Below are 54,742 nucleotides of genomic sequence, written 5' to 3'. Positions count from 1 at the left end.
AGCCGCTCAACGACGCTGACCTCGCTGAGCTTGAGTTCGCATGGCGCTCCGTGCGCTCTGTGAAATCCAACGCCATCCTGCTGTCCAAGAACAACGCCTCCGTGGGCGTGGGTATGGGGCAGGTCAACCGCGTTGACTCCGCCAAGCTGGCCGTCGAGCGCGCCAACACCCTCGGCGAGGGTGAGGAGCGTGCCCGCGGCGCATTCGCGGCATCGGATGCTTTCTTCCCGTTCCCGGACGGCCTGGAGGTCCTCACCAACGCTGGCGTCAAGGCTGTCGTGCAGCCGGGCGGTTCGATTCGTGACGAGCAGGTCATCGAGGCTGCCAAGGCAGCCGGCGTGACCATGTACCTCACCGGTACCCGCCACTTCTTCCACTAATCCGCATTCCGGACTAGAGGAAGGCGAGGAGAGCTACGAACCCCGGTCCCACGCGTCGTTGCTGCGGCGCGTGCGGTCGGGGCTTTGTGCATGGCTATGATCGAACACTAAGACCACAGCCACGCCCGGTGAAAGGAGACCCCGCGATGACCACGGAGCGTGAGAAGGCGAAGCAACGCAAGCGCCAGGAGCTGCTCGCGGCGGCCTCTGAAATCATGGCGGACGTCGGCTTTGCGCGCACCCGCCTCAGTGACGTGGGCGCAGCCGTGGGAATTTCGGGGCCTGGGCTCTATCGCTACTTTGACAGCAAGGAGACTCTGCTTTCGGAGGTCCTCGTCGATATCTCCACGCGCCTGCTCGACGGCGCGTTGGCTATCCTTGCCGAGCACTGCACGGGGGAGGACGCGGTGCTCGATGATCCGAGCGCAGTGCTCCAGGACCTCATCGATTTCCACGTGGAGATTTGTATGACGGAGCCCGACCGCGTACGCGTGCAAGAGCGCGAGCGGTGGAATATCGTGGCCGTCGACTCGGCGAAGATTCGTTCGCTGCAGCGCAGTTACATGAACGTGTGGACCGATGTCCTTGTCCAGGTGCGCCCGGACTTGGAGCGTTCGACCGCGCGTATGCGTGTGCAGCTTACGGCGGGACTCATCGCATCGTCCCGCTACGTCAACCACTGGGCCGTGCCCGACGTGCTGCGCGCCCAGCTGCGCCAGATGGCCGTCGCTGCCATCTTGGTCTAACCGAGAGGACGCGTGCCAGCCGCGGTCCAGCCGGCAGGGGCGAGGGGGAGCGCGCGTACACCCCCGCGCAGGGGTGTAAATCTATGCCACGGATTTGTTAACTTTTGTAAATTCTCACGCAAACACGCTGATGGGGGACGTTTGGGGGATGGTGTGTCCACATTGGCAGGTGACGCATTGTACATTCTGGAAGAAAAGTGTTGAGCGACACACATAGGCGCGGTACTCTCTGGTTCTAGTTAATTGGGATTAACTGAACTTCACCAAGTTCACTCATCGAGACTTCTAGGGAGCTCATTCATGACTGCACCTACCGCCCCCGCAGCGTCGCCAGCGGCCACGAACCGCGAACGGCATGAGGCCCTCGTCGCGGATTTGCGCGAGTTGCTTGCCACCACGGCGCGCGGGGGATCGGACAAGGCTCGCGAGCGTCACCTCTCGCGCGGCAAACTGCTGCCCCGTGACCGCATTAACCAGCTGCTCGACCCGGGCAGCCCGTTCCTGGAGGTGGCCCCGCTCGCCGCGCACGCCATGTATGGCGGCAAGGTGCCTGCCGCAGGCGTTATCGCCGGCATCGGGCTCGTGGAGGGGCGCCGCTGCATGGTGGTCGCGAACGACTCGACGGTCTCCGGCGGCACGTACTACCCGCTCACCGTCACCAAGCACCTGCGCGCCCAGGAGATCGCGGGGGAGAACAACCTGCCGTGCATCTACCTCGTGGATTCCGGCGGCGCCATGCTGCTCAACCAGGAGGACGTGTTCCCCGGCCGCGACCACTTCGGTCGCATCTTCTTCAATCAGGCGAATATGTCCAAGCACGGCATCCCACAGATTTCCGCCGTCATGGGCTCGTGCACGGCGGGCGGCGCGTATGTCCCCGCGATGAGCGATGAGACCGTCATCGTCGAAGAACAGGGCACCATCTTCCTCGCCGGCTCGCCGCTCGTGAAAGCTGCGACGGGTGAGGAAGTCACCCCAGAGGAACTCGGCGGCGGCGCCCTTCACGCGCGAACTTCGGGCGTGGCGGACCACCTCGCCACGGATGACGCAGATGCGCTGCGCCGCGTGCGTGCCATCATTGCGACGACCCGCCCGGACCCGCAGGCCCCCTGGGACGTGCAGCCGGTGCGTGAGCCGCAGCGCCCGCAAACGGATCTTTACGACATCGTGCCGGTCGACGCGAAGGTGCCCTACGACGTCCACGAGGTGATCGAGGTCCTCTCTGACGGTGGCGAATACCAGGAGTTCAAGGCCGAGTACGGCACGACGCTCGTCACCGCCTTCGCCCGCATCTACGGCCATCCGGTGGGCATCATCGCGAACAACGGCGTGCTCTTCGGCGAGTCCGCGATCAAAGGCGCGCACTTCATTGAGCTGTGCGACCAGCGCGGCATCCCGCTGCTCTTCCTGCAGAACACCACCGGCTTTATGGTCGGCCGCGAGTACGAGGCCGGGGGCATCGCTAAGCACGGCGCCAAGATGGTCAACGCCGTGGCCACCACGCGCGTGCCCAAGTTCACCGTCGTCATCGGTGGCGCATTCGGTGCTGGCAATTACTCCATGGGTGGGCGCGCCTACAGCCCGCGCTTTCTGTGGATGTGGCCCAACGCGCGCATCGCCGTCATGGGCGGACCGCAAGCCGCGATGGTCATGTCCACCGTCAAGCGCACCCAGATTGAGAAGTCCGGCGGGACGTGGTCCGCGGAAGAACAAGAGGACTTTGAGCGCCCCATCCGCGAGAAGTTCGAGGAAGAGTCCCATCCGTACTATTCCTCAGCGCGGCTCTGGGATGACGGCGTCATCGACCCGGCTGATACCCGCCGCGTCGTGGGCTTGGCCCTCGGCGCCGCGTCCAGCGCCCCACTCGGCGACCCCGGCTACGGCATCTTCCGCATGTAAGAGGAGCACATCATGACTAACCACATCGATACCGTCCTCGTCGCCAACCGTGGCGAAATCGCCTGCCGCGTCATGCGCACCCTGCGCGCGGAAGGAGTGCGTTCCGTCGCCGTGCACTCTGCTGCCGATGCCGCCGCGCGCCACACCCGCGAAGCCGACCTCGCCGTCGCCATCGGTCCGGCGCCCGCGCGTGAGTCCTACCTTGTCGCCGAGAAACTTCTCGATGCCGCCCGCCGTACCGGCGCCCAGGCCATCCACCCCGGCTATGGTTTCCTCTCCGAGAACGCCGAGTTTGCCAAGGCCTGCGAGGACGCCGGCATCATTTTCATCGGCCCGCCGGCCAGCGCGATCGAGACGATGGGCGACAAGATTACGGCCCGCGCCGCCGTCGAGGCCCGCGGCGTGCCCACCGTGCCGGGTATCTCCCGCCCGGGACTTACGGACGAGGAGATCATCGCCGCCGCGCCGGGCATCGGCTTCCCCGTGCTCATCAAGCCGTCCGCGGGCGGCGGCGGCAAGGGCATGCACCGCGTCGAGAACCCGGAGGATCTGCCGGCCGCTCTCGTTACCGCCCGCCGCGAGGCCGCGAGCTCGTTCGGCGACGATTCGCTCTTCCTCGAGCACTTCGTCGACACCCCGCGCCACATCGAGGTTCAGATCATCGCCGATGCCCACGGCAACGTGGTCCATCTCGGCGAGCGTGAGTGCTCCCTCCAGCGCCGTCACCAGAAGGTCATTGAGGAAGCCCCCTCGCCGCTGCTCGACGAGGCGACCCGCGCCGAGATTGGCCAGGCCGCATGCGACGCCGCACGCTCGGTCGGCTACGTCGGCGCCGGCACCGTGGAGTTCATCGTCCCCGCCGCGCGCCCGGACCACTTCTACTTCATGGAGATGAATACCCGCCTCCAGGTCGAGCACCCCGTCACCGAGGAAGTCAGCGGCATCGACCTCGTCGCCACGCAGCTCGCTGTCGCCCGCGGCGAGGAGTTGCCCTTTACCCAGGACGATATAGTGCTGAGTGGCCACTCTATCGAGGCACGCATCTACGCCGAGGACCCCGCGCACGACTTCCTGCCCACCGGCGGTACGGTCACCCGCGTCGTCGCGCCCACCGGCCCCGGTGTCCGCGTCGACTCCGGCATCGCGGACGGCTCCGAGGTTACTTCGCTCTATGACCCGATGCTTATGAAGGTCATCGCGCACGGCGCGGACCGGCAGGAGGCCCTGGACCGCCTCGACGCCGCACTCGCCGGCACCGTCGTCGCCGGCGTGGGCGTCAACACCGACTTCTGCCGCTTCCTGCTTAACGTGCCCGAGGTTCGCGCGGGCGACCTCGACACGAGCCTGCTCGAGCGCGTCGCGCCCGACTACGCACCCACGCCGGTGCCGGCAGAGGCCCTCGCCGCCGCGGCCCTTATCCTCGCCCAGCCAGGCACCGGTTCCGCTGAGGCCGCGGACGCTTGGGTCGCCGATGGCTGGCGCCTGCGTCACCCCGCCGAGCGCCACGTCCGCTTGGCCGAGGGCACCTCCGGCGTCCCCGGTACCGATGGTGTGGGCACAGTCGTCACCGTCGACCCCGCCGAGTCCACCGTCACGGTTGGTGATACCCCAGCCTTTCAGCGTGCGCTTGACATCAAGGCCGACCGCGAGCCGGAGCAGACCGAGGAAACCACCTTCACAGCGTCTATCGCGAACCTCGGAGCAGGGCAGTGGTCCGTGAACCTCGACGGCACCACGAGCCGCTGGGCGCTTGAGCGCCACGCTGACCAGATTCTGCTCACCGGACCGCGCGGTACGTGGGCGCTCACTGAACAACCCGCGGCGCGCTCGGTCTCGGCAGCGGCCGAGGACGACCACGGCACGCTCGCATCGCCGATGCCCGGCACAGTTGTGGCGCTCGCCGTCGAGGAGGGCGACCACGTCGAGCCTGGCGATGCCGTCGTGGTCGTCGAGGCTATGAAGATGGAGCACGTCCTCCGCGCCGCCGAGCCCGGCACGGTGATCTTCCACTGCGCGGCGGGCGACACCGTGCCCGCGGGCCAGCCGCTGGCCACGGTGGAGCCAGATACATAAGCCACCACCACGGACCAATCACATCCACACAGCACCTACAGATAACACCCACAGATAAGGAGCACGACCATGACCACTACGACCGCCTCGGGCCCCGACGTCAACATCGCTGACCTTCCTGAGGAGTACCAGGAGCTGCAAAACGTCGTCCGCGAATTCGCCAACGAAGTCGTCGATCCGGTCTCGTACAAGCATGACAAGGAGCATTCCTTCCCGTACGAGGTCCAGGCACAGATGGGCGACATGGGCCTCTACGGCCTGCCCTTCCCGGAGGAATACGGCGGCATGGGCGGCGATTACCTTTCGCTTGGCATCGCGCTCGAAGAACTCGCCCGCGTCGACCAGTCCGTCGCCATGACGCTCGAGGCCGGCGTCGGCCTGGGCATGATGCCCATCTTCAACTTTGGCACTGAGGAGCAGAAGCAGAAGTACCTCCCAGGCCTGGCCTCCGGTAAGGAGCTCGCCGGCTTCGGTCTGACCGAGGCGGGCGCGGGTTCTGACGCAGGTGCGACGAAGACCACGGCGGTCGAGGACGGCGGCGACTTCGTTATCAACGGAACGAAGCAGTTCATCACGAACTCTGGCACGGATATCACGTCGCTCGTCACTGTCACGGCCGTGACCGGCCAGCGCGAGAACGGCAAGAAGGAAATCTCCGCCATCATCGTGCCCAACGGCACGCCAGGCTTCGACGTCTTACCGGCCTACGACAAGGTGGGCTGGAACGCCTCGGACACCCACCCGTTGTCCTTCCGCGACGTGCGCGTCCCGCAGGAGAACCTCCTGGGCGAGCGCGGCCGCGGCTACGCCAACTTCCTCTCCATCCTCGCCGAGGGCCGCGTCGCCATCGCCGCCGTGGCCACCGGCGCGGCGCAGGGCTGCGTCGACGAGTCCGTGAAGTACGCCAAGGAGCGCGTGTCCATGGGCAAGGCCATCGCCGAGTACCAGGCCATCTCCTTCAAGATCGCGCGCATGGAGGCCCGCGCCCACACCGCGCGCCTGGCCTGGCGCGCGGCCGCGGCCAAGATGATTAAGGGCCAGGACTTCCGCAAGGAGGCCTACATCGCAAAACTCGTCGCCTCCGAGGCCGCCATGGATAACGCGCGTGACGCCACCCAGATCCACGGCGGCTATGGCTTCATGAACGAGTACCGCGTCGCCCGCCACTACCGCGACTCGAAGATTCTGGAAATCGGCGAAGGCACCACCGAGGTCCAGCTCATGCTCATCGCCCGCGAGCTGGGAATCTAGGAGTACGCGCATGACTGATACGACCGCCAAGACCGTGGAACAGCGCGGCCTGTGGTTCGAGGAATTCGAAGAGGGCGTGCGCTACCTCCACCGCCCGGGCCGCACCGTGACGGAGGCTGACGATGTCGTCTTCACGACGCTCACCATGAACACCCAGCCGCTCCACCTCGATGCTCACTGGTCGAGCCAGCAGTCGGCATTCGATGGCCAGCGCCTGGTCAATTCCATGTGGACCGTCTCCACCGTGGTCGGACTGTCCGTCGGTCAGCTGACGCTGGGGACCATCGTCGCCAACCTCGGCTTCACCGAGGTCTCGTTCCCACATCCCATGGTCCACGGCGACACGCTCTACGCGGAGACGGTGTGCGTCTCCAAGCGCCTGAGCTCCTCGCGCCCCGGCCAGGGAATCGTCAACCTCGAGCACATCGGCCGCAACCAGCACGGCGACATCGTCTGCCGCGCCACGCGCGCCACACTCGTGCAGTGCTGTCCAGAAGGTCGACCAGAAGGAGAAGACTCATGACCTGGATGCCCGCGGGCCCCGCGATCCTCTTCGTGCCCGCTGACCGACCCGACCGTTTCGCCAAGGCGGCTACCGCCGCGGACATGGTCATCCTCGACCTCGAGGACGGCTGCCGCCCCGAAAACCGCGCGGCCGCCCGCATCGCTATCGCCGAGTGCGACCTCGACCCGGCGACGACCATCGTGCGCGTCAACCCGCCCGGAACCCCGGAGTTTGCCGCGGACATGGAGATGGTACGCACCACCGCATTCCGCCAGCTCATGTGCCCCAAGGCCGAGGGCGCCGCGAGTATGGAGGTCTTCGCCGCCGAACTGCCTGACGCCCAGGTCATTGCGCTCGCCGAGACCGCCTTGGGGGTCATGTGTGCGGAGGAGACGGCGGCATCGGAAAGCTGCGTGGCACTCTTTTGGGGCGCCGAGGACCTCCTGGCCAGCATGGGCGGGGTCTCTTCCCGCTTTGCCGACGGCGTCTACCGCGACGTTCCGCGCTTCGCCCGGGCCCAGGTCCATCTTGCCGCCGCCGCGCACGGCAAGGCCATGCTCGATGCCGTCTTTATGGACATCCAAGACTCCGTCGGGCTGCAGTCCGAGGCTACCGATGCCGCCGCGCTCGGCTTCGCCGGCAGCGTGTGCATCCATCCCCTCCAGGTCCCCGTTATCCGGGCGGCCTACGCACCCGCCGCCGAACAAGTCCAGTGGGCCGAAGGCCTTCTCGCCGCGGCCGCCGAAAACCCGGGTGCCTTTCGCTATCAGGGGCGCATGGTGGACGAACCTCTCTTTCGCCAAGCCCAGTCCATCCTCAACCGTGCGCGCGTGAGCGCTTAAAACTCCAGGAGAACCATCATGACCATCGCTTCTACTTTCGCCACCCGTTCCACCCCGTACGGCGCCATCGCTGTTGACGCGGACGGCAATGACCTGTCCTACGTCTTTGGCAAGACCCTCGACGAGGGTGCCCCGCCGCTGCGCGAGGACACCCTCGGTGACACCCTGCGCGCCACCGTCCAGAAGTTCCCGTCGCGCGATGCCATCGTGGATGTCTACTCGGATAAGACACTGAGCTACGAGCAGTTCTACAAGCTCGTGCTGGCGCTCGCCTCCGCACTTGCGCGCAAGGGGCTGCGCCCCGGCGACCGCGTGGGTATCTGGTCCACGAACCGCTGGGAGTGGCTCGTGGTGATGTGGGCCTGCCATCACTTGGGCCTCATCCTCGTCAATATCAACCCGGCCTACCGTCAAAGCGAGCTCAACTACGTCCTCGAGAAGTCCGGCACCCGCATGGTCTTCGCCGCGCGCCGCTACAAAGACTCGGACTACCGTTCCATGCTCAACGACGCGCGCAAGCAGCGCGGCACGCAGGTCGAGGACGTCATCTACTTTGGCGGCGACGAGTGGTTCTCCTTTATCGAGGGTCCCGTCGACGACCTCTCCCAGTACACCGCGGGACTGTCCAATACCGACGTGGTCAACCTGCAGTTCACTTCGGGAACCACGGGTTTTCCCAAGGGCGCCTCGCTCACGCACCGCAATATCTTGAACAACGGTTACTTCGTTGGTGAGCTCCTCGGCTTCACCGAGGCTGACCGCGTGTGTACGCCGGTGCCTTTCTTCCATTGCTTTGGCATGGTCATGGCCACCATCGCTGCCTTTAGCCGTGGCGGCGCCATCATCATTCCCGCGCCCTCGTTCAAGCCGCGTGAGTCGCTCAAGGCGGTCCAGGCCGCGGGGGCCACGGCGCTCTATGGCGTGCCCACCATGTTCATTCAGGAGCTCACCGAGGCCGAGGACCACATCGAATACGGTTCGCCCTACGATCTCTCGACGCTGCGCACCGGTATCATGGCCGGCTCCTCGTGCCCCTCGAAGACCATGCGCGAGGTCATCAGCGAGCTCAATATGCCGGAGGTCGCCATCTGCTACGGCATGACGGAGACCTCGCCGGTGTCCTTCCAGACGCGTGCGGACGACCCGCTGGACAAGCGCGTGGGCACCGTAGGCCAGATCATGCCGCACCTCGAGGCAAAGATCGTCGACGAGGACACCGGGGACATCGTCCCCGTCGGCACCCAGGGCGAGATCCTTGTCCGCGGCTACTCCGTGATGAAGGAATACTGGGAGCACCCGGAGAAGACGGCCGAGGCCATCGACGCCGACGGCTGGATGCGCACCGGCGACCTGGGCGTCTTCGACGACGAGGGCTACCTTTCCGTCACTGGCCGTCTCAAGGACATGCTTATCCGCGGCGGCGAGAACATCTACCCGCGTGAAATCGAAGAATTCCTGCGCACCCACCCGTCTGTCGTCGACGCCGAGGTCATCGGCGTTCCCGACGACAAATACGGCGAGGAAATCATGGCGTGGCTCATCCTTCATGAAGGCGCCGAGCACCTCACCCAGTCCGATATTGCGGAGTTCGCCCACGGCCAGCTCTCGCGCCAGAAGATCCCGCGCTACGTCCACGTCGTCGACTCTTACCCGATGACGGCCTCCGGCAAGGTCCGTAAGGTCGAGCTGCGCGAGATGGCGCCCAAGGTCCTGGGCTGGGTGTAAGCCATGACCGCGCCGAACCCCATGCCTGCAGGCTGGTCCTGCGCAGACATGGCGGCGCAGGCCGCAGACCGACCCTCTGCCCTCGTGCAGGAGCATCTTGATGCCGCCGGTGCCCCCATGTTGGGCGCCGGCTCAGCGCTGCCTCCGCCCGAAACGTGCCTCATCACTCGTTTCGCGCGCTTTGAGTCCGCCGGCGAATTTCTCATCCTGCGCGCACTCGCGCCGGGCGTCACGCTCATGGATATCCAGCGCACGACGCCGGTGGACTATATCGTCGACCTCGACACCATTACGGCCCTACGCCGCACATAGCCCATCGATTCATTCCTTCCGAGGTGAAACTATGACAACTTCCGCACCCGATTACTTCTTTGAGCGCACCGGCCCTTCGACCTTCGCGCCCACCATCCATGGCGAAGGCGCCTGGTCCAATGAGGACTACCACTTCGCTTGCCTGGCTGGCCTTATCACGCACGTCATTGAGCAGCACCGCCTGGAACACGACGGCGGCAAGCTCGACCTTTCGCGTATCTCCTTCGACATCCTGGGCCGCCTGCCTTTCAAGGAAGCGACCATCGAGGTCACCATCAAGCGCCCCGGCCGCACCATCGAACTCGTGGAGGCCATCTGCTCCATCGGCGAGCGTCCCGTTATTATCGCGCGTGCCTGGTATCTCATCTCGGCCGATACAGCAGACGTCTCCGGCGTCGAGTTCGAACCGCTGCCAGCGCCCGCGTCCTGCCCGCCGCGTGACATGACGTCGGTGTGGAACGGCGGGCTTATCGCCCAAGTCGAGACCCGCCAGCCGCGCGCCTACCGCCCCGGGCGCGCCGCAGCCTGGATTACCTCCCCCAACCACCTCGTCAAGGACGAAGAGCCCATCGCTATCGCCGAGTTCGTCTCCCGCATTGACGTCGCCAACGGCATTGCCGTGCGCGAAGACCCCACGCGCTTCGCTTTCCCCAACGTTGACCTCACCGTGCACTTCTTCCGTCAGCCGGTGGGCGAGTGGACCGGACTCGACACCCGCGTGAGCTGGGGACCCCACGGCCTGGGACTTACTTCGTCGACGCTTCACGACGTTGAAGGCCCCGTCGGCCGCGCCGAGCAGTCGCTCACCGTCCGCGCCATGTAACTCCATGTCACCTGCGCCCTGGCTGTTCATCAGCCGGGGCGCTTTCGTGTGCCCACTTAAAAAATCCCTTCAGCACATATAGTCCCGCTTTTAACCGCTCGCACGGGCCTTATATGTCCTGAATGTAGATTTACTCTTCCGGCTGAGTTAGCCGTGCGCGACGCCTTCGGAAAAGAAGAACGTGGCCTGATCGTAAAAGCCCCGCCACCGCGAGTGCGGAAGCGGGGAAATGGCCGAGGAATCCTAGCGGTTCGTGACCGAGCCAAACCCTCGGGCGATAGGAGCGACGAAGATGGCGCGGGCGAAGTACCAGCCAGCCGCCGTGACGAGCATGGCGATGACGAAGAGGATAAAGCCCAACCAGTTGTGCGCCCAGACCTCCGGGTCCACGTCGCCGCGTGCGGCGAACATGTTGTTCAGGTTGCGGAGCAGACCCGTCGCGACAACGAGGAAGACGTGGATGCACAAGAACACGATGAAGTAGACCATCGTGGGGAAGTGGATCTTGCGAGCCAGCGGCGCCGGGTAGATCTTGTTGAGCGTCGAATTTTTCGCGGGCCACATGCCGGACATGCGCACGCCAGAGATGATGGCTAGCGGTGCCGCGACGAAGACCGTAAGGAAGTACGCAATCTGCTGGAGCGCGTTGTAGTGCACCCAACCGTTTTCCGTGGGCCAATCGAGGCTCAAGTACTGCAGACCAGACGACACGGCGTTGGGGAAGACCTCCCAGCTCGTGGGCACGATCTTCATCCACTGGCCGGTGGCGAACAACAGGATAAAGAAGATGATGCCGTTGATGACCCACAGCAGATCCAGCGCCTGGTGCAGCCACAGCGTCAGACTGATCTTGCGCTTGGGGTTCCACTTCGGGCTCCAGTAAGCGGCGGGGCGACGCTCAGTGCGCACCGTCCAGCCCGTACGCACGATCAGCACCATGAGGAAAACGTTGAAGAAGTGCGACCACGAGAGCCACACCGGCGTGCCGATGGGCGCCGAGTCTGGCATGGGCGCATGTCCCGGGTACTTCGCGAGGAACTCCTCGCCGCCCGCGCTGCCCAAGTAGGCACGCGCTGCCCACACGAGAACCACCGCGACCACGGCAAGCGCCACCACGGCGCCGATCCATTGGCCCACGCTGAGCGGACCAAACTTCTTTGGCTCCTTCTTCGCCGGGGCAGAAGACTTGGACGGCGTTTGCTTCGACGTGCCGCTAGGCTTTTGTGCCGCGGATGCCGACGCTGCAGCGACGGCTGCGCCAGCGCCCGTCGCAGCTGCTGCCGATGCCGCCGGCGCTGAGGGTGCAGCAGCTGGCACCCCAGGTGCCGCCGGAACCGCAGAGGCTGCCGGAGCCGCAGGGGCTGCCGGAGCCGCCGCAGCGCTGGGCGCGGCTGGAACACCAGCCGCCGGAGCTGCGGGAGCACCCGGCACGCCGGGAACAGCGGGCGCTGCTGGTGCGGCCGGAGCACTCGGCGCGGCCGGAACGCCTGCAGCTGGCGCTGCGGGAACTCCCGGTGCGCTCGGTGCGGCTGGTGCTACTGGCGCAGCTGGCGCAGCCGGAGCAGCGGGTGCTGCAGGAGCCGCGGGGACGCTCGAAGAAGTCGGCGCGGCCGGAACGCCAGGTGCCGCTGGGGCCGAAGTCGTGCTGGCAGTGGGGGCCGTGGGCGCTGCAGGTGCAGCGGGCGCAGTGGGTGCTGCGGAAGAGGCCGAAGCTCCAACAACGGCAGTTGCAGCGGGTGCTGCCGGGACCGCTGAGCCCGGCGGCCAGGACGGGCCGCCCTCGGCACGGGGAAGCCCGCTGCGCAGGGTGGGAGCCTGAGCCGTCTGAGGGACTGAAGTATCGTCGGCTGGTGCAGCCGGCGCGGCGGGTGCCGTAGGGGCCGCGGGCGTGGAAGGCGCCGCGGCTGCTTCGGCGGGAGCGGAAGGCGCAGGTGGGGTGGGAGTTTCGGCGGAGGGCGCTGCGGGGGCAGAAGCGGCAGGCGGCCAAGGCTCGCCATCGGGCGTGCGCGGCAAACCGCGGCGCAAATTATCGGAACTCATAGGCGGATCCTAACCCCCGTGCCCTTTGAGGGCGGCAATTAGTTGCGGAACAACGTCAAAGACGTCGCCCACAATACCGAGATCAGCGATATCGAAGATGGGGGCATCGGGGTCTTTGTTCACAGCGATGATGTGTTTGGAGGTCTGTATGCCGGCGAGGTGTTGGACTGCGCCCGAGATACCGAGCGCGATATAGAGGTCGGGGGTCACGGTCACGCCGGTCTGTCCGACCTGGGCGGTGTGGTCGATGTAGCCTGCGTCGACGGCGGCGCGGGAGGCGCCAACGGCGGCACCGAGGGCATCGGCAAGCTCGGTGACGAGTGAGAAATTCTCCGCGGAGCCAAGCCCCAGACCACCGGAGACGACGGTGGAGGCGCCGACGAGGCCGGGGCGGTCCGTCGACGCGGGCGCCGTCTCGCGCGGGGTGATAGACAGGCGTGCGCCTGACCCGGGGACATCGAGCACGGTGACGTTTTGCTCGGCAGCCGGCGCGCGGTGGTCGATGGAGCCAGGCTGCAGCGTGATGAGCGGTGCGCCGAAGGTGGGCGCGGAGACGGAAGTAAAAGTGCCGCCGAAGGCCGCGTGGTGGGCGAGCACACCCTGCTCGTCGTGTTCAAGGCCGGTGGCGCGGGCGCTCACGGGCAGGCGCAGCTGGACGGACAACAGCGCCACTACATCGCGGCCTTGGGGGGAGTGCGGCGCGAGGAGGGCGAGCGGCGGAGCGGCGGCGTAGGCGGCGCGGGCGGTGGCGGCGGCATCGGCAGGCGTGGCCCAGGTGGGGCCTTGGAAAATCTGGGTGGCGCCGAGACTCGCGAGGGCCGCGGGGTCAGCGTTGGCGGGGGCGACGGCGACGGGCGTGCCTACGAGCGCGGCGGCGCCGAGGAGGTCCGCGGTGGAGGCAGCGGGCACGCCGTCTGGCGTGAAGTCAGGGATGACGAGAATGATATCGGTCATGGTGGTCTCCTAAGACGGCTGGGCGGCAAGCTTGTGGGTGAATAGGTACTCGGCGATGGCCTGGCCGGCCGAGCCGTCGTCGGTGAGTTTCTGCCCGGCCTCCTTCGGCGGTCGATGTGCCACGGCGGTCATGATGGTGCGGGCGACGGAAAAGTCCTCGGCGTCGAGGCCGAGCTCGGCGAGGCTGAGCGTGGTGAGCGGCTTCTTCTTCGCGGCCATGATCCCCTTGAAGTTCGGGAAGCGGCCGTCGGGGAAGGCCTCGGTGAGCGAGACGACGGCGGGCAGCTCGGCGCGGACGTCGGCGTCCTCGCAGGCACCGGTGAGCGTCGTGCCATCAAGCGTGAGGGCGGTGAGTTCGCTGAGGTGCGGCATGTCCAGCCAGGCGGCGATCATGGCAGGCACGAGCCCGCCGATGCCGTCTGTCGACGCGTTGCCCGCAACAATCAGGTCATAGGGTTCCCCGGCGTGACGTAGGGCAGCGGCGAGGGCCTCAGCAGTGAGCGTGAGGTCGGCGCCGAGGAGCGCGGGGTCGGTGACGTGGAAGGCGGCGTCGGCGCCCATGGCGAGAGCCTTGCGAATGGTGGCGGTGGCGTTCTCCGGAGCCATGGCGAAAGCGTGGACCTCCGAGGCGGGGTGATCTGCGGCGAGGGTGAGGGCGAGCTCGACGGCGCGTTCGCAGATTTCGTCAAGGACGGGGTCACTCGCGGCGCGCTCGACGAGGCCAGTGGTGAGATTGAGGGCGCGCTCGCCGAAGGTATCGGGAACCTCTTTGAGGAGGACGGCGATGCGCAGTCCGCTGGTAGAAGCTGGTGGGGTCATGGACGGCTCCGTTCGTGGCTCGAGATTTCAGTTAATCACTAGTAACTGAAGTTAGGCGAAAACTGTGACCTGTGCAACGAAAACGTAAAACGCGCTCGCACCGTGGGGGGGTGGGAGCGCGCGGGGACTGGCTTGAATTTACTTCGTAGCCTGCTTCTTTGTGGCCTTCTTGGTCTGCTTCTTCGCCGTGGCCGTGGCGATGGAGTCGTTGCGGTTCTTGAGCAACTCGAGGGTGGCCTCGTAACGGTCTTCGGGTGGGGTGGCGCCGAGGGCGGCCAGGGCGGCATCGGCAAGCATGACCGCGGTGTCTGGAATGGACTGGGCCGGCTCATAGGGCGGCGTGCCGTTGTTGGGGCGCATCTCGATGACAGAAAGTGCGATGTGGAAGGGCAGCTCGACGCGCGGGTCATCCTCGCCGACGATGGCGCGGGCGTGGCTACGGAAGTAGTTCTGTAGCGCGGTGCGGGCCTCGTGGTACTCAGAGAACTCCTCCGAGTTGGCGACCGGCAGCTGGTACAGGCGGCCGACGTTCCAACCGCTGGTGAGTAGCAGGCGGGCCTCGGCGGCGACAAGTGCCCAGAGGATGAGCTCCGGTTCGGCTTCCGAGTGGTCGAGCTCCTCGGCCAGACCGAGAGAGGGCTCGATGGTGGAATTCAGGAGCGTGAGGAAGATTTCCGTCTTGGACGGGAAGTGGTAGTACAGCGAGGCCTGACGAATGCCCACGGCTTCCGCGATCTGGTGCGTAGACGTCGTGGCGAAGCCCTGCGTGGTGAAGAGCTCAGCGGATGCGTCGAGGATCTCCTCGCGCGCCGTGCTGCCGCGGCGCCGAGGGCTATGTTTACGCGGCCTACCTACAGCACCTGCCATGGTGGGACGCCTCCTTCCAGAAAACCGTTACTCTTAACACGACTACACTACCCGATAAACAAATAGAATTTAATTCTGGCTTGCCTGCAAGCCATCAAACACGGCGGCGACCATGCGGCAGGCCGCGCCGTAGGCCGTGCGGTCAAGCGGTGGGAGATCGCCCAATCGCAGCGGGTGGCCGTCCACGTGGTCGCGCCAGTTGCGCAGCTCGAGCGCAAGACCGGTTTCCCAGGCCTGCGTGAGCGCGTCGCGCTGGCTGGAGGTGAGAAGCTCACGCTCGTGGCCGATGGCGATGCGGTCTGGCGTGGGACGTGGCGCGGGGGCCGCCCAGCGCGCGATGGCGGCGATGGGGGAGAGTAGGTGTGCGCGCACGTCGACGAGGACGTCGCGATCCGGCAGGCCATCCACGACGCGCAGCGGCTGCGGACGTTGCGCGAGTGCCTCCTCGAGTAACTGCTCCTCACCGCCGGTGCCCACGGGCAGGCCGGCATCGACACGATTGGCGGCGCTGTCCTTGCCCGTCGTGGCCTTGAGTCCGACGGATGCAAATAGCTCTTCGAGGTCTGAGTCTTCACCGAGCCAGTAGATGGTGGTCGTGGGGATGGCGTCGCCCGTGGCCGCCGCTCCGGTGAGCCGGACGGGGGAGTCCAGACCTGGGGAACGGAGGACATCGGCAAGCACGCGCGAGAACCACGCGGCGAGTGCCACCTCATCCTCGCGGTGGTCGACGGCATTGCGCACAAGGTCCTGTGCCTCCGCGAGAATACCGCGGGCGGCCGCCGGGGACTCGCAACGGGCAGCGAGTTCGCCCAAGTCCACGAGGGAAGGGTGCAATGCCATGTGTCAACGCTCCTTGATTCACTAGGCTCAGGGGGATCTGTGCTAGCAAGAAATAGTAGCACCCCGCAATGCATGCATTGCGGGGCAGAAAGAGAGGTGGAAAAGCACGACATCCCGCCGCCCACGAGGAGGGAAGCGGGATGGGTACAAACGCTGTTGAAACCCTGCTACTGATTTAGCGGGTGGTGAACGGCAGGAGAGCCATTTCGCGAGCGTTCTTCACAGCGGTAGCGACCTGGCGCTGCTGCTGCGGGGTCAGACCCGTGACGCGACGGGAACGGATCTTGTGACGATCCGAGATGAACAGACGCAGGGTCTTGGTGTCCTTGTAGTCAACCTTCTCGATACCCTCTGCCTTGAGCGGGTTCTTCTTCGGGCGACGGGACTGTTCCATGCGGAACTTCTTGGAGTTATTACGCTTCATAGCCATTGGTCGTTTCTCCCTTTACCAGCTGGACTTACGAACGCCCGGCAGCTCACCACGGTGAGCCATGCCGCGCATACGGACACGGGACAGACCGAACTTGCGGAGGTAGCCGCGCGGACGACCATCGGCCGAGTCGCGGTTACGCACGCGAGACGCGGAAGCGTCGCGCGGCTGACGGTTGAGCTCGAACTGTGCGTCCAAGCGGTCCTCGTCAGAGGTGTTCGGGTTCTTGATGATGGCCTTGAGCTCAGCGCGACGCTCCGCGTAGCGGGCGACGATTTCCTTGCGCTGCTCGTTCTTGGCGATCTTAGACTTCTTAGCCATAGATTAACGCTCCTCGCGGAATTCGACGTGCTTGCGGGCGATCGGATCGTACTTCTTCATGGAGATACGATCCGGATTGTTGCGCTTGTTCTTACGGGTCACGTAGGTGTAACCGGTGCCCGCAGTGGACTTCAGCTTGATGATCGGGCGAATGTCATTACGTGCCATCGGTTAGATCTTCTCCCCACGGGCGCGGATCTTCGCAACGACGGACTCGATGCCGTCGCGGTCAATGATCTTCATGCCCTTAGTAGAAACGGTCAGGGTGATGGTGCGGCCCTCGGAGGGCAGGTAGTAGCGACGACGCTGCACATTGGGGTTCCAACGGCGCGACGTGCGGCGGTGCGAGTGCGAGACCTGCTTGCCGAATTCCGGCTTGCGGCCCGTTACCTGGCAAATAGCCGACATGGGTCTTCTTTCTCCTAGCCGCCCACATCATGGCTTTGTTTGTCCGGCATGTATCTGCGTGAGGGGCAGCGCGCTTTAAAGTGAGGTAAGCGGCGGAACATGCTGGGCAAAACGCCAGTAGACGGGGCGTTATACGTACATTGTGACAACAGCAAGGGGAAAGTCTACCGTTCGAGACGTCAATTACCTAATCGCGCCGTAGCGCAGCGTGTGCGGAGGCGATTTCTTTTAAGGTCGTGTGACCTGTATGATTGTTCAAGTTGTCGACGCGCGGGTGCTTGGCTCCTCTTTACTTAAAGGGATACCATACCGTGTGTTCGATATCTTTAGTACACGACATACATCCCAACTCGGGCACGATCCTTGGATGCGCGTGCTGCCGGCTGGCTCCAGTGGGGCTGCGCGGCGAAGCCTCGCAAGGAACCGACCCGTAGTTCAACCCTGAGGGAAGATATATATGAAGAAGGATATCCACCCGGATTACCACCCGGTGGTCTTCCAGGACGCTGGCACTGGCCACAAGTTCCTGACCAAGTCCACTGCCTCCTCCGACCGCACCGTCGAGTGGGAAGATGGCAACGAGTACCCGCTCATCGTCGTTGACGTGACGAGCGAGTCCCACCCGTTCTGGACCGGTGCACAGCGCGTCATGGACACCGCTGGCCGCGTCGAGAAGTTCAACCAGCGCTTCGGTGGCATGGCCCGCCGTAAGAAGAAGTCTGCGAAGTAAGGAGGATAGTAGAAAATGGCAACTCCTAAGTTCAAGATGTCCCGCGCGAACACGCGCGCTCGCCGCTCCCAGTGGAAGGCTGACAACGTCGCCCTTCAGGAAGTGAAGATTGACGGCCAGACCGTGCGCATCCCGCGCCGTCTGGTGAAGGCCGCGAAGCTCGGCCTCATCGACGTCGAGCAGTTCTAGTTTTGCAGGGTCATGTGCCCTGTAGTAAAAACTAGTTGACGCCTCACCTTTTGGGGGTGGGGCGTTTCTGTATTTTCGGTCGAACCTTGCACCTTAATAGTCGTATCTCTAAGGTTGTGTTTGGTCAGATGAGCTTTATGGGACGTCATCGTCGTACCGCGCCGATCGCTATCCTTAATAAAGGCTTTGGACTTCGAAAACCCAGTGTAGATAAGGAATAATGGCGCCTATGAAAATTTTGGTCGTCGATGACGAACAGGCAGTGCGTGAATCGCTGCGCCGCTCATTGAGCTTTAACGGATATGAAGTCCTCCTCGCGTCCGATGGCGCTGAGGCGATAACGATCGTCCAGGACGAGAACCCGGACATCATGGTTCTTGACGTCAACATGCCGAACATGGATGGTCTCGAGGTCTGTCGCACGCTGCGTAGCGAAGGCTGGGGTCGTCCGATTCTCATGCTCACTGCGCGTGACGGTGTCTCTGATCGTGTCGCTGGTCTCGACGCTGGCGCGGACGATTACCTGCCCAAGCCTTTCGCTCTCGAGGAGCTCTTGGCTCGCGTGCGTTCCCTCGTCCGGCGTGCCGCGGCTGATGCGAACGCGAGCTCCCGCCCGGCGGCGAGCACCAAGCTGGCGTTCGAGGACCTCAAGCTCGACGGGGACACACGCGAGGTCTCGCGCGGCGACCGCGCCATTTCGCTCACTCGCACGGAATTCTCTTTGCTGAAGCTGCTTATGGAGAACCCGCGCAAGGTGCTCTCTCGTAACACCATCCTCGAAGAGGTGTGGGGCTACGACTTCCCAACCTCCGGCAACGCACTCGAGGTCTACATCGGCTACCTGCGTAAGAAGACGGAGGCGGGCAACGAGCCACGTCTCATCCACACCGTGCGTGGCGTGGGCTACGTGCTGAGGGAGACGACTCCGTGATTCTGAGGAAGCCCGCGCCTGACGCTGTGGCTTCCGCTGAATCTGGATTTGATCCGCGTACCGAGCCTTGGGGCGAGGCGAGCGGATGGGAGCAGCGGGCGCCACTGAAGTGGCGCCTGTCACTTGTGACGGGCGTGGTCGTCGCCATCGTCGTGACCATCACGACCTTGGCGACGTACGCGGCCGTGTCTGCAATGCTCACCGCGAACGTGGATCGCATGCTTGGGCGTGACGTGACCTCGCTCCTCGAGACCACGATGAAGTTGGAATCGAACGAGCAGATTACCCAAGTCATCGACTCCTACAAGGCCTATCACCCGGACACCCGCGTGGCGTTTTCACCGCCTAACTGGGCTTTCGTGTACGGCGACTCGATACCCGTGGGCGGTGAATTTAGCTTTTCGGGCGCTGGGTCCTCCACGTCCGTGCGCACCGTGGGCGGTGAGCGCATCGTGGCCAAACGGCACGACAATGGCTCGCTCGTTGTCGTGGCCCGTGATTTGACGGATATCAACGCGCTTATCACGACGCTGGGAACGGTCCTCGTTGTCATTACGGCATTGGGCATCCTTGCCGCCATCCTTGCTGGCATGTGGGTCTCGAAGTCCGGTCTGCGGCCGATTACGCGCCTGCAGAAGGCCGCTGACTACGTGACGCAGACGGGCGACCTTCGTCCCATCCTTGTGGTGGGTAGCGATGAGATGGCGCAGCTCACCATCTCCTTCAACGAGATGCTCGTGGCGCTGCAGGAGTCTCGCAAGCGCCAATCCCAGTTCGTGGCCGACGCCGGCCACGAGCTCAAGACGCCCCTGACGTCTATGCGTACCAATATCGAGCTACTCATGATGCTCAACCGCCCGGGCACGACGGCCAATATCTCCGACCAAGACCGCAAGGACTTGGAAGACGACGTGTTGGCGCAGATGACGGAGCTGTCCACGCTCATCGGCGATCTCGTTGACTTGGCGCGCGAGGACGCGGCCGAGAAACAAACCGAGACCGTCGAGCTTCACGAGGTGCTGGAAACCTCCCTCGAGCGTGCACGCCGCCGCCGTCCGGACGTGGACTTCAAGATCCGCATTTCGCCGTGGATCATGGAGGGCGACCAGTTCGCCTTGGGCCGCGCGACGCTCAACCTCATGGACAACGCAGCCAAGTGGTCGCCGCCGCAAGGCACCGTGCGCGTGTCCATGCGCCAAATCAGCGACTACGAAATGCGCCTGCGCGTCGACGACTCGGGCCCCGGCATTCCCGTCGAGGATCGCGAGAAGGTCTTCGAGCGTTTCTATCGTTCCGCCGAGGCACGGTCTATGCCGGGCTCCGGTCTAGGCCTGGCCATCGTGAAGCAGGTTATCGAGCGTCACGAGGGCACGATTACTGTGCGCGAGTCCGCAGATGGCGGCACGCGCATGGAGGTGATCGTCCCAGGCCACCCAGGTGATGGCGAGGTCTACGAGGACGCCGGCGTCGACGCAGGAGAAACTGCCAGCGAGCGCAAGGAAGAATTCGCCAAGCGGTGGTTTAACCAGCGCTAATCTCCCGGCGCGCGGGCAGCCACAAGGCCCACAGTTTATTGCCAGTATTTCTAAGCGGACTCGCAGATTAGTTGCAGAGTTGGCTCAGCCATTCGTTGCACAATAAGTCGCATGACTTTCTGGAACAAGAACCAGAGCGAGCCGCAGGACGGCCACTCGGCGGATAATAGCGATATCACGAACTCTCACGCAGCAGAGGACACAGAGCGCGTAGCGGATAAGGAGCCCTATGGCTCCGAGGCTCATTATGGTTCGACGGCAACCCCGGCAGGGGATGCCGCAGGTTCCCGTGGTGAGCGCTTCGACGAGACCCGCGAGATAGCAGCGCAGGGCCAGCCGAGTCCCACGTATTCGCAGGGCTGGAACCAGCCGCGCACGGAGGATGCGCAGGCAGCTCAGGCGGCGCAATCGGCGCAGCGCCAGCAGCCCTACGCCGCGTGGTTGGGGCAAGGGGCGGGCGCGGGTTACGGCGCCGCCCCCACAGCCGTGGCCCCGCGTGCTGAGAAGTCGAAGAAGTCGGTGAGTCTGCCCGCCGCCTTGGCGCTCATGCTGGCCGGTTCGGTGGCCGCAGGCTCGATTACCGGTGTTGTTGTCTCGAAGAATAGCGATGACTCCGGCACCGCCACCGTCAACGAGGTACTCAACCAGCCGGTGTCGAATACCGAGCCCTCGGGCGATAGTACTAACTCTGACTCCGGCATTGAGGATGTCGCGTCCAAGGTGCTGCCGTCCGTCGTCGCCATTCAGCTCATGACGCGCACCGCTGTCGAGTCGGGCTCCGGCTCCATTATTTCGCCGGACGGCTACGTGCTCACCAACCATCACGTCATCGCGGACGCGAGCCAGGGCGAGCTCGAGGTCACCCTGAACGACGGCTCCAAGCACACCGCGCGGGTGATTGCTTCGGACGCCAACACGGACGTGGGTATTATCAAGATCGACGACGTGCAGGATCTGCCGTACCTCGAGTTCGGCGACTCCTCCTCGCTTAAGGTCGGACAACAGGTCGTCGCCGTGGGCTCCCCGCTGGGGCTAAACGCGACGGTGACCTCGGGTATCGTCTCCGCGCTCAACCGCCCAGTGCGTGCCTCCCAAGAAGGCGGCGAGTCCTCGCTCATCGACGCCATCCAAACGGACGCGGCGGTCAACCCCGGCAACTCCGGCGGCCCGCTCGTGGACATGAACGGCAAGCTCGTGGGCATGAACTCCATGATCGCGTCGCTGTCGTCCGGCTCCTCCTCGTCTGAGGCGGGGTCCATCGGCCTGGGCTTTGCCATCCCGTCCGTCTTTGCGAAGCGCATGGCGGACCAGCTCATCAACAAGGGAGAGGTCACCCACCCCATGCTCGGCGTGCAGGTTGCCGCGCAGCAGCTTTTCGATGGCGCCTATGTCGCCGGCGTCGAGCCGAACAGCCCGGCGGACAAGGCGGGGCTCAAGAAAGGCGACGTTATCACCCGCGTCAACGAACGGCTCATCGATTCTGCTGACTCGCTTATCGCCGCGACCCGTTCCCAGGAATTCGGCGCCACCGTTACCCTCGAGGTCACCTCCGAAGGGGAGGATTCTCCGCGACAGGTAGAGGTAACCCTCACGAGCGAGTAAATTAAGGAACACCGTACATCCCCTAAGAAGAGGAGGGCGCATGACGTCTCCCGTAGACACCCCGCACGCTGGCGATCCACTGGCCGGCTTGGATCTGGACGCCCAGTCCTCGCAGGCGCTCATGGACATCGCCGAGCCGGATGATGATTTCCTCATCGCCACGGAGCGTGAATCCCGCGCTCAGGCCCCGCGCCGCGCGCTCGCTGTCCTCATCACGGACCACCCGGATGAGATGACGGATGAGACCACCCGTCTCGTCACCGAGCTGCTCGTCGAGGCCGAGTTCCAGGTCGATGGGTGCCTCGTGGTGAAGTCGAAGAAGTCCAAGATTCGCCAGGCCATCGAGACCGCCGTCGTGGGCGGCGTCGATCTCGTGGTGACCGTCGGCGGCACAGGCGTGGGCCCGCGCGATAAGACGCCGGAGGCTACCCGCGACGTCCTCGACCAGATGGTTCCAGGCATCGCCCAGGCCCTGCGCTCCTCGGGCCAGGCCTGTGGCGCCGTCGACGCGTGCGTGTCCCGCGGCATCGCCGGTGTGTCCGGCTCCACCGTCGTGGTGAACTTGGCGTCCTCGCGTGCGGCCCTGCGCGATGGCATGGCCACCCTGCCGGCGCTCGTCCACCACCTCGTGGACCAGCTCCAGCGCTACAGCGTCTAGGAGGCAGCTATGACTCAGCCCCGCAAGCGTCGGCGCGCGACACGGCTTTCCGATGCCCCCAACTACGACCGCACCGCCGACCGTCCACCGTTCCAGTCGGCCTTTGGCCCCGACGGCGAGCGCGCCGTACCCGTCGACGATGAAGCCGCTGCGGCAGGGGAGGAACTCACCGGCGAGGAGTTCTACCGCGCGCAACAGCCGCCGCACTACGGCGCCTAAACCCCTGCCCGAATCCTGTGCGCCAGATCGTCCTCACTGAAATCTCCGTTCCGACGACGGCACTGTCCCGAAAGCAATAATCCCAGGTCGCGAAGAATTTCTCCCGCGAAGGAGAAGGCCGCGACCAGGGCACATGGCTTTCGGGACAGTGCTTTTGTGTGTCGCGCATAGAAAAGACCCGGGTGCTCTTCGTAGCAGAAGAGCGCCCGGGCTTGGTGCGGCAGCGCGAGTGCGCGGCTACTTATGCCTGGTGACGGCCACCGTCGAGATCGGTCTCGCGGTTGTTGGTGGCCTTCTCGTCGTACGAGACGGCGCCAGCCTTGTTAGCCTCGAGCAGGTCGCGGATCTCGGTGAGGAGCTCCTCGGTGGTCGGAGCCGGTTCCTCCGGGTCGATGCCCTTGCGACGCTGAGCGGCCTCGTTGAACTTGTTCATCGGCATGATGATGATGAAGTACACAACGGCGGCGACGATAAGGAAGTTCAGAGCAGCGGTGATGATGGCGCCGAGGTCGACGAGGGTAGCCTCGTTGCCCTCGCGGAGGCGGTAGGCGAAACCATCAACGTTGGCACCGCCGAAGAGGGCGATGATCGGGTTGATGAGGTGATCGGACACGGCGGTGACGATGGCCGTGAACGCAGAACCGATAATGACGGCGGTAGACAGTTCGATGACGTTGCCGCGGAGAATGAAGTCCTTAAAACCCTTGAGCATGGGGTTCCTTTCCATAAAAATATCCGGAATCGTCTCGTTTAGTGGAAATGATTACCGGAGCATAGATTTCTTAACTTGGTGAAAGTGTAGGTTAAGCACGGCAGCAATGCTATTTATCCTCCCTGTATGCCACCTGTACGCCGCTGTGCCCGACGTAAATTCCTGCAAAAAATTTCTCAGGATTTGAGATCATCCCGTCGCTCGGGGCCCGGTGATGACGACTGTAAGGGGTCCGCTGAGGCTCGCCGCGGCGACGCGGTCAGCCTCCGTGGCGGGCAGCGCTACGAGAATCGTTCCGGGGCGCGCCTGCCCCTTACCGCCCTCGGGTAGCGCCGTCGCCACGACCCTGCCACCTGCAGCGACGAGCGCCGCTGCACTCGTCTCTGGAGTTGCATCAGCCACAGGAATTCCGTCGTCCGGACCGGCGCCGGCGACCCCGGCACCGGGTGGCGCGGCGGCCGTCACGATGCTGACGGTGTCGCCGTGGTGGAGCAACGCCGCGATGTCGGGCTCGGCCAGTTTGAGAGGCACCATGTGCAATCCTGGGTCCGAAAAACTTTGTGTGGTATCACTCACCCCCAGCAATCGGGCGGGCGTGAGGACCTCACCAACGCTGCCCGCGGCGACGAGCACGGAGCCCGCCGGAGTGTCCTCCGGTCCCAGTGCTGCGGCGGGAATCACTTCCTTGGGCACGCGGCGCAGTTCGACGTCGCCGTCGCCCACCACCGAGCCCGCCGGGACGTCACGGGCAAAAACGTAGACCTGCGGGTGCTCGCGCACACTGGCGGCCGCGCTGAGCCCCGCCGCGAGCACGAGCGCCCCTGCGAACCCGCGGCGCAGGATGAGCGTGCGCCCGCGCCCCGGCGTGGACAACTGTTGGCGCGCATGCGCGAGTCGAATGGAAAGCTTCATGCCTCATTAGACTGCGCGCTCCGCCCAAAGGTTCCCGCCGCGGCGGAGGAGTTCTAGGACAGCGGCAGCGCGCGTACGCCCGACTGCGTAAGTACCGCGTTCATCACGGCATCGTGCGGCTCGGCGGGGACGTCCTCGCGCACCTCGTCGTCGAAGACAAGGACGAGGGTGTCCGTGTCCACGCCCGCGAGCGCGCGATCGTAGTAGCCCGCGCCCTTGCCCATGCGCACCCCGGCGGGGGAGACCGCGAGTGCTGGCACGAAGATAAGGTCCAACTCGGCCAGCAGGCTCGAGTCGCGGCGCGGGCCCGTGGGCTCGCCAATCCCTAGCGCGCCCGGGGCGAGCGACTCGGCGCCTTCGTAGCGTGCCCAGAGGAGCTGGCCGTCGTCGCCGGAGATGGGCAGCCATACCTCGGCCGCGCTGGCGTAGAGGGTCTCGGTAAACGCCGCGCCACCAGGTTCTGGGCCCAGCGGAGCGTAGGCCGCGATGCGCAGACCCGCGGCGCGGCGTGCGGCCTCGGCGGCGATGGCGTCATTCGCCGCGGCAAATGAGGGGGTCGCGGCGAACGCGCGGCGTGCTGCGGTGAGCTCGGTGCGCAGGCGCTTCTTCGACTCAAATTTTGCGTCAATCACACCGTAAAACAGTAGTCGGTTCACAAGATGAGAGGGCGTAGCAGGTAGGCTGGCCGTTATGGCTACTACATGTGACGAGGCTCCGCTGGGCGTGAAAACGGTCGTCGTCCCTGCCGCTGGCATGGGCACCCGCTTCCTTCCCGCTACCAAAACGGTGCCTAAAGAACTTCTCCCCGTGGTTGATACCCCGGGTATCGAACTCATCGCAGAGGAGGCCGCGTCTTTGGGCGCAGCCCGTTTGGCGATCATCACCGCTCCCAATAAGCAGGAGGTCATGCGTCATTTCGATGAGTTCCCTGAGCTCGTCGCGACGCTGCAGTCCCGCGGCAAGGATGAGCAGGCCGCCAAGGTCGAGCGCGCCGCGAAGATCATCAAGCCGGTCTCCATCCCGCAGGATAAGCCATTGGGCTTGGGCCACGCTGTGGGCCTGGCCGAGTCCGTTCTCGATGACGACGAGGATTGCTTCGCCGTCATGCTCCCAGACGACATCGTCATGCCCGCCACCGTGCTCGAGGACATGGCGCGCGTGCGCCGTGAGCTGGGGGGCTCCGTGCTGTGCGCCGTCGAGGTCTCGCGCGAAGAGACGTTCAACTACGGCGTCTTCGAGGTCGAAGACACGGACAACGACAACGTGAAGAAGGTCGTGGGCATGGTGGAAAAGCCAGAGCCCAAGGACGCCCCGTCCAACCTCGTGGCCACCGGCCGCTACCTGCTTGACCGCAAGATCTTTGATGCCCTGCGCAAGATCACTCCGGGCAAGGGCGGCGAGCTGCAGCTTACCGACGCCATCGATCTGCTCATCGACGCCGGCGAGCCCGTCCACGTGGTCATCCACCACGGCACGCGCCACGATCTCGGTAACCCGGGCGGTTACATTCCGGCATGTGTCGATTTTGGTCTGCGTTCGGACAAATACGGCCCGGCGCTGTATAAATCACTCAAGGCTATCTTGGCTTCTTATGAAGCCGAGCACGCTGCTGAGTAACACCCTTCGATAGGAGATGGATCATCCATGCGTTCAGTTGAGGAACAGCTAGAGCTCATCACACAGGTGGCGGTCACCCCGGAACCCGTGCGTATCGCGATTGCGAATGCTTTAGGCCTCATGAGCGCCGAGGAGGTCCAAGCCAATGAGCCGCTGCCGGGCTTCCCGCAGGCGGCCATCGACGGGTACGCGGTGCGCGCCGTCGACATCGGCGGCGAGAAGGGCCTTTCCGCACGCCGTCCCGCTCCCGAGGCGGAGGCCGAGGGTGAGGAGGGCGCGGCGGCGCAGGAGGCGGCATCGGCAAGCTCGGTGGAGCGCTCCCTGCCCGTCGTGGGCGAGGTCCCCGCGGGCTCGCGCCAGCCGCTGCGTCTGCAGCCCAAGCAGGCTGTGCGCGTCTATACCGGCGCGCCGTTGCCCACGCTTGCCGATGCCGTCCTTCCGCTGGAATGGACCGACCGCGGGCGCAAGCGCGTCACAGCGTTGCGTCCCGTGCGCTCCGGTGACTTCGTGCGCGGCGTGGGCGACGATATCCAGCCCGGCGATGTCGCGGTGAGTTCCGGCACGGTGCTCACCCCGGCGCACATCGGGCTGCTCGCGGCCGTGGGTCGCAGTAAGGTGCTCGTCTATCCGCGCCCGCGCGTGACGATCATTTCTTATGGCAAGGAACTCGTCGATATCGACAAGGAGACCGGCTTGGGCCAGGTCTACGACGTCAATTCCTATGCGCTCGCGGCGGCGGCGAAGGAGGCCGGAGCGGATGTGCACCGCGTGGGCCTCGTGGAGGGCGAGCCGCGCCGTATTCGCGAAACCATTGAGACGCACGTTGCGCGTTCGGAAATCGTGGTCATCTCCGGTGCCGTGGGCGGCGCTGGCGCCGACGAAATCCGTAAGGTCCTCGACCAGCTCGGCGATATCGATACGACGCGCGTGGCCATGCATCCGGGCTCGGTCCAGGGCTTTGGCGTGCTGGGCGAGTCCCGTGTGCCGACGTTCCTCGTGCCGTCCAATACGGTCTCCGCGCTCGTCATCTTTGAGGTCTTCGTGCGCCCGCTCATTCGCTTGAGCCTGGGCAAGCGCGTCGGTGCGCGCCGCGTCGTGCGTGCCCGTGCGCTCAACCACATCGAGTCGCGTCCCGGCCGCCGCGGCTACATCCGTGCGCGGCTCATGCGCGACGCCCAGACAGCGGACTACCTCGTGGAAGGCCTGGGAGGTGCTGCGGGTGCCCCCGCGCACCTGCTCGCGGGCCTGTCTCACGCCAACGCGATCATCCGCGTGCCGGAAGACGCCACGGATATTCGCCCGGGCGATGTGGTCGACGTCCTGTTCATTACGCAGCGCAACTAGATGTGGAATTTCTTTGGCCGTCGCTTCGATACCCCGGCGACTGGCCCCACTGATACGTATCACCCCGGCTGGCCGGAGGCGACGCCTGCCGTGCGCATTCCCGGCGGCGAGCTCGTGCAGCTGCGCCCCGTGCTCAGCCGCGATGGCGAGGACTGGCGCCAAATGCGCGTGCTCGACGAGTGCTATCTGCGCCCCGTCGAACCCACCGCGCCAACGGGCTGGGAGGCCGCGCACACGCGTGCGGCGTGGCACAATCACCTGTCCTTCCTGCGGTCCTCGGCCCGGGAGGGAAGCATCGTCCCACTTGCTATCACCGTAGGGGGTGACTTTGCGGGCCAAGTGACGCTGGGCAATATCCAACACGGCGCCATCCGCGAATGCTGGATTGGCTACTGGGTCTTCTCCGCGTTCCAGGGTGCCGGCGTGGCCACGGCCGCGTGCGCTCTAGGGGTCGACCATGCCTTTGATCGGGTGGGCCTCCACCGCGTCACGGCGACGTATATGCCGGGCAACCCCGCCTCGGGCGCGGTGCTTCACCACTGCGGCTTCCGCGACGAGGGCTACCTGCGCCGCAACCTCCACATCGACGGCGAGTGGCACGACCATCACCTCGTGGCCATCAACATCGATGACTACGACTCGACGGCCGCGGCACGGCTGCGTGCGGCGGGCCGGATCCTCTAGTGCGCCACGGGTGACTGCGGCGCGACACGGCGCGACGCGGGGACACCCGATCGACACACGAGTCACAAGCTTCACGACCTCGGCGTGTCGGCGCTGCGCTCCCCGCATAAGCGTGTATGTAGCACTAGACTTTTCGCCAACTGTCCGTCTAGGGAAGGTGCTCCATGTCCACCGGTGCCATCATCGTCCTCATCATCGTGGTGTGGCTATTTCTGCTTGCGCCGTGGCTGCTGCGCTCGCAGCGTCCCGTCAAGCACACCGGCGAGGCCTTTGACGACACGCGCGTGCTCTTCAACGGCGACTCCGGCGAGGTCCTCGGCTCGCGCCGCCCGCGCCTGAGCCCCCGCGACGTCCACGTCTCCGCTGATGAGCTCGATGCGGTCAACGAGTACGCGGATGACGCCGTCGCACACGACGACGCACCCGTTGACTTCAGCGAAGGCAACCCGGACGAGGCGCGCTCCCGTGATGACGCGCACGCCAGCGAAGACGGCTCCCGCATGACCATCAAGCGCGCGGCCGCTAATGCGAAGGCCGCTGCGGGTGCTCGGTTCCGTCGCGGCACCGAGCGTGACGCTGACGTCGCTTCCGACGACGCCGAAGATGATGCGCTCGTCGACGAACCGGTCTTTGAAGAGTCCATGGCCGACGCGAAGAACGCGCCCGAGCTCGACGTCGTCGCCGACGAGGTCGAGGTCTTCACGGCCCCGGCACCTGAGGCCGCTGAGGACGCCTACGCCTACGACGACTCCTATACCTCGCCAGTGGACCTGCTGTACCCGGGCGCCGTTGATCCCGCGCCCGCCGTTGACGCCGAGGTTGAGTCTGAAGCAGATCCTGTCGGGGGTGACAGCGCCGACGCAGAAGCAGAAGTTGCCGAGGAAGCTCAGGCTGACACCGCGGAGACCGAGGGCGAAGCGCACGAGGAGTCGGACACTGACCTGTCGAACGATGAGCTCGAGTTCGCGCAGCGTCGCCTGGGCCGCGGCGGCTGGGACCCGGTCGCGGATTCTGCGGCGCGCGTGACGCGCTATCAGCGCCGCCAGCGCGTGCTTGTGTTGTTCGCGGTACTCGACGTCGCCGCGGTGGCGCTTGGCATCGTGGTCGGCGGCTGGACCTGGTGGATCGCCGCCATCCTGGGCATCGCGACCGTCGCGTACCTCGTGGCACTGCGCAACCAGACACGCGCGGAGACCGAGCTGCGCCGCCGCCGCGTCAAGGCCCTACGTCGCGCGCGCTTGGGCGTGCGCACGGCTCAGGACGAGGAGCTCGCCATCCCGCGTAAGCTGCGTCGCCCGGGCGCGGTGGTCCTCGAGGTCGATGACGAGAGCCCCGACTTCGACTTCCTGCCGGTCTACGATCTGCGCGGACCCGGCGACGATGACTTGGGCGGCGCCCACGTGGTCAACCGCCGCGAGCTGCGCGACGAGCTCTCCGCACGCCGCGCCGGTTAACCCGTTCCTTGCAAGAATCCCCTCTGCGAACGCTTCGCAGAGGGGATTCTTGCAAGGAACGGGTAGCCCGCCAGAGACTAGAACTCCGGAACGTTCCAGAGTCCGGAGGTGCCGCGGCGGTGTGAGCCGAGCAGGTGCGTGTCGACCATGCCCACGGCCTCCATAAGCGCGAAGCACGTCGTGGGCCCGACGAAGGTGAAGCCGGCCTTCTTCAGTGCGCGAGCCATGGCGCGTGATTCGGTGGACGTGGACGGTACCTCATCCGCGGTGCGGGGAGCGGGAGTCTCGTTTGGGCGGAAGGACCACAGGAGGTCCGGGAGTCCGCCTTCTTCGCGCAGCGCCACGGTGGCGCGGGCGTTGGTGATCGCGGCCTCGATCTTGCGGCGGTTGCGGATGATGGCGGCATTATTCATGAGACGCTCGACGTCGTTCTCGTCGAAGGCGGCGACGGCGTCGGGGACGAAATCCGCAAAAGCTTTGCGGAAGGCGGGACGCTTGTGGAGGACCGTGGCCCACGACAGTCCGGACTGGAAGCCCTCGAGAACGAGGCGTTCGAAGAGTCCGCGCTCGTCGTAGACCGGCATGCCCCATTCCGTGTCGTAGTACTGCATGAGGACAGGATCCGTCGCCGCCCAGACGGGGCGGGCCAGGCCGTCGGTGCCCACGATGAGCGAGACCGGCGGCTCCGAGGCTGCGGCGGGAAAATCGGGCACGGGGTGGAGATGCGGACGGCGAGCGTCGGCGTCGGCGTCGCAGGCTGGGGCGTAAGCGGGGTCGAAGTCGGGGTGGTCGTTGTTGTGAGTCATGTAATCGTTCATGTTCCTATTGGACTGCGTATGACGCCACAAGGTTCCCTGAGCGGTGTCGGGTCAGCGCGCGGCGTGGGCGGACTCGTGTTCGAGGAGCCAGCGTTTGGCAGCGTCGCCGCCGAGGTAGTGGCCGAGCTGGCCGTCGGAGCGCACCACACGATGGCAGGGCACGACGATGGGGTACGGGTTGGTGCGGCAGGCCGTGCCGGCGGCACGGGAGGCGCGGGCGTTGCCGGCGGCATCGGCAAGCTGGGCGTAGGTGCGGCGCTCGCCGTAGGGGATATGGGAAAGGTGCGCCTGGCAGCTGGCGTGGAAGCCCGCGCGAGCGGGCGCGAGCGGTAAGTCGAAGTCCTGGCGGGTGCCAGCGAAGTATTCCTCGAGCTGACGGACGGCCTCCTCAAGAAGCGGCGTGCGGCAGCCCATGGCGCCTTCCGGCAGATATTCGTCAAAGCGGATGTGGAGCAGGTGCTCCTCGTCCGCGATGAGCGTGAGCGGGCCAATCGGGGTGTCGAGTTGTGTCCAGAACATCTGCGTCATGGGCACTCCTTTCGCGGCGGGGGTTACAGGTAGTCTAATCACCATGGATAAACCCGCCGTACGTGATGCCGCACTCCTTGTCTTTCGTGCCCTGCTGGGCGTCATCTTTGTCGCGCACGGTGTGGACAAGATGTTCTTTACCGGCATAGACGCAACGGCCGCGCTCTTTGGACAGTGGGGGATTATCCAGCCCACCCTGTCGGCGTGGCTTACGGCCATCATCGAGATGGTGTGCGGCGCGCTGCTCGTGGTCGGGCTGCTCACCACGGCTGCGGCGGGGGTGCTTGCTGTCGTTATGGCGCTTGCGGGCTACTTCGTGCATCTGAGTCAGGGGCTCTTTGCCACAGACGGTGGCTTTGAGTACCCACTGGTGTTGGTAGGGTCATTGCTGATGATTGTCGTCTTTGGCGCGGGCCGCGCCAGCCTGGATGGAGTGTTGAGCCGTGTTGAAGCATGAGGACGTGCAGGCGGCGATCTCCGCGCGCCTGGACGGCGAGGCCTACGCGCTGGAGGATGACGTCATTGACGCCCACCTCGCGGGCTGCCCCGAGTGCGCCGCCTACGCGGAGAAAGTCTCGACGCTCGCAGGATTCTTAGGTGAGTCGGTTTCGGACGGCATGTCGCCGCCGCAGGATCTTTCGGAGGTTATCCTCGCCGGCGTGGAACCGGAGTGGCGTGCCGTCTCCGCCGCGCGGCAGACGGGCCTGGCAGTAGGCCGCGTGCTCATGGCGCTCATGGGCGTCATCTTCGTCGCGTGGGCCATCGCCGTGGTGGGAAGTTCCTCCGGCGTGGCGCAATGGACGGATGGCGGCACGCTCGATCCAGGAGCCGACCCGGATAAGGCGCGCCTTCTCATCGAGGCCGCCGCCCTGCGCTTTGGCCTGGGCATGGGCTTATTCTACTGCGTGTGGCGCCCCGCGTCCGCGCCGGGCGTGCTGCCCATCGTGGGCACGATGTTCATGTTCCTGCTCGGTTTTGTGGTGCGCGACGTGGCGCTGGGCACACTGGATTCCAGCCAGGTATACGCGCTGCTCTCGCTGGCCGGGGCGATTGCCGCGTTGGTGACCACGTGGCTGGCAGACCGCGGCTATATGCTGCGCGCGCTGTGGAAGCAGGCGGCGGCACAGCCGGCGTAAAACGACTGTGGCCCGCGCTTACCGGAGGGTGGGCGCGGGCCGTAGTCGTTGAGGGCTTACTGCCAGCTGGGCAGCCACATGATCGAGTTGTAATACCAGTTCGGGATGGCGAAGCCATAGAGCAGGGGGCTGAAGACAGCGAAGAAAGCGACCACGGCGCACAGGTAGAGGAGGACGCCCGCGGTGCCCCAGCGCAGCGTGCCGCCGCCGAGGGCGTGGACAAAGCCGTTCTTCACGGGTTTGCCGGTGCCAGCTATCTGGCCCAGCGTGAGCGCCAGGAGGATGATGACGAAGGGGATAAACGTCGCGGCGTAGAAGAAGTACATCTGGCGGTCGAAGGAGGCGAGCCAAGGCAGGAAGGCCGCGGCGAAGCCGACGAGCGGCAGGAGGAAGCGGCGGTCGTGGCGGATCACGAGTGACCACAGGCCCCAGAGCAGGACGGGGATGGTGAGCCACCAGATAATCGGTGTGCCGAAGAGGAAGAGCATCTGCTTGCAGTCTTGGCCGCCCAGGCACGTGGTGTCCGTATTGGAGTAATAGAGGATGGGGCGTGCGGCAACGAGCCATGCCCACGGCTTGGAATCCCACGGATGGGAGTGGCCGGAGGACGAGGTCAGCGACGCGTGGAACTCGAGGACGGACTGGTGGTAGTAGAACCAGCCAGCGACGGGCTCCGGGAAATGCTGGAGGAAGGAGTCGTCCGGGATGGTGCCGTCCACCTTGGCGTGGCGGTAGACGGAGGTCTCCGAGGCGAACCAGGAACGCCAGGACCACACGTAGACGAGCACCGGCACGAGCACGAGGGAGGCGAGCGCTGCGGGAGTATCGCGCACGAGCGTGCCCACCACGTAGCGGCGCACGCCGTAGCGGCGGCGCAGCGCGAGGTCCGTAAACACGCTGAGCAGGCCGAAGAACATGATGAAGTAGAGGCCAGACCACTTTACGGCCAGCGCCAGGCCGAGCGCGACGCCCGCGGCGAAGCGCCACCAACGGAAACCAAAGCGCGGGCCGAAGTCAGAGTCGCCCATGCCGCCGGTGGCCCAGGCGGTGTGGAGGCGCATGCGCATCTGCTCGTGGTCGCGCGCGAGCAAGTAGGCGGCGAGGACGACGAAGAAGACCTGGAAGATATCGAGCATGCCGAACTTCGCGGTGACGAGCAAGACGCCGTCAAAGGCCGCGATGAGACCCGCGAAGGTCGCGACCTTCCACGAGCCGGAGAGGACGCGGGCCAGCTGCATGGTAAGGAGCACGACGCCCACGCCAAAGAGCGCTGCCATGAGTCGCCAGCCCAGCGGCGTGTAGCCAAAGACCATCTCAGACAACGCGGTGATCTGCTTAGCGAGCGGCGGGTGGACGACCAGGCCATAGGCCGGGTTCGACTCGATGCCGCCGATGAGCAGGTTGTCCCAGCTGCGCACCATGTCGTAGGCCTGTGGGACGTAGTGCTTCTCGTCGAAGACGGGGGTGCCGCCAGAGACGGGGGCGGTGAGCCCAGCGAAGCGGGTGACGAGCGCCAAAAACGCTATGACGAGCGTCGAGTACGTGTCCGCCCGCGTCCACGGATAACGCCGGGGCGCAGGGATATCGCGCACCGCGTGCGCGCCGTAGAGACGCGAGCGGCGGGTGTGCGAGGAAGACTTCGAAACGGTAGCGGTACTCACAGTCTTAAGAGTCTAGGGGACACACGCCTGAGGGTGGGGCTATAGGCTGGGGAGATATGAGCGCGAATTTCACTTTCCCGAACCTTGAACCGCTGCCCCGCGGGGTTGTCCTTGCCGCCACGCCGTTGGGCAATATCGGGGACGCGTCCGCGCGGCTGATGCAGGCGCTTGCCCAGGCAGACGTCATCGCGGCTGAGGACACGCGCCGCACACGCAATCTCGCCGCGGCGCTCGGCGTGGAGATGACCGGCCAGGTCGTCTCCAACTTCGACCACAACGAGGCCGAGCGTGCCGCCGAGCTTATCGATGCCGCCCGCCGCGGCACCGTACTCGTCGTCACGGACGCCGGTATGCCGCTCGTCTCCGATCCCGGCCATTCCATCGTCGCCGCCGCGGCGGAGGCTGGTGTTCCGGTGACCTGCTTGCCTGGGCCCTCAGCCGCGCCCACGGCCCTCGCCCTGTCCGGTCTTGGTGTCGGGCATTTCATCTTCGACGCCTTTGCCCCGCGCAAGCAGGGCGCGCGCCGGGCCTGGCTCGAGTCCCTGCGCACGGAGCCGCGCGCCGTCGTCTTCTTCGAGTCTCCGCACCGCCTCGCCGACACGCTTGCCGATGCCGCCTCCATCCTCGGGCCCGAGCGTCGCGCCGCCGTGTGTCGCGAGCTCACCAAGACCTACGAGGAGGTCAAGCGCGGCACGCTGGGCGAGCTCGCCGAGTGGGCCGTCGACCATGCGCGCGGCGAAATCACTGTCGTGCTCGATGGGGGAGGGCCCGAAGAAGTGAGCCTGGACGACCTCGTCGCACGCGTTACCGAGCTCGTCGCCGATGGGGTGCGCGCGAAGGACGCGTGCAAGCAGGCCGCGGCGGGCACCGCGGTGAGCAACCGCGAGCTCTATGATGCCTACCTCGCCAGCCGCGAAGGCTAGGCCTGTGGTGGCCACTAGCGACCTCGCGCGCGCCACGATAGAAGAGGAATCCATAATCTGGCTCACAGTTTTGGGGATTGTTGCACAATCGTTATAGGTCCACGTCGCCCTTGTCCCATAAGTGCAGGTCGCGCCGAGGAGCCTGCCTTAAATTCATGGTACAAATCCTGTAATTTTCCTGGGAAAATGCGATTGGTGCAGGTCATGGCCGTGGTTTTTATTTGAAGTGTGTGCGAATTTGGCACACCCTGGTTCCTATGACTAATCGAGAGAACGAAACGAACCAGGGGGCTAGTTCCGCCGCATCTCGCGCGTCTGATGCGACGGGGGCTAGCGAGGCTGACACGCCGAACGATGCAGTCTACCAAGGTCCTCTCGCAGCGGAAGACGTGCAAACGCTGCGCGAGGAGTCCCAGGCCTACGAAACGGTCGACGACAAGCTGGAGGCGCAGTCGGCGACGAGCCAGCTGCAGAATATGCTCGTCGAGTCTGACTTTGACCCGAATCAGGTGCCAGAGCAGCCCCGCGAGCTTGCCTCGGAGGCGAAGAATACGCCCATCGATTGGGGCATCGTCGGCATTGCGGGCGTGCTCGTCGCTGCCGTGGTGCTCTGGGGTCTGCTCGCCCCGGACAGCTTTGGCAATTTCGCGTCGAATGGCCTGAACTTCGTCGTGGGCGACTTCGGCTGGGCCTTCGTCCTCTTTGGCACCGTGTTTGTCATCTTCGTCGTCTGCATCGCATTTTCGAAGTTTGGCTCCATTAAACTCGGCGCGATCGACGAAGAGCCAGAATTCTCCACGCCCTCGTGGATTGCCATGATGTTCGCCGCCGGTATGGGCATTGGTCTGATGTTCTACGGCGCGTCCGAGCCGCTCAATTACTACAAGAACGGCGTGCCCGGCCATAACCCGAGCGAGGTTGGCTCGTCCATGGCGCACGCGCTGTTCCACTGGACCCTGCACCCGTGGGCCGTCTATGCCATCGTCGGTCTCGCCGTCGCCTACTCGACCTTCCGCATGGGTCGCAAGCAGCTCATCAGTCAGGCCTTCGTGCCGCTCATCGGCCAGAAGAGGGCCGACGGCTGGCTCGGTCGCGTCATCGATATCCTGTCCATCTTCGCGACGGTCTTCGGTACCGCCGCCTCGCTGGGTCTCGGCGCCATCCAGATTCGTGCCGGCCTGCAGGCCTCTGGCCTCATTGATAACCCGACGAACTCCGTCGTCATCGGCATCGTCCTCGTCCTCACCCTCGCCTTCCTGCTCTCGGCTATGTCCGGCGTGGGCAAGGGCATCCAGTACGTCTCCAACGCCAATATGGCACTCGCCGCGCTGCTCGCCATCTTCGTGTTCATCCTGGGCCCGACGGTGTCCATCCTCAACCTCATCCCGGGCTCCGTGGGCAACTACCTCCAGTATTTCACCGAGATGATCGGCCGCACCGCCGAGTCCAATAACGGCGAGGCCGCCGAGTGGCTGTCCTCGTGGACCATCTTCTACTGGTCCTGGTGGGTCTCCTGGTCGCCGTTCGTGGGCATGTTCCTGGCGCGCGTCTCCCGCGGCCGCTCCGTCCGCGAATTCTGCACCGGCGTGCTGCTCGTCCCCACCGGCGTGTCTGTGGTGTGGTTCGCCATCTTCGGCGGCACCGCCATCCACCTCGAGCAGCAGGGCAACTCGATCTCCGGCGAGTCCTCCGAGGTCGAGCTGTTCAACCTGCTCCACACCATGCCGGGCGGCTTCATCGCCGGTATCGTCGCCGTGATCCTGCTCGCGACGTTCTTCATCACCTCGGCCGACTCTGCCTCGACCGTTATGGGTTCCATGTCGCAGAACGGCGCGACGGACGCCAAGCCGTGGCTGTCTGCCGCCTGGGGTGCGCTCACCGCCGCAGTGGGTCTCACGCTGCTGCTGTCGAACCCGGACTCCCTGTCCAACCTGCAGTCGATCACCATCGTCGTTGCCTCGCCATTCCTGCTCGTCGTCATCGGCCTCATGTTCGCCATCTACCGTGACTTGAGCACTGACGTCATCTACCTCGAGTACCGCGAGTCGCAGGCCTTCCAGCGCAAGCTCGCCCGCGAGCGCCGTCTCCACCGCGAGTACCAGCGCGCCGAGGCCCTCAAGGCCCGCCGCAACGAGCTGCTGCACCTGGGCCGCAAGAAGAAGTAGCTTCTTAAGGCTCCTCGCACGACCCCGTTCTCCCGCCCCACCTGGCCGCGGCGAGCGGGGTCGACGCGTTTTTCGGACGCGACGCGAAATACCTGCAGCCGGCGCGATAGAGTAGTGGGCATGACTGAACCTAAAGACCATGTTGTAGTCAACGTCGCCTGGCCGTACGCCAACGGCCCGCGCCATATCGGCCACGTTGCTGGCTTCGGCGTCCCCTCGGACGTCTTCGCGCGCTACCAGCGAATGCGCGGCGCGAACGTGCTCATGGTCTCCGGAACCGACGAACACGGCACCCCGCTTCTCGTCCAGGCGGACAAGGAAGGCGTGCACGTGCGCGACCTCGCGGACCGCTACAACCGGCAGATCGTCGAGGACCTTGCCGGTCTGGGCCTGTCCTACGATCTCTTCACGCGCACGGCGACGCGTAACCACTACTCCGTGGTTCAGGAGCTGTTCAAGGGCCTGTACAACAACGGCTACATGCTCAAGGAAACGACGCAGGGCGCCATCTCGCCGTCTACTGGCCGCACCCTGCCGGACCGCTACATCGAGGGTACGTGCCCCATCTGTGGCGCTACGGACGCCCGCGGCGACCAGTGCGATAACTGCGGCAACCAGCTCGATCCCGTCGACCTTATCAACCCGGTCTCCAAGATCAACGGCGAGACGCCACAGTTCATTGAGACCGAGCACTTCCTGCTCGACCTGCCCGCCGTCAAGGACGCGCTTGAGGCATGGCTGAAGACCCGCGAGGACTGGCGCCCGAACGTCCTCAAGTTCTCCCTCAACCTGCTCGGCGACATGCGCCCGCGCACGATGACGCGCGACATCGACTGGGGCATCCCGATCCCGGTCGAGGGCTGGCAGGACAACAACGCGAAGAAGCTCTACGTGTGGTTCGACGCCGTCGTGGGCTACCTCTCAGCCTCTATTGAGTGGGCCTACCGCACCGGCAACCCGGACGCGTGGAAGGACTTCTGGCAGAACCCGAACGCCCGCCATTACTACTTCATGGGCAAGGACAACATCACCTTCCACTCCCAGATCTGGCCAGCCGAGCTCCTCGGCTACGCCGGCAAGGGCTCCAAGGGCGGCGAGTCGGGCGTATTCGGCGAGCTGGATCTGCCCACCGAGGTCGTCTCGTCTGAGTACCTCACCATGTCTGGCTCCAAGTTCTCCTCGTCCAAGGGCGTGGTCATCTACGTCAAGGACTTCCTCAAGGAGTTCGGCCCGGATCCGCTGCGCTACTTCATTGCGGTCGCCGGCCCGGAGAACAACGACACGGACTTCACGTGGGACGAATTCGTCCGCCGCATCAACAACGAGCTCGCCAACGGTTGGGGCAATCTTGTCAACCGCACCGTCTCGATGGCGCACAAGAACTTCGGCGAGGTCCCCGTCCCCGCGGCGCTCGAGCCCGCGGACGAGAAGATCCTGAAGCTCGCCGAGGACACTTTTGCCACCGCTGGCGAGGCACTGAGCCATTCGCGATTCAAGCAAGCCATGACCGCCATCATGCACGTCGTCGGCGAGGCCAACGCGTATATCGCAGAGATGGAGCCGTGGAAGCTCGCCAAGGATGAGACCCAGCGCGAGCGCCTGGCCACCGTCCTGTGGACCGCGCTCCAGGTCGTCTCCGACTGCAACGTCATGCTCACCCCGTTCCTGCCGTTTACCGCGCAGAAGGTCCACGAGACCCTCGGTCGCACCGGCGTCTGGGCCGCCGCGCCGGAGGTCCGCGAAGTCACCGACGATCAGCCCGTCGAGCTCGTGGGTGTGGGCCTGCCGCCGGAGGGCCACCCGTACCCTGTCATCACGGGCGACTACACGGCGCAGCAGGCCGTGTGGAAGCGCGTTGACGTTAAGCCGGGCACCGTGCTGGAGAAGCCGAAGCCGCTCATCGCGAAGCTTGACCCGGAGCTGGGCGAGACCGGCCCGGAGTGGGCGCCGGTCCAGAAGCAGGACTAAAAGTGAACTAGGCGAAGGGCACCAGTCGAGATTGTTCTCGGCTGGTGCCCTTCTTCTGGTCTACTTCTGCGCGCCGGAAGCATTAGGAACGGTCGAAGTCGCGCTGCAGGTGCACCAGCCCCAGCCGTTTGTCGCCCTTGGTGTGGATATTGGGCATGCGGCCGGTCTCCTCGAAGCCGAACTTCATGTGCAGCGCGATGGACCCGTAGTTCTCGTCCACGATGTAGGTAATCATCGTGCGCACGTAGTCGTTGCCCTCCGCGTGCTCCATGAGAGCCTCCATGAGCGCAGAACCCACGCCCTTGCCCTGGGCCTCCGGCGCGATGTAGATGGAGTCTTCTGCCGTGCCGTAGTAGATGGCGGGAGTGACGAACTGGAAGTACGCCGCCCAGCCGAGGACCTCGCCGTCCTCCTCGGCGACGAAGACGGGGTAGCCCTGCGCCTCGAGGTCTTTCAACCAGTTCTCGCGGTCTTCGACGGATTCCTGCCACGTCACGAGATTGAGCGCCGGCTGTGCTGACGCCCAGTTGTAGATGGCGGAGAGGGAGGGGGCATCGGCAAGCTGGGCTGGGCGGATGAGCATGGGGACTCCTTAGAGGATGAGCTGGAGGGTGTGGAGGTCAAGCCAGGCGTCGAACTTGCGGGTGACTTCGCGCAGAGTGCCGGTGAGGACGAAACCGAACTTCTCATGTAAGGCTACCGAGGTTGCGTTGTTGGTAGTAATCCGTGCCAACAAGGTATGCACGCGCTCGTCGGCGCGAGCGGCCTCGATAAGCGACCCGAGGAGCGCCGTGCCCACCCCGCGTCCGTGCGCGGCGGGGGAGACGTAGATGGTGTCCTCATGGGCCCCAATCCAGATGGCGGGGTCGCCGAAAGGCTTGTAGTACGCAAAGCCGAGGACCTCGCCGTCCTCCTCGGCGGCGAGCTGCGTGCCCGTGGCCGCGACGTGGTCGAAGAGTTCCTCGCGCTCCGCGATGCTTGCAGGGAACGCGCGGAAGATGGCGTCCGTCTCTGCGATGGCCCAGTTGAGGATCTCCGTCATCGCCGGGACGTCGGCGCGGGTGGCAACACGAATCTGCATGGTGGTTAAGACTACGCTGGGGGACCATGTCCAAGAAGAAGCCCCGCCCCACGCCCGTTCCCGTCCCCGGCCTCACCGGTCTCTTCGACGCGCATACGCACCTCTACTCGCATAAGGATGCCGACGCGGACCTCGTCGCCCGCGCCGCTTCCGCGGGCGTTGCGCGCATGGTCACGGTGGGTGATGACCTCGCCGAGTCCCGCGAGGCTCTCGCCACGGCCCAGTCCTTCGATAACGTCTGGGCCGCCTGCGCCGTCCACCCCGTGCGCGCCGCGGAGCTTTCCGATGCCGCCCGCTCCGAACTCGCCGCTTTGGTCGCCGACCCGAAGTGCGTGGCCGTGGGGGAGACCGGACTCGATAAGTATTGGATTGAGCACGCGCCGGAGACGACCGCTTCTTTAGAGGTCCAAGAGGAGGCGCTGCGCTGGCACGCGCAGCTGGCAGCGGACGCGGGCAAGACGCTCATGATCCACAACCGCGAGGCCGACGCCGATGTGATGCGTATCCTCGACGACTGCCCTTCTTCGCCCCACGTGATGCTCCACTGTTTCTCCTCGCCGCTGTCTGTGGCGCGCGAGGCGCTCGACCGCGGGTATGTGCTGTCCTTTGCGGGCAACGTGACGTTCAAGCGCAACGAGGAACTGCGCGCCGCCGCTGCCCTGGCACCGGCGGGCCAGCTGCTCATCGAAACCGACGCGCCCTACATGACGCCGGAGCCTTTCCGCGGTCGGCGTAACGAGCCGTCGCTTATCGGCCACACGTGGCAGTGCGTCGCCGACGTGCGCGGCGTGTCTGTAGACCAGCTTGCCGAGGAACTCAACGCGACGTTCGACGCGGTGTTCCTTAAGCGATAATCGACTGCGCGATGAGCGCGATCGCGGCCGTCACGGCGACGACGAGGACGATCCGGTTGAGCATGACCGTGTCGATAAACCGGTTGAGGCGCCGCGCGACGAAAAGCCCCGCGAAAGCCACCGGGAGGTAGGCCAGCGCCGTGGTGAGCTGCAGCTGCGAAATCTGGCCCGCGGTGCCCAGCGTGACAAGCGAGATGATGCAGCCGATGACGAACGTGCCCGAGAGCGTGCCGCGCACGCGTGCTGGGTCAAAGTCTTTGAGGATGAGCGCCATGGGCGGACCACCGATGGACGTCGAGGTGCCCAGGAATCCGGAGGCCACGCCCGCGGCCAGAGTGTTGGGCGTGTTGTGCTTGGGCGTCCAGCCCAAACCGGAGAGCGTCATGGCCAGCAGCACGGCGCAACCAATGACGATGCCCAGCCCGCGGTGGGAGAGCGCCGCCACCGCCCACGCGCCCAGCAGTGAGCCGGGCACGCGCGCCGCGCTCGAGAGCGCCACGATGCGCCACGCGATGGCCGCGCGGTGCTGCCACGCTGTCACCGACGCGATACACAGCGCGAGCACGAGGATGACAGCGGGGACGAGCTCCGGGGCGACCATCGCGATGATCGGCGTGGCAATCGTTCCCAGTCCAAAGCCGATGGTGCCCTGGCAGAGGGTGCCGACGAAGATGAGGACTCCCAACGCGATGTAGACGGTCATGCCCCGCGGCTCCCTTCTTCTGTCCTGACACGGCGACCCGTCCACTCTAAACCCCGCCGCGCTGTAACTTTTCCGTGGCCCACGCTCTCGTGCGCACGCCCCGCAGCCATGGAAAGTGATCGGACTCACATGCGTATTAGTGCAGGTCAACCGATCTGCCTGTGGTGCGTGTGACAGGCGAGCTGCGCGTTTCCGGTGTGGCGAAACCCATATCGACTGCTCCGTGCTGTTACCGTATTGTTATTCATCGTTCGCCTGAGCGTCATACGTTGCGCGCGCCGCGTCCCTGCGGTGCCGTTCGACTCCCAGGCCGCGGCAGGGTCAAGATGTGGCTCGCTGCTCACAATAAAAGAGACGAAGAGAGATACATGTCTACCTCGAATCAGATCAAGCGTATTAACAACACTCGCTCCATGCCGCTGCGTCTGGCCACCGGCGGCGTGCTGGGCACCCTCGCCGTCGGCGGCGTCGTCGCAGCCACCGCGCACAAGGACATCACCGTGGACGTCAACGGTGAGACCATGCAGCTCGCGACTTTCTCCACCGACGTCAAGGGCGCCCTCGAGGCCGCCGGCGTGCAGGTCGGCGCGGATGACTTCGTCTCCGCCAACCCGGATGACGTCCTCACCTCCGGCGAGACCATCACAGTCCGCACCTCCAAGCCCGTCGCCGTGACCGTCGACGGTGTGGAAAAGCAGCTCTCTTCCACCGCGCTTACCGTCCAGGACCTCCTGGGCGACATGGGCGATATCGCGCCGGGCGCAGCCGTTAAGGCCGCTGGCGTGGATACGGACGGCGACGCCACCGTCACCGACGGCATGAAGCTCGAGGTCGTCTCCCCGAAGATCATCCAGGTCAACGACGGCGGCAAGGTCACCTACACCTCCATCGCCGCGAAGACTGTGCGCGACGTCATCGAGGCCCGCGGTATCGACGTCGACGAGGACGACCGCGTCACCCCGTCCATGGACACCCCGGTCACCGAGGGCATGACCATCAAGGTTGACCAAGTCTCCACTACGGATTACGACGCTACCGAGTCCTTCGACGCCGAGCCGAACTACGTCGACGACCCGGAGCTCGAGCGGGGCACCGAAGAGGTCCGCGTCGAGGGCACCCCGGGCGAGCGCACCGTAACCCGCCGCCTCATCATGGTCAACGGCGCCAAGGAGTCCAACGAGATTATCAACTCCAAGGAGACCCGCCCGGCCACTCCGGCCACCATCGCGCGCGGCACCAAGGAGCCCGCGGCCGCCCCGGCCGTGGCCGACGGCTCCGTGTGGGACACCCTCGCGCAGTGCGAGTCCACCGGCAACTGGTCCATCAACACGGGCAACGGCTTCTCCGGCGGCCTCCAGTTCACGGATTCCACGTGGCAGGCCTTCGGCGGCGGCGAGTACGCCTCCCAGGCCTGGCAGGCTTCCCGCGAGCAGCAGATTGCTGTCGCCCAGAAGGTTCAGGCAGCACAAGGCTGGGGCGCCTGGCCTGCTTGCACCGCCAAGCTCGGCATCGGCTAAAATTTCCCGCAAGCCCGCACCTCGGTGCGGGCTTTGCGCATTCTTGCGGCTACCCTAGAAGACATGACTGAAGCGAAAGCGGCCCTGCTCGGCCCCGTGGAAATCCGTGAGCTCGCGGCGCGTCTCGACGTGACTCCCACCAAGAAGCTGGGGCAGAACTTCCTCCACGACCCGAACACCATCCGGCGCATCGTCGCCGCCGCGGACCTCGACCGTAGCGACCGCGTCGTCGAGGTCGGCCCCGGCCTGGGCTCGCTTACCCTCGGCCTCCTCGAGGCCGTCGACGAGGTCACCGCCGTCGAAATCGATCCGCGCCTCGCCGCGCAGCTTCCGCACACCGTCGCCGAGCGCGCCCCCGAGCTCGCCGGCAACCTGAAGCTCGTCGAAAAAGACGCCCTCCGCGTCACCGCTTCAGATGTGGGCGAGCCCACCGCGCTCGTCGCTAACCTGCCGTACAACGTGTCGGTCCCCGTCTTGCTGCATTTCCTCGAGACGTTCCCCTCCCTCCGCCGCGTCCTCGTCATGGTCCAGCTCGAGGTCGCCGAGCGCCTCGCCGCCCAGCCCGGCTCCAAGGTCTACGGCGTGCCCTCTGTCAAGGCCGCCTTCTACGGCCCCGTCCGCCAAGCTGGCACGATTGGCAAGAACGTCTTCTGGCCCGCGCCCAATATCGAGTCCGGCCTCGTGCGCATCGATCGCTTTGCCGATGCCCCCTGGCCCATCACCGACGCCTCCCGCAAGGCCGTCTTCCCGCTTGTCGATGCCGCCTTCGCTCAACGCCGCAAGACCCTCCGCGCCGCGCTCTCCGGCCACTACGGCTCCGGCGCCGCCGCCGAGGAAGCCCTCGTCGCCGCGGGCATCGATCCCACGCTGCGCGGCGAGAAACTCGGCGTCGCCGACTTCGTGCGCCTGGCAGGTGTCGCATAATGGGCCAGATTTTTCGCGCCCGCGCGCATTCCAAGGTCAACCTCCACCTCGGCGTCGCCCAGGTCCGCGGCGACGGCTACCACGAACTCTCCACGGTCTTCCAGTCGCTCGACATCCACGACGACCTCACTCTCGAGCTGCTCGACGACCCCACCGCCGCGCCCATCACCCTCACGGTTGACGGCCCCTACGCCGCAGGCGTGCCCGCGGACTCCTCCAACCTGGTGTGGCGCGCTGTCGAACTCGTCGCGCGCCGTCACCCGCCCGTCGCGCTGCACGTGCACAAGGGCATTCCCGCCGCGGGTGGAATGGCCGGCGGGTCTGCCGATGCCGCCGCAGCCCTCCGCCTTGCCAACGCCGCCTTCGCCGCGGGGCTCAGCGACGACGAGCTTATGAAACTCGCCGCCCAGCTCGGCTCCGACGTCCCCTTCACGCTCATGGGCGGCACGGCACTCGGCACCGGCCGCGGCGAGGAACTCGTACCCATGATGGCGCGCGGTAGCTACACCTGGGCGATCATCACCAACCGCGAGGGCCTGTCCACGCCCGTCGTCTTCGACAAAATGGACGAGCTGCGTGCGAAGAACCGCGTCGGCGATCCGCGCATGGATACCACCGCCGTAGGCCAAGCTCTCATCAGCGGCGATCCGCAGCAGCTCGCCCGCACGCTCGCTAACGACCTCCAGCCCGCCGCTCTCTCCCTGCGCCCTGACCTACGGAAGATTCTCGAATCCGGCGAGAACGCCGGCGCCCTCGCCGGCATCGTCTCCGGCTCCGGCCCCACGTGCGCGTTCCTCTGCGAGGATGACGCCCAAGCACACAACGTCATCGCCGAGGTCACCGCGGACAACCCGGGCACCCGCGGCCACATCGGCCACGCGCCCGCGCCTGGCGCCGAGCTCCTCGACTAATCCCGCGGTGTCGATGCCGTCCCGAATACGCCGAACGGCCCGCGCACTGAGCGCGGGCCGCAGGACGGGGACTGTTTAGAGCACAGCCATCTCGGTCGGGGTGATGTCGAGCTCGTGGCGGTCGACAACCTCGCCCTTGTAGAGGTCGATGACAACCAGCTCGTCCTTGTTGGCGTCGGTGATAAACGCGTAGCCGTCCTCAGACTTGAGGATCGGTCCAGGAAGCTGCCACTCTTCCTTTTCCTTCCACTCGGAGATGGCGTCGATCTTCTTCGTCACCTCGCCGGTCTCCGGGTCGATGATGTTGAGCTTGCCGTCGTAGGTCAGCACGAGCGCCTCGCCGAGCGGGCCGCGAGCCAGGGAGCGGAACCAGTAGGAAGAACCGAGGTCGACCTTCTTAGCGGAGTAGTCGTCGGTGTTGATGAGGGAGACCGACTCTGGACGCTCGAACTCGGCGTCCTTCTCCGTCTTGTTGTCGGCCAGGATGATGGGGGACTCCTCAGAACCGGCGGAGTTGCCGGAGCGCTGGTAGCCGTCCTTGCCTGCGTAGGAGGATACGTCGATCTTGTGGAACGCCTTGCCGTCGAAGACAACGGGGCCGTCCTCGCAGCCGAAGAAGAGCTTGCCGTTGCCAGCGGTGGCCTCGCCGTGAACGCCCGGGCACTCGGTGGTCTCGGTGAGCACCTTGCCGTCCTTGTCCAGGTGCTGGATGGTATGGCGCTCGTCCTCGGTGCCCTTCGTCATGACGATGGAGCCGTCCTCGAGCGGGACCGCGACGCCGTGGTGGGCCTCGCCAGACTCGAAGGTCGCGACCGGCTCGCCGCCGGTGCCGACCTCGGAGGTCTTGTAGACCTTGGCGACGCCGTCGCCGTCGGAGAATAGTGCGGTGAAACCGTCGTGGTGGACAACGTGGCCAGCGTGCGGTGCCTCGATGTCGACGTCCGTGAGCTTCGGGTCCGCGGTGTAGTAGTGGTTGTGGTCGCCGTGCGGCTTCTTAATGAGGCCGGAATCGTACGAGAGGAACTTGTCGCCCTGGGTGACCATGGCGTAGCGGCCGTCGCCAGCGTTGGACAGGCGCAGGAAGCCCGGGACCTCGTCTTCGCCGATGACCTCGCCGGTCTTCGGGTCGTAGGTCTTCAGGCCGCCGTCGTAGGAGATGACGACGCGGTTGGGCAGCTGTGCGACCTCGAGCTGGCCTTCCTCGGCTTCCATGCCGTCGTGCGAGTGGTCGTGGCCTTCGTGGCCTTCCTCGCCCTCGTGATCGTGGTCGTGATCGTGCTCGGCGGCTGAGGTCGAGTCAGCGGAATCGGAAGAGTCGGGGCTAGAGCAGCCCGTGAGGATGAGTGCCGTAGCGCCCAAGGCTGCCAGGGGAGTCAACAGAGCTTTCTTCATGGTTTTAAGACTATTGCTCCTGAAATTCATGTGCAATATGAAAATGTGTTGAAAACACTGTGTGCAGGGGTGCCCGACGGCGCGCGGCCCGCGCCAATTAAGATGGTGAAGCGATATGGCTAACCTCATTAACCTCGAACAAGTCTCCAAGTCCTTCGGCCTGAAAACGCTTCTCGATGGCGTCTCTCTCGGCGTGCAGACGGGGGACCGCATCGGCATCGTCGGCGTCAACGGTGGCGGCAAGACCACGCTGCTCGAGGTCCTCACCGGCATCGAACCCGCGGACTCCGGCCGCGTTTCCCAGACGAAAGATCTGCGCATGGCCGTCGTGACTCAGCGCTTCGAACTGGACGACAACCTCACCATCGGCCAATGCGTCGTTGAGCCGCTCGGCCTCGAGGTCTTCGAGTGGGCCTCGAACGCCAAGGTCCGCGACGTCTTGGGCGGCCTCGGCATCGTCGACCTCGGCCTTGAAACGCCCGTGGGCCAGCTCTCCGGCGGTGAGCGCCGCCGTGTTAATCTCGCCGCCGCGCTCGTCCAGGACCTTGACCTCGTCGTCCTCGATGAGCCCACCAACCACCTCGACGTCGAAGGCGTCCAGTGGCTCGCCGAGCACTTGCTCTCGCGCAAGATTGCCCTCGTCGTCGTCACTCACGACCGCTGGTTCCTCGACACCGTCGCCACCACGACGTGGGAGGTCCACGACGGCCAGGTCGACGCCTACGAGGGCGGCTACAACGACTGGATCTTCGCCCGCACCGAGCGCGCCCGCCAGGCTGACGCTATGGAGCAGCGCCGCCAGAACCTCGCCCGCAAGGAGCTCGCGTGGCTGCGACGCGGTGCCCCTGCCCGTACCTCGAAGCCGCGCTACCGCATCGAGGCCGCCGAAGCACTCATCGCTGACGTCCCCGCGCCCCGCAACAAGGTCGAGCTCATGGCCTTCTCTAAGCAGCGCCAAGGCCGCGTCGTCATTGAGCTCGAGGACGCCACCGTCGCCACCCCAGATGGCCGCGTCCTTGTCGACCACCTCACGTGGCGCCTCGCGCCGGGCGAGCGCATCGGCCTCGTCGGTGTCAACGGTTCCGGCAAGACCACGCTTCTACGCGCGCTGGCCGGCGAGCACGAACTCACCGCCGGCAAGCGCATCGAAGGCCAGACCGTCCGCCTGGGCTGGCTGCGCCAGGAACTCGACGATCTTGACCCGTCCCGCCGGCTTATCGACGCCGTCGAGGACGTCGCCACCTACGTCCGCCTGGGCAAGAAGGAAATCTCCGCCTCCCAGCTCGCCGAACGCCTAGGCTTTAGCCCCAAGCGCCAGCGCACGCCCGTGGGCGACCTCTCCGGTGGCGAGCGCCGCCGCCTCCAGCTCACGCGCGTGCTCATGGCCGAGCCCAACGTCCTCCTCCTCGACGAGCCCACCAACGACCTCGACATCGATACCCTCCAGGAGCTCGAGTCCCTCCTCGACGGCTGGCCCGGCACCCTCGTCGTTATCTCGCACGACCGCTACCTCATCGAGCGCATCGCCGACAACACGTACGCCCTCTTCGGCGACGGCAAGCTCACCAACCTCCCCGGCGGCATTGACGAGTATCTCAAGCGCCGCGCCGCGCTCGAGGCCCAAGAAAACTCCGGCGTACTCAACCTCGGCCCCCAGCTTTCCGATGCCCCCACTTCTGCCGCCCCGAAGCGTCTCAGCTCCCAAGAGGAGCGCGAGCTGACTAAGAAGATGAATGCGCTCGAGCGCAAGATGGGCAAGCTCGACCAGCAGACTGAGAAGCTCAACGAGAAGATGGCCGCGGCCGCCGAGGCCGTGGACACCGAAGCGCTCACGAAGCTCGACGCCGAGCTCAAGGACGTCGCCGCCCAGCGTGAGGAATTGGAGATGGAATGGCTCGAACTCGGCGAGCAGCTCGAGGGCTAGCGCGGCTTTTCCGCACGCTCGACCTCTGGGGCGCCGTCGTCGCGCTCGTCTTCTTCGTCCTCACGCTTACCCCCTCGTTGCTGCCGCGCACGTGGTTCTACCAGGGGATCATCGGCGGTTGGGCCGCGGGCATCGGCTACCTCGTGGGCCTCGCCTTGCGCTGGGTCTACCGCCGCTACTTGCACCGGCTGCACCCGCTCGCGAACCCCGACACCTGGCCGCCGCGCGTCGCGCGGTGGGTGGCCCGCTGCGTCATCGCCGTGGGCGCCCTCTGGGCGTTGGTCATGGTGTGGTGGTCGCACCGCTGGCAGGTCACGCTTGCTGACCTCGCGGAGCAAACCCGCCCGAGCTACCTCGACGTCGTGCTCGTTCTCCCGCTCGCGATCGCCTCGTTCACCGTCTACCTGCTTATCATCCGCTTTCTCGTCTGGGCCGCCGATACCGCCCAGGCCATCGGCCCACGCCGCGTGCGGCCCCGCGTCCGCAGCGTCTCCGCCTGGGTACTCGTCCTGCTCGCCTGGTTTTGGTTCGTCTCCAACGCCGTGCCTGGTGCCATCGTCGGTCTCGGCGAGAAATTTTTTACCGAGCAGAATAAGGATCCGGACCCGGCTGTCACGGCGCCCACGGCGCCGGAGCGCTCTGGCTCGCCTGACTCCGCCGTGGACTTTGGAGGGGTGGGCTTTTATGGCTCCCGCTTCGTCGCGGGAGGGGCATCGGCAAGCGAGCTGACAGCGGCGACGGGCAAGCCGGCCAAGGAGCCCATCCGCGTCTACGCCGGGCTTGGCAACGCGGCGGACACGGCCGAGCGCGCGGACCTGCTCATCTCCGAGCTCGAGCGCACCCACGCCCACGACCGCAAGGCCCTGCTTTTCCTCATGACGACGGGTACCGGCTGGGTCTCCGACTACGCGACGCAGAGCTTCGAGCTGCTCTACGGCGGCGATACCGCCATCGCCGCCGGACAATACTCCGCGATGCCCTCCGCCCTGCACTTCCTGGCGGGCGGCGACCAAGTCCGCGCAGCCGGCCAAGAACTGCTCGGGCCGCTCATCACGTGGTGGAACGAGCTGCCCGAAGACCATCGGCCGAAGCTCTACCTCTACGGTGAGTCGCTGGGCACCACCGGCGTCGAGGCCGCGTTCTCCGGCCTGCGCGACGTCGTCAACTCCGTGGATGGCATCCTGCTCACCGGCCCGCCGCATTTCAATCCGCTGCGTACGCAGTTTGTCACGCGCCGCGACCCCGGCTCGACGGAGACGGCGCCGGTCTACGCGGACGGCCTCGTGGTCCGCTTCGCCAACGACGAGGAACACGTGCGCCAGTGGGCGACCACGCGCGACCCAGGTTGGGGCCCGGCCCGCATGCTCTACGTCCAACACACCTCGGACCCTGTCGCGTGGTGGTCTTTTGACATGATTCTCCGTGAACCGGACTGGCTGAGCGAGCCTGCCCCGCCGGGCCATGAGCGCGAGATGACGTGGATGCCCTTCGTCAGCTTCCTCCAAGTGAGCGCGGACCTGCCCGTCGCGGCGCAGGCTCCCATCGGCTACGGCCATAATTACGGCGACTCGGTGCTCGCCGGATTCGCCGCCATCAGCGACGTCGACCTCACTCCCGCGCGGCTTACGGAGCTGGAGAACCAGCTCGTGTCTATCCGTGGCGATAACCCCAAATAGCGCCGGAGGTTATCCCGCGACCTCGGGCTTTCTCGGCCGGGTATTCGTGCGGTCCCTCGTCGCGGAGCACGGCGGCGACGCGGAGAACATGTGGGGCAGCGTCCTCAACGGCGCGGCCCTGCGCGAGACGCCCCTCTTCGTGGGCAACTCGCTGGGCGTCCCCGTTCGGTGACGACTTCAATGACAACTGGTTCGGCCAAGTCGGCCTGGAAATCCTGTCGAATATCGTCAGCAACTACTTCGTGTGCCACGCGCTGGCCGCGCACTCCTACGTCAATGTCGCGATCGAACTCTACGCCGGCTGGGAGTCCACTCGGCCCCGCCCTGGGGGTGGATTAACGTCACGAAGTGATAAACATCGGGGGTTCGCCTTTCCCAGGCGCGCGTGGCTGTGGCACGGTGGAGTGTATGACTTTGAAGCGTTCCACGTTCGTAGCCGTCTCCGCCGCCGCGGTGCTCAGCCTTGCTGGCACCGGCGTCGCCTCCGCCGCTCCGGCGCTGCCCGCCGGCTCCTCCCTTCCCACAGTTGAGCAGCTGTCCTCGCAGGTACCGCGCGTCGAGCTGCCTAACGAGGCCTATGACCTCGCCGATCAGTTCGGCGTTCAGCTCCCGGAGTTCCTCGCCCGTCCGGGCGTGTCGAACGCTGAGCTCAACCGCGTCTCCACCGACGTGACCGCCGCGACCGCCGCGCACCTGCGCAAGCAGGGCCACAAGGACGACACGAACGCTCAGAAGATCGCCCAGGAGTGGGCGAACCAGGCCAAGGACGGCAAGGTGGAATTCGAGGGTAACGCGGGCGACGGCACGACGCACCTGAACGAGGGCTCCGGCAACGTCTACAAGCTCACCCTCCAGGAGGCCAAGGACCGCCTCGCATGGCTCCAGCGCGATGTCCCGGTGCAGAAGTCTCCCAACGCGAAACCCTTCGGTGTAGCATCGGCGACCGACGGCGAGTTCGTGTACCTCGCCGAATACTTCTTTAACTAACGCGCCCTAAGGAGCTCCCATGATCCTCATTAACGTTTCTTTCCACGTCAAGCCGGAGTACAAGGACACCTTCCTCGACGAGGTGCAGTGGTACACGGATGCGTGCAACGCCGAGCCCGGCTGCCTGTTCTTCAAGTGGTACACCGACCCGCAAGATGACCAGCGCTTCTTCCTCATTGAAGGCTACGCTGACGGCACGGATGTCGACCACGTCAACACCGAGCACTTCAAGCGCAGCTGTGAGGAAATGCCCAAGTACCTGCTCGAGACCCCGGACATCATCAACACCAAGATCCCGGGCAAGACCGAGTGGGACAAGATGGCCGAATACAAGGCCGAGTAGCCCACCGCACCCCACGCCCGCGTCCGTCCCGGACGTGGGCGTTTCGCGTTTGAGCACGCGCTACGGCCGGAAGAACGCCTGGGAGTCCGGGAGATCCCACTTGGCATGCGTGCCCACGCGGATATCCACCTCGACGCCCTCCAAGCCTTCTGCAGTAAGGCGGCTTGTGAGGTTGAAAATGCTCCGCCCCACGGTCCGGTCGTCGATGACGAGGCACGTCCGGCAGATGTCCTCCAGCGTGCCCGCGATGAACGTAAAGAGCGTCTCGATGTCTTCATCGGGAACCTCGACCACCGAGTCCCGCGGAGTCCACACCATGATGTGCGCCTCCTGCGAAATGAGGTAGCGCTTGACGCTCTTCTTTAGCGTGCTGACGTTACGCTCGCGCGCGACCTCTTTGATAAGCGAGTCGATGACCTTCACCGAGTCGAGCATGAGCTCGACAGCGCTGCGGGATTCACCCAGGTAGTCGAGCGTCGAGCCGTACGTGTCATCCCACGCGCCTTCCAACGCGAGCCGGTAGATGTAGTCTTCCGCATCGGGGAAGTAGGCCAGCGGCGAGTCGGGGAGAGCGATGCGGTGCAGCTCGCCCGTCGCGGGCAGCGCGCCGGCGCACAAGCCGCCGATGCGCACCCCCTGCGCCGTCACCCGCACCTTCGGCGTCTCCTCCGTGCCGGGAGAAGGGTGCGATGATGGCGGCGCGAAGGTCACGCGTAGCGAGCTGAAGAGGTATTTCTCCGTGGTCCACTGCAGGTGGCGGTGGCCGCGTAGGCGCAGGTGTTCGCTCACGATGGACCGCACATCGCGGCTGAGCACACGCAGTAGTTCGACGGCATCGGCGCGGTGCGCGTCCGGGCACTCGACCGTGAAGGCGAGCTGTGCGCCGCGCTCGGCGATATAGCCAGCGATTTCCTCATCGCTGGCGCCGAGCAACGCGAATTCCTCGACGATGGCTCCCACGCACTCGTCGATGGCGCGCAGCGCCGCGTGGCGCACGCTCCGGTAGGGAGCCGTGCTGGGGAGCAGACGATTGAAACGGCGGTCCAGGTCGGCCAGAGCGACGGCGCCGCGGGGATTATTAGGCAGATAGGTATACGTAGACGAAGACAAGGGGGAATTCGCTTTCTTCCTCGCGCGCCGTAGGGAGGCGTGCAGCGAGGATCCGATGGGGTGGGCAGGGGCAGGCAAACGACGCAGCACGAAGCCGGTCGCGTGATCTCAGATACATGCAACCCCATTGCGGGCACGGGCGCGATCACGGCCACTCATGCACCCCATCGGGAAGGGGAGGACGCTCAACGCCGTTCTGGTCCAGCGTGAGGCGATGGTGCCCAGTATAGCGCCCCGCCCTCACCCGTGCCGCGGTTAAGCTCCGAGCCACTCCTCGAGCACCGTGAGCACGCCGTACTCCGTATTCGGCGGCGCAATCCGATCCGCGATCTCTTTGAGTCGGGGGTGCGCGTTCTCCATCGCCACGGCATACCCGGCTGCCTCCAACAACTCGTAGTCGTTGAGGAAGTCTCCGAACGCCGCGGTGTCTGCGACCGCAACACCGGTGGCATCGGCAAGCTGGCGCAAGCCCGCTCCCTTGTTGCCGTCAGGCGACATGATGTCGAGCCAGACCTGGCCCGACACCGCGACGCCCAGGTGGCCCACCGTGCTCGCGAAGGTGGGGTAGAGGTGCTTCTCCGAGCCCCGGCCGCAGAACACGGCGGCCTTGATGACGGGGTCCGTGACCGCGCGCAGGTCCTTGATGTACGTCACCGACTTGTAGTATTTCTCCAGCTCCGCCTGAGCCGCCTCGTCGAGAGAAGTTGGCACCACGTAGGCGGTCTCCGGCGTGCACAGCAGCAGCGTGTGCGCCACGGTAAGCGTGTCCGCTGCGTCGAGAATCTCCGCGACATCCGCGGGCGCAATCTCCGTCGTGGAGACCACCTGGCCCTTGTGTATGATGACCGTGCCATTCTCCGCGAGGAACGTGTCGCGGTCTGGGAACATTGCGCGCAGCGTCGCGAGCTGGCGGCCTGACGCTGGCGCGAGAATCATCCCCGCGGCCTCCGCGCGCGCCGCGACCTCCGGCCAGCGCGGCGGCAACGCCCCCGAACCGTCGAGCAGAGTGCCGTCCATGTCTAACGCGACGAGCCGGGGAGTGCGCATGAAGAAATCCTCGCAAACAAAGTAGTGATGTGAAACACTGGCTTACATGACTGTGACTAATGAACACGACGCGCCAGTGTTGCTTTCCGTTCGCCACCGTACCGGACTCATCGAACTCAACCGGCCTAAGGCCCTCAATTCGCTCAATCCTGAGATGATCGACATCATCACGAAGGCCCTGCGTATGTGGGGTCCGGACGACGATATCGATCAGGTCGTGGTCTTTTCCTCACACCCCAAGGCCTTCTGCGCCGGCGGCGACGTCCGCCACGCCCGTTCCGAGGTCCTCGAGGGCGGCGACCCGGATTCCTTCTTCGCGGCCGAGTACGCTCTGAACGCCGCGCTCTCCGAGTTCCCCAAGCCATACATTGCGGTCCTCGACGGCGTCGCGATGGGCGGCGGCCTGGGCATTTCGCTCCATGGCTCGCACCGCATCGTCACCGATAAGGCGTTTGCGTCTATGCCGGAGATGGCCATCGGCTACGTCACGGACGTGGGCGTGCCGTACATGTCCCAGCGCACCATGTCGCCGGCGCTCGCGAAGTTTTGGGGTGTGACCGGCTACCGCATGTACGCCGCGGACCTCCTCTACACTGGTCTTGCGACCGGCTATACCGAGGATCCTGCCGCCTTTATCGAAGACGTCGTCGCTCACGGCATCTCGTCTGCCCAGCTTTCCGATGCCGCCGCCCGCGGCCCCGCACCCCTCGCCGCCCTTGCTCCCGCCATCGAGGAGGCCTTTGCCCATTCGACGTGGCCAGAGATCCTCGCCGCCTGCACGCCGGAGCTGCGTGAGATTGTCGACGAGCTCACCGCGGCGGCGAGCCCCACGTCTATCGTCGCGGCGCTCGAGCTTTATGACTTCGAGTCCCGCGCCGCCGATATCCGCGAGGCGCTCGCCGCGGAGCTGCGCCTGGGCATGCACCTTATCCGCCGGCCGGACTTCGCCGAGGGTGTGCGCGCCGTGCTCGTGGACAAGACGAAGGACGCCGCGTTTAACCCTGCGACCGTGGAGGACGTCGACGTCGCAGCTCTCCGCGCGCAGCTTTAGGTCTACCCCGGTCGGCTACCCCTGTTCGACAAATGTATTTGTCGAACAGTTGCCGGGGTCCTGCGGCGTCTTTAATCTCCGTGGCATGACCGTCTCGATCTTCGATGCTCTTGCTCTCGGTGTTGATTCTCTCAAGGAAGCCGCCGGCCTTACCGTGGCTGAGCTCCGTGACCGCGGCCTAACGCTTGCCGATGCCAAGTT

At 65.4% G+C, this 54,742-nt stretch carries 58 protein-coding genes (1 of these 58 cut by a window edge); 37 read left to right on the top strand and 21 right to left on the bottom strand.

The annotated features are described in order from the left end of the window. The 10 genes from purH to HMPREF2559_RS11955 form a co-directional block, all read left to right on the top strand. On the top strand, positions 1-380 hold the final stretch of the coding sequence (gene purH, locus HMPREF2559_RS12000) for a bifunctional phosphoribosylaminoimidazolecarboxamide formyltransferase/IMP cyclohydrolase (RefSeq protein WP_066487767.1). Its footprint begins 1,153 nt before the window's first position; only the last 380 of its 1,533 coding nucleotides appear in the window; its start codon lies off the left edge, out of view; the stop codon is at positions 378-380. Between the two features lie 146 nt (positions 381-526). Then, complete coding sequence (locus HMPREF2559_RS11995; protein WP_066487772.1) at positions 527-1,126, top strand: TetR/AcrR family transcriptional regulator; 600 nt, start codon at positions 527-529, stop codon at positions 1,124-1,126. 300 nt (positions 1,127-1,426) lie between these two features. Continuing rightward, complete coding sequence (locus HMPREF2559_RS11990) at positions 1,427-3,025, top strand: carboxyl transferase domain-containing protein (protein ID WP_070540903.1); 1,599 nt, start codon at positions 1,427-1,429, stop codon at positions 3,023-3,025. A gap of 12 nt (positions 3,026-3,037) precedes the next feature. Then, the gene (locus tag HMPREF2559_RS11985; protein WP_068801544.1) at positions 3,038-5,098 is read left to right on the top strand and encodes an ATP-binding protein; all 2,061 of its coding nucleotides are present in this window, start codon (positions 3,038-3,040) and stop codon (positions 5,096-5,098) included. A 69-nt stretch (positions 5,099-5,167) separates the two neighbouring features. Beyond that, positions 5,168-6,349, top strand: a complete 1,182-nt coding sequence (locus tag HMPREF2559_RS11980; RefSeq protein WP_066510652.1) for an acyl-CoA dehydrogenase family protein — start codon at positions 5,168-5,170, stop codon at positions 6,347-6,349. A gap of 10 nt (positions 6,350-6,359) precedes the next feature. Beyond that, positions 6,360-6,872 (top strand): MaoC family dehydratase, encoded by a 513-nt coding sequence (locus HMPREF2559_RS11975; RefSeq protein WP_066487787.1) that lies wholly within the window; start codon positions 6,360-6,362, stop codon positions 6,870-6,872. Beyond that, a complete protein-coding gene (locus HMPREF2559_RS11970) occupies positions 6,869-7,696 on the top strand; it encodes an HpcH/HpaI aldolase/citrate lyase family protein (RefSeq protein WP_070540900.1) in 828 nt (275 codons plus the stop codon). Before HMPREF2559_RS11975 ends, HMPREF2559_RS11970 begins: the two co-directional genes overlap by 4 nt. Positions 7,697-7,714: 18 nt before the next feature. Beyond that, positions 7,715-9,421, top strand: a complete 1,707-nt coding sequence (locus tag HMPREF2559_RS11965) for an AMP-binding protein (RefSeq protein WP_066487797.1) — start codon at positions 7,715-7,717, stop codon at positions 9,419-9,421. Positions 9,422-9,424: 3 nt separating this feature from the next. After that, positions 9,425-9,733, top strand: a complete 309-nt coding sequence (locus HMPREF2559_RS11960; RefSeq protein WP_066487799.1) for a hypothetical protein — start codon at positions 9,425-9,427, stop codon at positions 9,731-9,733. A 31-nt stretch (positions 9,734-9,764) separates the two neighbouring features. Continuing rightward, complete coding sequence (locus HMPREF2559_RS11955) at positions 9,765-10,556, top strand: thioesterase family protein (RefSeq protein ID WP_068801547.1); 792 nt, start codon at positions 9,765-9,767, stop codon at positions 10,554-10,556. Between the two features lie 243 nt (positions 10,557-10,799). Here HMPREF2559_RS11955 and HMPREF2559_RS13375 read toward each other — a convergent pair whose 3' ends face one another. After that, on the bottom strand, positions 10,800-11,693 hold the full coding sequence (locus HMPREF2559_RS13375; RefSeq protein WP_066487812.1) for a cytochrome b/b6 domain-containing protein: 894 nt from the start codon (positions 11,691-11,693) through the stop codon (positions 10,800-10,802). A gap of 95 nt (positions 11,694-11,788) precedes the next feature. Here HMPREF2559_RS13375 and HMPREF2559_RS13370 point away from each other — a divergent pair, with 95 nt between their 5' ends. After that, positions 11,789-12,433: a hypothetical protein gene (locus HMPREF2559_RS13370; RefSeq protein ID WP_246818480.1), complete on the top strand. Its 645-nt coding sequence runs from the start codon at positions 11,789-11,791 to the stop codon at positions 12,431-12,433. Between the two features lie 172 nt (positions 12,434-12,605). On the opposite strand, the gene HMPREF2559_RS13425 is transcribed toward HMPREF2559_RS13370, so the two are convergent. The 8 genes from HMPREF2559_RS13425 to rpmB form a co-directional block, all read right to left on the bottom strand. Then, the gene (locus tag HMPREF2559_RS13425; protein ID WP_070540898.1) at positions 12,606-13,550 is read right to left on the bottom strand and encodes an electron transfer flavoprotein subunit alpha/FixB family protein; all 945 of its coding nucleotides are present in this window, start codon (positions 13,548-13,550) and stop codon (positions 12,606-12,608) included. 9 nt (positions 13,551-13,559) lie between these two features. After that, positions 13,560-14,369, bottom strand: a complete 810-nt coding sequence (locus tag HMPREF2559_RS11940; RefSeq protein WP_210387039.1) for an electron transfer flavoprotein subunit beta/FixA family protein — start codon at positions 14,367-14,369, stop codon at positions 13,560-13,562. 138 nt (positions 14,370-14,507) lie between these two features. Then, a complete protein-coding gene (locus HMPREF2559_RS11935) occupies positions 14,508-15,236 on the bottom strand; it encodes a TetR/AcrR family transcriptional regulator (protein ID WP_066487827.1) in 729 nt (242 codons plus the stop codon). 69 nt (positions 15,237-15,305) lie between these two features. Further along, complete coding sequence (locus HMPREF2559_RS11930; protein ID WP_066510627.1) at positions 15,306-16,076, bottom strand: hypothetical protein; 771 nt, start codon at positions 16,074-16,076, stop codon at positions 15,306-15,308. A 175-nt stretch (positions 16,077-16,251) separates the two neighbouring features. Then, the gene (rpsR, locus tag HMPREF2559_RS11925) at positions 16,252-16,500 is read right to left on the bottom strand and encodes a 30S ribosomal protein S18 (RefSeq protein ID WP_066487956.1); all 249 of its coding nucleotides are present in this window, start codon (positions 16,498-16,500) and stop codon (positions 16,252-16,254) included. A 21-nt stretch (positions 16,501-16,521) separates the two neighbouring features. Next, positions 16,522-16,827 carry a 30S ribosomal protein S14 gene (gene rpsN, locus HMPREF2559_RS11920; protein ID WP_066487833.1) on the bottom strand — a complete coding sequence of 102 codons (306 nt, stop codon included), beginning with the start codon at positions 16,825-16,827 and terminating at the stop codon, positions 16,522-16,524. Between the two features lie 3 nt (positions 16,828-16,830). Next, entirely contained in the window at positions 16,831-16,995 is a 165-nt protein-coding gene (rpmG, locus tag HMPREF2559_RS11915) for a 50S ribosomal protein L33 (protein WP_066487835.1), read from the bottom strand. Positions 16,996-16,998: 3 nt separating this feature from the next. After that, positions 16,999-17,235 carry a 50S ribosomal protein L28 gene (gene rpmB / locus HMPREF2559_RS11910; RefSeq protein WP_010187623.1) on the bottom strand — a complete coding sequence of 79 codons (237 nt, stop codon included), beginning with the start codon at positions 17,233-17,235 and terminating at the stop codon, positions 16,999-17,001. Positions 17,236-17,692: 457 nt separating this feature from the next. Here rpmB and HMPREF2559_RS11905 point away from each other — a divergent pair, with 457 nt between their 5' ends. The 7 genes from HMPREF2559_RS11905 to HMPREF2559_RS11875 all read left to right on the top strand — a co-directional run bounded on the left by HMPREF2559_RS11905 (position 17,693) and on the right by HMPREF2559_RS11875 (position 23,099). Further along, positions 17,693-17,965: a type B 50S ribosomal protein L31 gene (locus tag HMPREF2559_RS11905; protein ID WP_066487837.1), complete on the top strand. Its 273-nt coding sequence runs from the start codon at positions 17,693-17,695 to the stop codon at positions 17,963-17,965. A 15-nt stretch (positions 17,966-17,980) separates the two neighbouring features. Continuing rightward, positions 17,981-18,154, top strand: a complete 174-nt coding sequence (rpmF, locus tag HMPREF2559_RS11900; RefSeq protein ID WP_066487839.1) for a 50S ribosomal protein L32 — start codon at positions 17,981-17,983, stop codon at positions 18,152-18,154. 229 nt (positions 18,155-18,383) lie between these two features. After that, positions 18,384-19,085: a response regulator transcription factor gene (locus HMPREF2559_RS11895; protein ID WP_066487841.1), complete on the top strand. Its 702-nt coding sequence runs from the start codon at positions 18,384-18,386 to the stop codon at positions 19,083-19,085. Beyond that, positions 19,082-20,620 carry a HAMP domain-containing sensor histidine kinase gene (locus HMPREF2559_RS11890; RefSeq protein WP_066487844.1) on the top strand — a complete coding sequence of 513 codons (1,539 nt, stop codon included), beginning with the start codon at positions 19,082-19,084 and terminating at the stop codon, positions 20,618-20,620. The genes HMPREF2559_RS11895 and HMPREF2559_RS11890 overlap by 4 nt, the downstream gene beginning before the upstream one ends. 111 nt (positions 20,621-20,731) lie before the next feature. Further along, positions 20,732-22,222 carry a S1C family serine protease gene (locus HMPREF2559_RS11885; RefSeq protein WP_082723224.1) on the top strand — a complete coding sequence of 497 codons (1,491 nt, stop codon included), beginning with the start codon at positions 20,732-20,734 and terminating at the stop codon, positions 22,220-22,222. A 121-nt stretch (positions 22,223-22,343) separates the two neighbouring features. Next, entirely contained in the window at positions 22,344-22,880 is a 537-nt protein-coding gene (locus HMPREF2559_RS11880; RefSeq protein WP_066487966.1) for a MogA/MoaB family molybdenum cofactor biosynthesis protein, read from the top strand. Between the two features lie 9 nt (positions 22,881-22,889). Beyond that, positions 22,890-23,099, top strand: coding sequence for a hypothetical protein (locus HMPREF2559_RS11875; RefSeq protein WP_066487847.1), 210 nt, complete (start codon positions 22,890-22,892; stop codon positions 23,097-23,099). 241 nt (positions 23,100-23,340) lie between these two features. On the opposite strand, the gene mscL is transcribed toward HMPREF2559_RS11875, so the two are convergent. The 3 genes from mscL to HMPREF2559_RS11860 all read right to left on the bottom strand — a co-directional run bounded on the left by mscL (position 23,341) and on the right by HMPREF2559_RS11860 (position 25,355). Continuing rightward, positions 23,341-23,811, bottom strand: coding sequence for a large conductance mechanosensitive channel protein MscL (mscL, locus tag HMPREF2559_RS11870; protein ID WP_070540895.1), 471 nt, complete (start codon positions 23,809-23,811; stop codon positions 23,341-23,343). A gap of 189 nt (positions 23,812-24,000) precedes the next feature. Next, entirely contained in the window at positions 24,001-24,723 is a 723-nt protein-coding gene (locus HMPREF2559_RS11865) for an SAF domain-containing protein (RefSeq protein ID WP_070540893.1), read from the bottom strand. A gap of 53 nt (positions 24,724-24,776) precedes the next feature. Continuing rightward, entirely contained in the window at positions 24,777-25,355 is a 579-nt protein-coding gene (locus HMPREF2559_RS11860; RefSeq protein ID WP_246816839.1) for a 5-formyltetrahydrofolate cyclo-ligase, read from the bottom strand. A gap of 58 nt (positions 25,356-25,413) precedes the next feature. Here HMPREF2559_RS11860 and HMPREF2559_RS11855 point away from each other — a divergent pair, with 58 nt between their 5' ends. The 4 genes from HMPREF2559_RS11855 to glpR all read left to right on the top strand — a co-directional run bounded on the left by HMPREF2559_RS11855 (position 25,414) and on the right by glpR (position 29,822). Then, positions 25,414-26,340, top strand: a complete 927-nt coding sequence (locus HMPREF2559_RS11855; RefSeq protein WP_066487861.1) for a UTP--glucose-1-phosphate uridylyltransferase — start codon at positions 25,414-25,416, stop codon at positions 26,338-26,340. Positions 26,341-26,367: 27 nt separating this feature from the next. Beyond that, on the top strand, positions 26,368-27,684 hold the full coding sequence (glp, locus tag HMPREF2559_RS11850) for a molybdotransferase-like divisome protein Glp (RefSeq protein ID WP_066487870.1): 1,317 nt from the start codon (positions 26,368-26,370) through the stop codon (positions 27,682-27,684). Next, positions 27,685-28,368, top strand: coding sequence for a GNAT family N-acetyltransferase (locus HMPREF2559_RS11845; protein WP_066510617.1), 684 nt, complete (start codon positions 27,685-27,687; stop codon positions 28,366-28,368). Positions 28,369-28,532: 164 nt separating this feature from the next. Beyond that, positions 28,533-29,822, top strand: coding sequence for a divisome protein SepX/GlpR (glpR, locus tag HMPREF2559_RS11840; protein WP_070540890.1), 1,290 nt, complete (start codon positions 28,533-28,535; stop codon positions 29,820-29,822). 77 nt (positions 29,823-29,899) lie between these two features. Here glpR and HMPREF2559_RS11835 read toward each other — a convergent pair whose 3' ends face one another. Both HMPREF2559_RS11835 and HMPREF2559_RS11830 read right to left on the bottom strand, forming a co-directional pair. Next, a complete protein-coding gene (locus tag HMPREF2559_RS11835; RefSeq protein WP_230384254.1) occupies positions 29,900-30,640 on the bottom strand; it encodes a DNA-3-methyladenine glycosylase I in 741 nt (246 codons plus the stop codon). Between the two features lie 51 nt (positions 30,641-30,691). Next, positions 30,692-31,168, bottom strand: a complete 477-nt coding sequence (locus tag HMPREF2559_RS11830) for a methylated-DNA--[protein]-cysteine S-methyltransferase (RefSeq protein ID WP_066487880.1) — start codon at positions 31,166-31,168, stop codon at positions 30,692-30,694. A gap of 43 nt (positions 31,169-31,211) precedes the next feature. Between HMPREF2559_RS11830 and HMPREF2559_RS11825 the strand changes: the two genes are divergently transcribed. After that, positions 31,212-31,625: a DoxX family protein gene (locus tag HMPREF2559_RS11825; RefSeq protein WP_066487980.1), complete on the top strand. Its 414-nt coding sequence runs from the start codon at positions 31,212-31,214 to the stop codon at positions 31,623-31,625. Beyond that, positions 31,612-32,304, top strand: coding sequence for a zf-HC2 domain-containing protein (locus HMPREF2559_RS11820; protein WP_066487882.1), 693 nt, complete (start codon positions 31,612-31,614; stop codon positions 32,302-32,304). Before HMPREF2559_RS11825 ends, HMPREF2559_RS11820 begins: the two co-directional genes overlap by 14 nt. Before the next feature lie 56 nt (positions 32,305-32,360). On the opposite strand, the gene HMPREF2559_RS11815 is transcribed toward HMPREF2559_RS11820, so the two are convergent. After that, on the bottom strand, positions 32,361-33,965 hold the full coding sequence (locus tag HMPREF2559_RS11815; protein WP_066487884.1) for a dolichyl-phosphate-mannose--protein mannosyltransferase: 1,605 nt from the start codon (positions 33,963-33,965) through the stop codon (positions 32,361-32,363). 56 nt (positions 33,966-34,021) lie between these two features. On the opposite strand from HMPREF2559_RS11815, the gene rsmI reads away from it, so the two are divergent. From rsmI to metG, 3 genes are all read left to right on the top strand, one after another. Further along, positions 34,022-34,888, top strand: a complete 867-nt coding sequence (gene rsmI / locus HMPREF2559_RS11810) for a 16S rRNA (cytidine(1402)-2'-O)-methyltransferase (RefSeq protein WP_066487886.1) — start codon at positions 34,022-34,024, stop codon at positions 34,886-34,888. 257 nt (positions 34,889-35,145) lie between these two features. Next, a complete protein-coding gene (locus tag HMPREF2559_RS11805) occupies positions 35,146-37,053 on the top strand; it encodes a BCCT family transporter (protein WP_083297837.1) in 1,908 nt (635 codons plus the stop codon). A 120-nt stretch (positions 37,054-37,173) separates the two neighbouring features. Then, positions 37,174-39,021 carry a methionine--tRNA ligase gene (gene metG / locus HMPREF2559_RS11800; RefSeq protein ID WP_066487891.1) on the top strand — a complete coding sequence of 616 codons (1,848 nt, stop codon included), beginning with the start codon at positions 37,174-37,176 and terminating at the stop codon, positions 39,019-39,021. An 82-nt stretch (positions 39,022-39,103) separates the two neighbouring features. Here metG and HMPREF2559_RS11795 read toward each other — a convergent pair whose 3' ends face one another. Next, positions 39,104-39,604 carry a GNAT family N-acetyltransferase gene (locus HMPREF2559_RS11795; protein WP_066487894.1) on the bottom strand — a complete coding sequence of 167 codons (501 nt, stop codon included), beginning with the start codon at positions 39,602-39,604 and terminating at the stop codon, positions 39,104-39,106. Between the two features lie 9 nt (positions 39,605-39,613). Next, positions 39,614-40,102, bottom strand: coding sequence for a GNAT family N-acetyltransferase (locus HMPREF2559_RS11790; RefSeq protein ID WP_083297836.1), 489 nt, complete (start codon positions 40,100-40,102; stop codon positions 39,614-39,616). Between the two features lie 26 nt (positions 40,103-40,128). Here HMPREF2559_RS11790 and HMPREF2559_RS11785 point away from each other — a divergent pair, with 26 nt between their 5' ends. After that, positions 40,129-40,956: a TatD family hydrolase gene (locus tag HMPREF2559_RS11785; RefSeq protein ID WP_066510606.1), complete on the top strand. Its 828-nt coding sequence runs from the start codon at positions 40,129-40,131 to the stop codon at positions 40,954-40,956. Here HMPREF2559_RS11785 and HMPREF2559_RS11780 read toward each other — a convergent pair. Continuing rightward, positions 40,946-41,659: a sulfite exporter TauE/SafE family protein gene (locus tag HMPREF2559_RS11780; RefSeq protein ID WP_066487907.1), complete on the bottom strand. Its 714-nt coding sequence runs from the start codon at positions 41,657-41,659 to the stop codon at positions 40,946-40,948. The genes HMPREF2559_RS11785 and HMPREF2559_RS11780 overlap by 11 nt on opposite strands. 368 nt (positions 41,660-42,027) lie before the next feature. On the opposite strand from HMPREF2559_RS11780, the gene HMPREF2559_RS11775 reads away from it, so the two are divergent. The 3 genes from HMPREF2559_RS11775 (at position 42,028) to HMPREF2559_RS11765 (ending at position 45,011) form a co-directional block, all read left to right on the top strand. After that, complete coding sequence (locus HMPREF2559_RS11775) at positions 42,028-43,176, top strand: resuscitation-promoting factor (RefSeq protein WP_066487920.1); 1,149 nt, start codon at positions 42,028-42,030, stop codon at positions 43,174-43,176. Positions 43,177-43,239: 63 nt separating this feature from the next. After that, positions 43,240-44,100, top strand: a complete 861-nt coding sequence (gene rsmA, locus HMPREF2559_RS11770) for a 16S rRNA (adenine(1518)-N(6)/adenine(1519)-N(6))-dimethyltransferase RsmA (RefSeq protein ID WP_066487922.1) — start codon at positions 43,240-43,242, stop codon at positions 44,098-44,100. Further along, the gene (locus tag HMPREF2559_RS11765; RefSeq protein WP_066487924.1) at positions 44,100-45,011 is read left to right on the top strand and encodes a 4-(cytidine 5'-diphospho)-2-C-methyl-D-erythritol kinase; all 912 of its coding nucleotides are present in this window, start codon (positions 44,100-44,102) and stop codon (positions 45,009-45,011) included. The genes rsmA and HMPREF2559_RS11765 overlap by 1 nt, the downstream gene beginning before the upstream one ends. A gap of 75 nt (positions 45,012-45,086) precedes the next feature. On the opposite strand, the gene HMPREF2559_RS11760 is transcribed toward HMPREF2559_RS11765, so the two are convergent. Further along, the gene (locus HMPREF2559_RS11760; RefSeq protein ID WP_066487926.1) at positions 45,087-46,403 is read right to left on the bottom strand and encodes an NHL repeat-containing protein; all 1,317 of its coding nucleotides are present in this window, start codon (positions 46,401-46,403) and stop codon (positions 45,087-45,089) included. A gap of 115 nt (positions 46,404-46,518) precedes the next feature. On the opposite strand from HMPREF2559_RS11760, the gene abc-f reads away from it, so the two are divergent. The 5 genes from abc-f to HMPREF2559_RS11740 all read left to right on the top strand — a co-directional run bounded on the left by abc-f (position 46,519) and on the right by HMPREF2559_RS11740 (position 51,333). Further along, entirely contained in the window at positions 46,519-48,327 is a 1,809-nt protein-coding gene (gene abc-f, locus HMPREF2559_RS11755) for a ribosomal protection-like ABC-F family protein (RefSeq protein ID WP_070540887.1), read from the top strand. Continuing rightward, the gene (locus HMPREF2559_RS11750; protein ID WP_070540884.1) at positions 48,294-50,003 is read left to right on the top strand and encodes an alpha/beta-hydrolase family protein; all 1,710 of its coding nucleotides are present in this window, start codon (positions 48,294-48,296) and stop codon (positions 50,001-50,003) included. Before abc-f ends, HMPREF2559_RS11750 begins: the two co-directional genes overlap by 34 nt. Before the next feature lie 46 nt (positions 50,004-50,049). Continuing rightward, on the top strand, positions 50,050-50,175 hold the full coding sequence (locus HMPREF2559_RS13415; RefSeq protein WP_255356849.1) for a hypothetical protein: 126 nt from the start codon (positions 50,050-50,052) through the stop codon (positions 50,173-50,175). Between the two features lie 236 nt (positions 50,176-50,411). Beyond that, complete coding sequence (locus HMPREF2559_RS11745) at positions 50,412-50,990, top strand: hypothetical protein (protein WP_070540881.1); 579 nt, start codon at positions 50,412-50,414, stop codon at positions 50,988-50,990. Positions 50,991-51,009: 19 nt separating this feature from the next. Further along, positions 51,010-51,333: a putative quinol monooxygenase gene (locus HMPREF2559_RS11740; RefSeq protein ID WP_066487938.1), complete on the top strand. Its 324-nt coding sequence runs from the start codon at positions 51,010-51,012 to the stop codon at positions 51,331-51,333. 60 nt (positions 51,334-51,393) lie between these two features. On the opposite strand, the gene HMPREF2559_RS11735 is transcribed toward HMPREF2559_RS11740, so the two are convergent. Beyond that, positions 51,394-52,443, bottom strand: a complete 1,050-nt coding sequence (locus tag HMPREF2559_RS11735) for a hypothetical protein (protein ID WP_066487941.1) — start codon at positions 52,441-52,443, stop codon at positions 51,394-51,396. 255 nt (positions 52,444-52,698) lie between these two features. Beyond that, entirely contained in the window at positions 52,699-53,490 is a 792-nt protein-coding gene (locus tag HMPREF2559_RS11730) for an HAD family hydrolase (RefSeq protein WP_070540878.1), read from the bottom strand. Between the two features lie 46 nt (positions 53,491-53,536). Between HMPREF2559_RS11730 and HMPREF2559_RS11725 the strand changes: the two genes are divergently transcribed. Further along, complete coding sequence (locus tag HMPREF2559_RS11725; RefSeq protein WP_141628981.1) at positions 53,537-54,541, top strand: 3-hydroxyisobutyryl-CoA hydrolase; 1,005 nt, start codon at positions 53,537-53,539, stop codon at positions 54,539-54,541. Positions 54,542-54,742 lie beyond the last annotated feature (201 nt).

Source organism: Corynebacterium sp. HMSC072G08 (assembly GCF_001809185.1).
GTDB lineage: Bacteria > Actinomycetota > Actinomycetes > Mycobacteriales > Mycobacteriaceae > Corynebacterium > Corynebacterium phoceense.
This window is presented reverse-complemented; position numbering and strand designations above follow the sequence as displayed.

Bases quoted from the DNA above. Each gene is read 5' to 3' on its own strand.
- HMPREF2559_RS11995 (WP_066487772.1), top strand. From the start codon at position 527: ATGACCACGGAGCGTGAGAAGGCGAAGCAACGCAAGCGCCAGGAGCTG.
- HMPREF2559_RS11990 (WP_070540903.1), top strand. From the start codon at position 1,427: ATGACTGCACCTACCGCCCCCGCAGCGTCGCCAGCGGCCACGAACCGC.
- HMPREF2559_RS11985 (WP_068801544.1), top strand. From the start codon at position 3,038: ATGACTAACCACATCGATACCGTCCTCGTCGCCAACCGTGGCGAAATC.
- HMPREF2559_RS11980 (WP_066510652.1), top strand. From the start codon at position 5,168: ATGACCACTACGACCGCCTCGGGCCCCGACGTCAACATCGCTGACCTT.
- HMPREF2559_RS11975 (WP_066487787.1), top strand. From the start codon at position 6,360: ATGACTGATACGACCGCCAAGACCGTGGAACAGCGCGGCCTGTGGTTC.
- HMPREF2559_RS11970 (WP_070540900.1), top strand. From the start codon at position 6,869: ATGACCTGGATGCCCGCGGGCCCCGCGATCCTCTTCGTGCCCGCTGAC.
- HMPREF2559_RS11965 (WP_066487797.1), top strand. From the start codon at position 7,715: ATGACCATCGCTTCTACTTTCGCCACCCGTTCCACCCCGTACGGCGCC.
- HMPREF2559_RS11960 (WP_066487799.1), top strand. From the start codon at position 9,425: ATGACCGCGCCGAACCCCATGCCTGCAGGCTGGTCCTGCGCAGACATG.
- HMPREF2559_RS11955 (WP_068801547.1), top strand. From the start codon at position 9,765: ATGACAACTTCCGCACCCGATTACTTCTTTGAGCGCACCGGCCCTTCG.
- HMPREF2559_RS13370 (WP_246818480.1), top strand. From the start codon at position 11,789: ATGCCGACGCTGCAGCGACGGCTGCGCCAGCGCCCGTCGCAGCTGCTG.
- HMPREF2559_RS13425 (WP_070540898.1), bottom strand. From the start codon at position 13,550: ATGACCGATATCATTCTCGTCATCCCTGACTTCACGCCAGACGGCGTG.
- HMPREF2559_RS11940 (WP_210387039.1), bottom strand. From the start codon at position 14,369: ATGACCCCACCAGCTTCTACCAGCGGACTGCGCATCGCCGTCCTCCTC.
- HMPREF2559_RS11935 (WP_066487827.1), bottom strand. From the start codon at position 15,236: ATGGCAGGTGCTGTAGGTAGGCCGCGTAAACATAGCCCTCGGCGCCGC.
- HMPREF2559_RS11930 (WP_066510627.1), bottom strand. From the start codon at position 16,076: ATGGCATTGCACCCTTCCCTCGTGGACTTGGGCGAACTCGCTGCCCGT.
- rpsR (WP_066487956.1), bottom strand. From the start codon at position 16,500: ATGAAGCGTAATAACTCCAAGAAGTTCCGCATGGAACAGTCCCGTCGC.
- rpsN (WP_066487833.1), bottom strand. From the start codon at position 16,827: ATGGCTAAGAAGTCTAAGATCGCCAAGAACGAGCAGCGCAAGGAAATC.
- rpmG (WP_066487835.1), bottom strand. From the start codon at position 16,995: ATGGCACGTAATGACATTCGCCCGATCATCAAGCTGAAGTCCACTGCG.
- rpmB (WP_010187623.1), bottom strand. From the start codon at position 17,235: ATGTCGGCTATTTGCCAGGTAACGGGCCGCAAGCCGGAATTCGGCAAG.
- HMPREF2559_RS11905 (WP_066487837.1), top strand. From the start codon at position 17,693: ATGAAGAAGGATATCCACCCGGATTACCACCCGGTGGTCTTCCAGGAC.
- rpmF (WP_066487839.1), top strand. From the start codon at position 17,981: ATGGCAACTCCTAAGTTCAAGATGTCCCGCGCGAACACGCGCGCTCGC.
- HMPREF2559_RS11895 (WP_066487841.1), top strand. From the start codon at position 18,384: ATGAAAATTTTGGTCGTCGATGACGAACAGGCAGTGCGTGAATCGCTG.
- HMPREF2559_RS11885 (WP_082723224.1), top strand. From the start codon at position 20,732: ATGACTTTCTGGAACAAGAACCAGAGCGAGCCGCAGGACGGCCACTCG.
- HMPREF2559_RS11880 (WP_066487966.1), top strand. From the start codon at position 22,344: ATGGACATCGCCGAGCCGGATGATGATTTCCTCATCGCCACGGAGCGT.
- HMPREF2559_RS11875 (WP_066487847.1), top strand. From the start codon at position 22,890: ATGACTCAGCCCCGCAAGCGTCGGCGCGCGACACGGCTTTCCGATGCC.
- mscL (WP_070540895.1), bottom strand. From the start codon at position 23,811: ATGCTCAAGGGTTTTAAGGACTTCATTCTCCGCGGCAACGTCATCGAA.
- HMPREF2559_RS11865 (WP_070540893.1), bottom strand. From the start codon at position 24,723: ATGAAGCTTTCCATTCGACTCGCGCATGCGCGCCAACAGTTGTCCACG.
- HMPREF2559_RS11855 (WP_066487861.1), top strand. From the start codon at position 25,414: ATGGCTACTACATGTGACGAGGCTCCGCTGGGCGTGAAAACGGTCGTC.
- glp (WP_066487870.1), top strand. From the start codon at position 26,368: ATGCGTTCAGTTGAGGAACAGCTAGAGCTCATCACACAGGTGGCGGTC.
- HMPREF2559_RS11845 (WP_066510617.1), top strand. From the start codon at position 27,685: ATGTGGAATTTCTTTGGCCGTCGCTTCGATACCCCGGCGACTGGCCCC.
- glpR (WP_070540890.1), top strand. From the start codon at position 28,533: ATGTCCACCGGTGCCATCATCGTCCTCATCATCGTGGTGTGGCTATTT.
- HMPREF2559_RS11835 (WP_230384254.1), bottom strand. From the start codon at position 30,640: ATGAACGATTACATGACTCACAACAACGACCACCCCGACTTCGACCCC.
- HMPREF2559_RS11830 (WP_066487880.1), bottom strand. From the start codon at position 31,168: ATGACGCAGATGTTCTGGACACAACTCGACACCCCGATTGGCCCGCTC.
- HMPREF2559_RS11825 (WP_066487980.1), top strand. From the start codon at position 31,212: ATGGATAAACCCGCCGTACGTGATGCCGCACTCCTTGTCTTTCGTGCC.
- rsmI (WP_066487886.1), top strand. From the start codon at position 34,022: ATGAGCGCGAATTTCACTTTCCCGAACCTTGAACCGCTGCCCCGCGGG.
- HMPREF2559_RS11805 (WP_083297837.1), top strand. From the start codon at position 35,146: ATGACTAATCGAGAGAACGAAACGAACCAGGGGGCTAGTTCCGCCGCA.
- metG (WP_066487891.1), top strand. From the start codon at position 37,174: ATGACTGAACCTAAAGACCATGTTGTAGTCAACGTCGCCTGGCCGTAC.
- HMPREF2559_RS11795 (WP_066487894.1), bottom strand. From the start codon at position 39,604: ATGCTCATCCGCCCAGCCCAGCTTGCCGATGCCCCCTCCCTCTCCGCC.
- HMPREF2559_RS11790 (WP_083297836.1), bottom strand. From the start codon at position 40,102: ATGCAGATTCGTGTTGCCACCCGCGCCGACGTCCCGGCGATGACGGAG.
- HMPREF2559_RS11785 (WP_066510606.1), top strand. From the start codon at position 40,129: ATGTCCAAGAAGAAGCCCCGCCCCACGCCCGTTCCCGTCCCCGGCCTC.
- HMPREF2559_RS11780 (WP_066487907.1), bottom strand. From the start codon at position 41,659: ATGACCGTCTACATCGCGTTGGGAGTCCTCATCTTCGTCGGCACCCTC.
- HMPREF2559_RS11775 (WP_066487920.1), top strand. From the start codon at position 42,028: ATGTCTACCTCGAATCAGATCAAGCGTATTAACAACACTCGCTCCATG.
- rsmA (WP_066487922.1), top strand. From the start codon at position 43,240: ATGACTGAAGCGAAAGCGGCCCTGCTCGGCCCCGTGGAAATCCGTGAG.
- HMPREF2559_RS11765 (WP_066487924.1), top strand. From the start codon at position 44,100: ATGGGCCAGATTTTTCGCGCCCGCGCGCATTCCAAGGTCAACCTCCAC.
- HMPREF2559_RS11760 (WP_066487926.1), bottom strand. From the start codon at position 46,403: ATGAAGAAAGCTCTGTTGACTCCCCTGGCAGCCTTGGGCGCTACGGCA.
- abc-f (WP_070540887.1), top strand. From the start codon at position 46,519: ATGGCTAACCTCATTAACCTCGAACAAGTCTCCAAGTCCTTCGGCCTG.
- HMPREF2559_RS11750 (WP_070540884.1), top strand. From the start codon at position 48,294: ATGGCTCGAACTCGGCGAGCAGCTCGAGGGCTAGCGCGGCTTTTCCGC.
- HMPREF2559_RS11745 (WP_070540881.1), top strand. From the start codon at position 50,412: ATGACTTTGAAGCGTTCCACGTTCGTAGCCGTCTCCGCCGCCGCGGTG.
- HMPREF2559_RS11740 (WP_066487938.1), top strand. From the start codon at position 51,010: ATGATCCTCATTAACGTTTCTTTCCACGTCAAGCCGGAGTACAAGGAC.
- HMPREF2559_RS11730 (WP_070540878.1), bottom strand. From the start codon at position 53,490: ATGCGCACTCCCCGGCTCGTCGCGTTAGACATGGACGGCACTCTGCTC.
- HMPREF2559_RS11725 (WP_141628981.1), top strand. From the start codon at position 53,537: ATGACTGTGACTAATGAACACGACGCGCCAGTGTTGCTTTCCGTTCGC.